The 57,671-nt window shown below is 54.4% G+C and carries 50 protein-coding genes (2 of these 50 only partly in view); 12 read left to right on the forward strand and 38 right to left on the reverse strand.

Features of this window, described 5'->3' with window-relative positions:
• The 3 genes in view from ACZRJQ_RS14080 to zigA are tightly spaced (at most 40 nt apart) and all read right to left on the reverse strand, a layout consistent with a single transcriptional unit that may run on beyond the window.
• A protein-coding gene (locus tag ACZRJQ_RS14080) for a CobW family GTP-binding protein (RefSeq protein WP_463979052.1) crosses the window boundary here: on the reverse strand, window positions 1-592 show its 5' portion. The gene continues 380 nt to the left of window position 1, outside the view; only the first 592 of its 972 coding nucleotides appear in the window; its start codon is at window positions 590-592; the stop codon falls past the left edge of the window.
• 40 nt (window positions 593-632) lie between these two features.
• Window positions 633-1,283, reverse strand: coding sequence for a DUF1826 domain-containing protein (locus ACZRJQ_RS14085; RefSeq protein WP_463978947.1), 651 nt, complete (start codon window positions 1,281-1,283; stop codon window positions 633-635).
• Window positions 1,283-2,491, reverse strand: coding sequence for a zinc metallochaperone GTPase ZigA (gene zigA / locus ACZRJQ_RS14090; protein ID WP_463978948.1), 1,209 nt, complete (start codon window positions 2,489-2,491; stop codon window positions 1,283-1,285). Before zigA ends, ACZRJQ_RS14085 begins: the two co-directional genes overlap by 1 nt.
• Before the next feature lie 148 nt (window positions 2,492-2,639).
• On the opposite strand from zigA, the gene folE2 reads away from it, so the two are divergent.
• Window positions 2,640-3,536 (forward strand): GTP cyclohydrolase FolE2, encoded by an 897-nt coding sequence (gene folE2 / locus ACZRJQ_RS14095; protein WP_463978949.1) that lies wholly within the window; start codon window positions 2,640-2,642, stop codon window positions 3,534-3,536.
• 119 nt (window positions 3,537-3,655) lie between these two features.
• On the opposite strand, the gene ACZRJQ_RS14100 is transcribed toward folE2, so the two are convergent.
• Window positions 3,656-4,174 (reverse strand): DUF3617 domain-containing protein, encoded by a 519-nt coding sequence (locus tag ACZRJQ_RS14100; protein ID WP_463978950.1) that lies wholly within the window; start codon window positions 4,172-4,174, stop codon window positions 3,656-3,658.
• A gap of 136 nt (window positions 4,175-4,310) precedes the next feature.
• Between ACZRJQ_RS14100 and cls the strand changes: the two genes are divergently transcribed.
• Both cls and ACZRJQ_RS14110 read left to right on the forward strand, forming a co-directional pair.
• Complete coding sequence (cls, locus tag ACZRJQ_RS14105) at window positions 4,311-5,750, forward strand: cardiolipin synthase (RefSeq protein ID WP_463978951.1); 1,440 nt, start codon at window positions 4,311-4,313, stop codon at window positions 5,748-5,750.
• Between the two features lie 129 nt (window positions 5,751-5,879).
• Window positions 5,880-6,359: a hypothetical protein gene (locus ACZRJQ_RS14110; protein ID WP_463978952.1), complete on the forward strand. Its 480-nt coding sequence runs from the start codon at window positions 5,880-5,882 to the stop codon at window positions 6,357-6,359.
• Here ACZRJQ_RS14110 and cfaB read toward each other — a convergent pair.
• From cfaB to ACZRJQ_RS14125, 3 genes are all read right to left on the reverse strand, one after another.
• Window positions 6,350-7,534, reverse strand: coding sequence for a C17 cyclopropane fatty acid synthase CfaB (cfaB, locus tag ACZRJQ_RS14115; protein WP_463978953.1), 1,185 nt, complete (start codon window positions 7,532-7,534; stop codon window positions 6,350-6,352). The genes ACZRJQ_RS14110 and cfaB overlap by 10 nt on opposite strands.
• A gap of 205 nt (window positions 7,535-7,739) precedes the next feature.
• The gene (locus ACZRJQ_RS14120; protein ID WP_463978954.1) at window positions 7,740-9,074 is read right to left on the reverse strand and encodes a serine hydrolase domain-containing protein; all 1,335 of its coding nucleotides are present in this window, start codon (window positions 9,072-9,074) and stop codon (window positions 7,740-7,742) included.
• Between the two features lie 26 nt (window positions 9,075-9,100).
• Window positions 9,101-10,015, reverse strand: a complete 915-nt coding sequence (locus ACZRJQ_RS14125; protein WP_463978955.1) for a LysR substrate-binding domain-containing protein — start codon at window positions 10,013-10,015, stop codon at window positions 9,101-9,103.
• A 326-nt stretch (window positions 10,016-10,341) separates the two neighbouring features.
• On the opposite strand from ACZRJQ_RS14125, the gene ACZRJQ_RS14130 reads away from it, so the two are divergent.
• Complete coding sequence (locus ACZRJQ_RS14130) at window positions 10,342-11,304, forward strand: bifunctional GNAT family N-acetyltransferase/nucleoside diphosphate kinase regulator (protein ID WP_463978956.1); 963 nt, start codon at window positions 10,342-10,344, stop codon at window positions 11,302-11,304.
• A gap of 179 nt (window positions 11,305-11,483) precedes the next feature.
• Here the strand turns inward: ACZRJQ_RS14130 and glmS are convergent, their stop codons facing one another.
• The 22 genes from glmS to rpmH form a co-directional block, all read right to left on the reverse strand.
• Window positions 11,484-13,319 (reverse strand): glutamine--fructose-6-phosphate transaminase (isomerizing), encoded by a 1,836-nt coding sequence (gene glmS, locus ACZRJQ_RS14135; RefSeq protein WP_463978957.1) that lies wholly within the window; start codon window positions 13,317-13,319, stop codon window positions 11,484-11,486.
• Between the two features lie 9 nt (window positions 13,320-13,328).
• Window positions 13,329-14,099 (reverse strand): DeoR/GlpR family DNA-binding transcription regulator, encoded by a 771-nt coding sequence (locus ACZRJQ_RS14140; protein ID WP_463979053.1) that lies wholly within the window; start codon window positions 14,097-14,099, stop codon window positions 13,329-13,331.
• Window positions 14,100-14,365: 266 nt separating this feature from the next.
• A complete protein-coding gene (glmU, locus tag ACZRJQ_RS14145; RefSeq protein WP_463978958.1) occupies window positions 14,366-15,733 on the reverse strand; it encodes a bifunctional UDP-N-acetylglucosamine diphosphorylase/glucosamine-1-phosphate N-acetyltransferase GlmU in 1,368 nt (455 codons plus the stop codon).
• 114 nt (window positions 15,734-15,847) lie between these two features.
• Window positions 15,848-16,267 (reverse strand): F0F1 ATP synthase subunit epsilon, encoded by a 420-nt coding sequence (locus ACZRJQ_RS14150; RefSeq protein ID WP_371264276.1) that lies wholly within the window; start codon window positions 16,265-16,267, stop codon window positions 15,848-15,850.
• A 53-nt stretch (window positions 16,268-16,320) separates the two neighbouring features.
• A complete protein-coding gene (gene atpD, locus ACZRJQ_RS14155) occupies window positions 16,321-17,700 on the reverse strand; it encodes a F0F1 ATP synthase subunit beta (RefSeq protein WP_016782877.1) in 1,380 nt (459 codons plus the stop codon).
• A gap of 27 nt (window positions 17,701-17,727) precedes the next feature.
• Entirely contained in the window at window positions 17,728-18,588 is an 861-nt protein-coding gene (gene atpG / locus ACZRJQ_RS14160) for a F0F1 ATP synthase subunit gamma (RefSeq protein ID WP_003438003.1), read from the reverse strand.
• 50 nt (window positions 18,589-18,638) lie between these two features.
• Window positions 18,639-20,183, reverse strand: coding sequence for a F0F1 ATP synthase subunit alpha (atpA, locus tag ACZRJQ_RS14165; RefSeq protein ID WP_463978959.1), 1,545 nt, complete (start codon window positions 20,181-20,183; stop codon window positions 18,639-18,641).
• A 21-nt stretch (window positions 20,184-20,204) separates the two neighbouring features.
• Entirely contained in the window at window positions 20,205-20,741 is a 537-nt protein-coding gene (locus ACZRJQ_RS14170; protein WP_463978960.1) for a F0F1 ATP synthase subunit delta, read from the reverse strand.
• Window positions 20,742-20,753: 12 nt separating this feature from the next.
• A complete protein-coding gene (locus ACZRJQ_RS14175) occupies window positions 20,754-21,224 on the reverse strand; it encodes a F0F1 ATP synthase subunit B (protein ID WP_047279006.1) in 471 nt (156 codons plus the stop codon).
• 57 nt (window positions 21,225-21,281) lie between these two features.
• Window positions 21,282-21,539 (reverse strand): F0F1 ATP synthase subunit C, encoded by a 258-nt coding sequence (atpE, locus tag ACZRJQ_RS14180; RefSeq protein WP_002555987.1) that lies wholly within the window; start codon window positions 21,537-21,539, stop codon window positions 21,282-21,284.
• A gap of 120 nt (window positions 21,540-21,659) precedes the next feature.
• Complete coding sequence (atpB, locus tag ACZRJQ_RS14185; protein ID WP_463978961.1) at window positions 21,660-22,529, reverse strand: F0F1 ATP synthase subunit A; 870 nt, start codon at window positions 22,527-22,529, stop codon at window positions 21,660-21,662.
• 16 nt (window positions 22,530-22,545) lie between these two features.
• Window positions 22,546-22,953, reverse strand: coding sequence for a F0F1 ATP synthase subunit I (locus ACZRJQ_RS14190; protein ID WP_003437994.1), 408 nt, complete (start codon window positions 22,951-22,953; stop codon window positions 22,546-22,548).
• A 147-nt stretch (window positions 22,954-23,100) separates the two neighbouring features.
• A complete protein-coding gene (locus ACZRJQ_RS14195; RefSeq protein WP_463978962.1) occupies window positions 23,101-23,973 on the reverse strand; it encodes a ParB/RepB/Spo0J family partition protein in 873 nt (290 codons plus the stop codon).
• Between the two features lie 9 nt (window positions 23,974-23,982).
• Entirely contained in the window at window positions 23,983-24,774 is a 792-nt protein-coding gene (locus ACZRJQ_RS14200) for a ParA family protein (protein WP_463978963.1), read from the reverse strand.
• 18 nt (window positions 24,775-24,792) lie between these two features.
• On the reverse strand, window positions 24,793-25,437 hold the full coding sequence (gene rsmG, locus ACZRJQ_RS14205) for a 16S rRNA (guanine(527)-N(7))-methyltransferase RsmG (RefSeq protein ID WP_463978964.1): 645 nt from the start codon (window positions 25,435-25,437) through the stop codon (window positions 24,793-24,795).
• The gene (gene mnmG, locus ACZRJQ_RS14210) at window positions 25,434-27,326 is read right to left on the reverse strand and encodes a tRNA uridine-5-carboxymethylaminomethyl(34) synthesis enzyme MnmG (RefSeq protein ID WP_463978965.1); all 1,893 of its coding nucleotides are present in this window, start codon (window positions 27,324-27,326) and stop codon (window positions 25,434-25,436) included. The genes rsmG and mnmG overlap by 4 nt, the downstream gene beginning before the upstream one ends.
• A 492-nt stretch (window positions 27,327-27,818) precedes the next feature.
• The gene (locus tag ACZRJQ_RS14215) at window positions 27,819-29,429 is read right to left on the reverse strand and encodes an ABC-F family ATP-binding cassette domain-containing protein (RefSeq protein WP_463978966.1); all 1,611 of its coding nucleotides are present in this window, start codon (window positions 29,427-29,429) and stop codon (window positions 27,819-27,821) included.
• Window positions 29,430-29,614: 185 nt separating this feature from the next.
• Window positions 29,615-30,991 (reverse strand): tRNA uridine-5-carboxymethylaminomethyl(34) synthesis GTPase MnmE, encoded by a 1,377-nt coding sequence (mnmE, locus tag ACZRJQ_RS14220; protein WP_463978967.1) that lies wholly within the window; start codon window positions 30,989-30,991, stop codon window positions 29,615-29,617.
• An 81-nt stretch (window positions 30,992-31,072) separates the two neighbouring features.
• The gene (gene yidC / locus ACZRJQ_RS14225; protein WP_463978968.1) at window positions 31,073-32,758 is read right to left on the reverse strand and encodes a membrane protein insertase YidC; all 1,686 of its coding nucleotides are present in this window, start codon (window positions 32,756-32,758) and stop codon (window positions 31,073-31,075) included.
• A 13-nt stretch (window positions 32,759-32,771) separates the two neighbouring features.
• Window positions 32,772-33,005, reverse strand: coding sequence for a membrane protein insertion efficiency factor YidD (gene yidD, locus ACZRJQ_RS14230; protein WP_463978969.1), 234 nt, complete (start codon window positions 33,003-33,005; stop codon window positions 32,772-32,774).
• Window positions 32,998-33,399, reverse strand: coding sequence for a ribonuclease P protein component (rnpA, locus tag ACZRJQ_RS14235; RefSeq protein WP_019828646.1), 402 nt, complete (start codon window positions 33,397-33,399; stop codon window positions 32,998-33,000). The genes yidD and rnpA overlap by 8 nt, the downstream gene beginning before the upstream one ends.
• Before the next feature lie 16 nt (window positions 33,400-33,415).
• On the reverse strand, window positions 33,416-33,550 hold the full coding sequence (rpmH, locus tag ACZRJQ_RS14240) for a 50S ribosomal protein L34 (RefSeq protein ID WP_003213577.1): 135 nt from the start codon (window positions 33,548-33,550) through the stop codon (window positions 33,416-33,418).
• A 562-nt stretch (window positions 33,551-34,112) separates the two neighbouring features.
• On the opposite strand from rpmH, the gene dnaA reads away from it, so the two are divergent.
• Genes dnaA through gyrB form a run of 4 tightly spaced genes read left to right on the forward strand, consistent with a single transcriptional unit; the run spans window position 34,113 to window position 40,308 of the window.
• Window positions 34,113-35,618 carry a chromosomal replication initiator protein DnaA gene (gene dnaA, locus ACZRJQ_RS14245; RefSeq protein ID WP_463978970.1) on the forward strand — a complete coding sequence of 502 codons (1,506 nt, stop codon included), beginning with the start codon at window positions 34,113-34,115 and terminating at the stop codon, window positions 35,616-35,618.
• Window positions 35,619-35,656: 38 nt separating this feature from the next.
• Complete coding sequence (gene dnaN, locus ACZRJQ_RS14250) at window positions 35,657-36,760, forward strand: DNA polymerase III subunit beta (protein ID WP_463978971.1); 1,104 nt, start codon at window positions 35,657-35,659, stop codon at window positions 36,758-36,760.
• 21 nt (window positions 36,761-36,781) lie between these two features.
• Window positions 36,782-37,885, forward strand: coding sequence for a DNA replication/repair protein RecF (gene recF, locus ACZRJQ_RS14255; RefSeq protein ID WP_463978972.1), 1,104 nt, complete (start codon window positions 36,782-36,784; stop codon window positions 37,883-37,885).
• A 5-nt stretch (window positions 37,886-37,890) separates the two neighbouring features.
• Window positions 37,891-40,308, forward strand: coding sequence for a DNA topoisomerase (ATP-hydrolyzing) subunit B (gene gyrB, locus ACZRJQ_RS14260; RefSeq protein WP_463978973.1), 2,418 nt, complete (start codon window positions 37,891-37,893; stop codon window positions 40,306-40,308).
• Between the two features lie 73 nt (window positions 40,309-40,381).
• Here gyrB and ACZRJQ_RS14265 read toward each other — a convergent pair whose 3' ends face one another.
• Entirely contained in the window at window positions 40,382-43,375 is a 2,994-nt protein-coding gene (locus ACZRJQ_RS14265; protein ID WP_463979054.1) for an autotransporter outer membrane beta-barrel domain-containing protein, read from the reverse strand.
• Between the two features lie 529 nt (window positions 43,376-43,904).
• Window positions 43,905-44,792, reverse strand: a complete 888-nt coding sequence (locus tag ACZRJQ_RS14270) for a LysR family transcriptional regulator (protein WP_463978974.1) — start codon at window positions 44,790-44,792, stop codon at window positions 43,905-43,907.
• A gap of 132 nt (window positions 44,793-44,924) precedes the next feature.
• Between ACZRJQ_RS14270 and ACZRJQ_RS14275 the strand changes: the two genes are divergently transcribed.
• On the forward strand, window positions 44,925-46,586 hold the full coding sequence (locus ACZRJQ_RS14275) for a GMC family oxidoreductase (RefSeq protein ID WP_463978975.1): 1,662 nt from the start codon (window positions 44,925-44,927) through the stop codon (window positions 46,584-46,586).
• Window positions 46,587-46,676: 90 nt separating this feature from the next.
• The gene (locus ACZRJQ_RS14280) at window positions 46,677-48,299 is read left to right on the forward strand and encodes an MFS transporter (RefSeq protein ID WP_463978976.1); all 1,623 of its coding nucleotides are present in this window, start codon (window positions 46,677-46,679) and stop codon (window positions 48,297-48,299) included.
• A gap of 263 nt (window positions 48,300-48,562) precedes the next feature.
• Here ACZRJQ_RS14280 and ACZRJQ_RS14285 read toward each other — a convergent pair whose 3' ends face one another.
• The 4 genes from ACZRJQ_RS14285 to glyQ form a co-directional block, all read right to left on the reverse strand.
• Window positions 48,563-49,333 carry a lysophospholipid acyltransferase family protein gene (locus ACZRJQ_RS14285; RefSeq protein ID WP_463978977.1) on the reverse strand — a complete coding sequence of 257 codons (771 nt, stop codon included), beginning with the start codon at window positions 49,331-49,333 and terminating at the stop codon, window positions 48,563-48,565.
• 77 nt (window positions 49,334-49,410) lie between these two features.
• Complete coding sequence (gene gmhB / locus ACZRJQ_RS14290; RefSeq protein ID WP_463979055.1) at window positions 49,411-49,950, reverse strand: D-glycero-beta-D-manno-heptose 1,7-bisphosphate 7-phosphatase; 540 nt, start codon at window positions 49,948-49,950, stop codon at window positions 49,411-49,413.
• A gap of 4 nt (window positions 49,951-49,954) precedes the next feature.
• The gene (glyS, locus tag ACZRJQ_RS14295; RefSeq protein WP_463978978.1) at window positions 49,955-52,009 is read right to left on the reverse strand and encodes a glycine--tRNA ligase subunit beta; all 2,055 of its coding nucleotides are present in this window, start codon (window positions 52,007-52,009) and stop codon (window positions 49,955-49,957) included.
• Complete coding sequence (glyQ, locus tag ACZRJQ_RS14300) at window positions 52,006-52,959, reverse strand: glycine--tRNA ligase subunit alpha (protein WP_019828634.1); 954 nt, start codon at window positions 52,957-52,959, stop codon at window positions 52,006-52,008. Before glyQ ends, glyS begins: the two co-directional genes overlap by 4 nt.
• An 81-nt stretch (window positions 52,960-53,040) precedes the next feature.
• Here glyQ and ACZRJQ_RS14305 point away from each other — a divergent pair, with 81 nt between their 5' ends.
• Entirely contained in the window at window positions 53,041-53,598 is a 558-nt protein-coding gene (locus tag ACZRJQ_RS14305) for a DNA-3-methyladenine glycosylase I (RefSeq protein WP_463978979.1), read from the forward strand.
• A 144-nt stretch (window positions 53,599-53,742) separates the two neighbouring features.
• Complete coding sequence (locus ACZRJQ_RS14310; protein WP_463978980.1) at window positions 53,743-54,630, forward strand: lysophospholipid acyltransferase; 888 nt, start codon at window positions 53,743-53,745, stop codon at window positions 54,628-54,630.
• Window positions 54,631-54,674: 44 nt separating this feature from the next.
• Here ACZRJQ_RS14310 and ACZRJQ_RS14315 read toward each other — a convergent pair whose 3' ends face one another.
• The 3 genes in view from ACZRJQ_RS14315 to rsmB are tightly spaced (at most 19 nt apart) and all read right to left on the reverse strand, a layout consistent with a single transcriptional unit that may run on beyond the window.
• Window positions 54,675-54,980, reverse strand: coding sequence for a tetratricopeptide repeat protein (locus tag ACZRJQ_RS14315; protein ID WP_463978981.1), 306 nt, complete (start codon window positions 54,978-54,980; stop codon window positions 54,675-54,677).
• Window positions 54,981-54,996: 16 nt separating this feature from the next.
• Window positions 54,997-56,373, reverse strand: coding sequence for a Trk system potassium transporter TrkA (gene trkA / locus ACZRJQ_RS14320; protein WP_463978982.1), 1,377 nt, complete (start codon window positions 56,371-56,373; stop codon window positions 54,997-54,999).
• Between the two features lie 19 nt (window positions 56,374-56,392).
• Window positions 56,393-57,671: the 3' portion of a 16S rRNA (cytosine(967)-C(5))-methyltransferase RsmB gene (gene rsmB, locus ACZRJQ_RS14325; RefSeq protein ID WP_463978983.1), read on the reverse strand. It continues 32 nt past the right edge of the window; only the last 1,279 of its 1,311 coding nucleotides appear in the window; its start codon lies off the right edge, out of view; its stop codon occupies window positions 56,393-56,395.

A 57,671-nucleotide genomic window follows, 5' to 3' on the forward strand; every position in this document is an offset into this window, starting at 1 on the left:
CATTCATATGCGCTGAAGGCAGCGTGTTTAGCGGGATGCAGCCCTGTTCCGTCCACAAAACAGGGCACTTTGGCAGGCTGCATGCAATCTGCTCACGTTGCTCATTTTGCACACTATTAGATTTATTCATGACCACTAAACCGGCTATTTTTAAGGCTTCCTGCTGGGTGACAGACAAGGTTTTTCCTTGAGCCAGGGCTTGCGCATCCAACACCATGACGCAGGGCTGCAAAGCCAAAACACCCAGCCAAGGCGCCTCACTGAGTTGCTTCATTATTTGTGCCGGATGCCCTAAACCTGAAGGCTCAATCAGCAGCCGATCAGGCCGAGCTTTGCGTAAAAGGCGACTCAATCCGATCTGAAACGGCGCGCCGTTTACACAACACACACAGCCGCCAGCCACCTCTGCGATGGAAATCTGATCATCCCCTTGGCTCATCAAAGCCGCATCCAAGCCTATCTGACCGAACTCATTGACCAACACCGCCCAGCGTTCTTGAGCAGGTTTGTGCGCCATCAAGTGCTGAATCAGTGTGGTTTTACCTGCGCCGAGCGGCCCGGCGATCACATGAGTAGGAATGTTCTGCTGCATCATCGCCCGCGTCTGTTTTGATCGAAGGATGCAATATGCCTCAGGCCAGCCAATCGAGGGTCAAAATTAACCTGCGCTCCCCTTGTGCCAGTTCAGGCGAGCGGTGGATCAAGCCCGCCCCCTCGTTACCCCGCCATTTTTCACCTTTAAGCAGCGCGACCTCTCCGGCTGCTATTTGCTCAATGGCAGTCGTTAAGGTCGGCTCCGCAATTGACTGACCTAACCGCCGACGCTCCATCGCATCTTCTTTCAACCACTGACTGCCAATGCCCGCGTAGGTGGTAATAAGTCGTACAGGCACATGATCAACGTGAAAGCGTGGGCACATGGCCTTATCCAGGGCTCTAAGACGTAAGCCAACGCGTTTGGCGCCCAAAAGGCAGGCGTAGGCACTGGCTAACCACGAAACATCAGCAATAAAGCCCTCATAGCCCTGCACATCACGGAAGCCTGAGGCTAGCCCATTGAGATTCGGCAATGCCTTTTCGTCCGTCATGTCCAAACTGATTGCTTCGGCTAACGGCTCGCCTAATGAGAGAAGTGCGGCACTGAAATCAACAATATGCGCGGGCAGTTGGCGCTGCCAAATCGCGATGTTCACATCGTCTTTCAATATCTGTGCAAGCACCTCAGGGGTTTGCCCTAACACTGAGTGGATAAAACGGTGAGTGCTACGAACCGGTGTACTCATCAGGCCGCAACCTCTTCATGCCACTCACCAAAAGGGTCATGCAGTTGCTGCCAACCCTCAACACCCAGGGCCATTTCTTCATCGGTAAGCAGGCAGGTATCAAGCTCAGAAGCCAACAAAACAAAGTCTATGTGCTGGCCAATAAACACCAGCTCCTGTCGGCAATCGGCCGTTTCTGGCAGCCATTTTTGCAAGATGGCAGCGTGACTTTCTGGGTCTTGCGGCCATTGATCGCGTGGCACAAAGCGCCACCATCGTCCGGCATAGCCATAGCGCATCAACCCACCGGCCTGAGACCAGCTGCCCGCTTCCTGATATTTACTGGCTAACCAAAAAAAACCTTTGGAACGCAGTAACTTGCCGTTGATCCAAGGCCTATTGATGAAATTAAAAAAACGTCCTGGGTGAAATGGACGCCGAGCTCGGTAGGCGGTAGAGGCAATTCCATACTCCTCGGTTTCGGGCACATGCTCGCCACGCAATTCTTGCAACCAGCCAGGCGCCTGGGCCGCACGTTCAAAGTCAAAACGTCCGGTATCCAGAATTTTGTGCAGGGGAACCTCACCCATCACCATCGAAATTATTTCGGCCTGAGCGTTTAGCCGCTCAAGAATCGCCATTAATTCCAAACGCTCAGCGCTACTGATCAGGTCGATTTTGCTGATCAAAATAACGTCGGCAAACTCAATTTGTTCAATCAAAAGATCGGTAATTGAGCGCTCGTCATCGTCGTCCAAGGTGGGAATGTGCGCCTGCAAACTCTCTGCCGCTTGGTAGTCCTGCAAAAAATTCACCCCATCAACCACCGTTACCATCGTGTCCAAGCGCGCAATATCCGCCAGGCTTTGGCCTGAATCGTCACGAAAGGTGAAGGTTTCAGCCACGGGAAGGGGCTCTGAAATACCGGTTGATTCGATCAATAAATAATCAAATCTCCCTTCTTTGGCTAACCGACTGACTTCTTCTAACAAGTCTTCGCGCAAGGTGCAGCAGATACAGCCATTGCTCATTTCGACCAATTTTTCTTCAGCGCGATTGAGCGTCACATCGCGTTGAACGTCTGCGCCGTCAATATTGATCTCACTCATGTCGTTGACGATGACCGCTACACGCAGGTTGTCGCGGTTACGCAAAATGTAATTCAGCAAGGTGCTTTTGCCGGCACCCAGAAAACCAGACAGCACAGTCACCGGAAGACGTTTAGGCATGGGAGAACTCCACATCAGGATTGGCAGGTCAAAGCGCCCGCTTATTGGCTTAGCCGACTTTGGCTGTCGCTAAAGATACATTATAACAATACAGCTAAAGTATTTTGTTATCTTGTAACATCTCTGGTGTTCCTGATGGAAAAACTTTATGAATGCGTTAACCCTGCCCGATGTAGCCTCACAAAACTCTCGTCAGATGATTCCGCTCGAATGGGTTGGAATGTGCAGTGTCGCGCTGCCCGTTTTAATAAATGGCCAGCGACTCTCTGCGACAGCCGATGCGGGTGTCAGCCTGGACGACCCAGAGGCTCGCGGAATACACATGTCGCGCTTATATCTAGCGCTCGAAGTACTCGAGTCAGAAGAGCTGAGCCCTCTACTTTTTAAAAAAGTTTTGCAGCAATTTCTCAACAGCCACCGTGATTTATCAGTCGGTGCCTACCTGCATATTCACACCCATGTACTGCTAAAACGTCCTGCGCTGGTCAGCCCATTGAGCGGCTGGAAAAGCTATCCGGTGAGCATCAACGCATCTCTGAAAAATGGAATGTTCCACGTGGAACTAAATGTGGAAGTGAACTACTCATCGACGTGCCCATGCTCAGCAGCTTTGGCGCGGCAACTTATTCAGCAGCAATTCGTGGATGACTTTGCCAACAAGCCACTGCAGCACACAGAGGTTTTAACGTGGCTCGGCAGTTCACAAGGCGTTGTTGCAACGCCTCATAGCCAAAGAAGTACCGCGCGTTTACAGGTGAGTTTGCATACCGAACTACCTGTGTTTCCGATAAATACGGTCATCGACCATGCTGAAAGCGCTTTGGGAACAGCAGTACAAACAGCAGTAAAACGTGCAGATGAGCAAGCCTTTGCCTTGGCTAATGGTCAAAACCTGATGTTCTGTGAAGACGCAGCACGTCGGCTGAATATGGCGATAAAACCCATTCCTGCCGTTGTTGGGTTTTGCATCAAGGTGACTCACGCAGAGAGCTTGCACAGTCATGATGCTGTAGCCGAGAGCCGCTGGAACTGGGATCCAAGGTGATCCAGCCAGGCTCTTCGCGTGTGCTTGAAGTTGGTCGTCACTGAATGGAAGCAGTGCGATTGAGAGAGGTGTACCGCGCACAGGTATCAACCTGTGCGCGACTGTAGAACGAGGTCTAATCAGCTACGCGGTTTAACGGTTCCACAGTTTTGTCCCAACCAAACAGCTCGGGTATCCATGCTGCCCTTCTGCTGGATGCCCGTCGCATTGAATGTGCCATTCACTTGCGTCGTGAACTCACGATCACTGGCAAAGGTAGCCACGCCGGCGCCCTGAGCTTTTGGACAACTAAAGCGAAACTTCCACTGATTTCCACTACGCTCAGTGATCTGCTGATTACAACCCGACTTAGGATCAGTCAGCGGAATGGAGTCAGATTTAACTTGGTCCGGCGTGAGGCACACTTGGACCCCTTTGCCTCCCATCGTTAATCCTTGGTTGGCCAATTGAGCTTTTTGCTCCGGGGTCAGCATGTTTTGCAATTGGCCAAGCATCAACTGCAGGTCAGGTAACGGCTGCCCATCCACCTGCATGTTGCTGGATGTCAGCTCCCACAGGCCCGGTTGCAATACTTGGGCTTGAGCCACAGGGATTGATAAACCACAGGCTATAAACAGTCCCAGCAAACGAACATTCATCAGGTAGCTCCTACGCAGTTGTGCGCATTAGACGTTAAAAAGTGACTGGCGTTGCACTGGCAACTAAATAGGACATTCATAACAGAACATGGTCTGTTAGTAACTTGGCGTTAAATATTGAGGAGCAAGGATACGCATGGATTATCTCGGCCCACACGTTTTTGGTTACCTGATTTTATTAATCCACAGCTTAGGCTTGATTGCCGCTGTGCATGCCGTGTTAACCGTCAGAACGGCACAAGGGTCAATTGCTTGGGCAATGTCTTTGTTCTTCATTCCTTACCTGACCCTCATCCCCTATCTGATCTTTGGCCGCAGCACTTTTGACGATTACATCCGCGCCCGCCGCGATGCTAATCAAGAAATGCGCGAGGCCATCATTGATCTGAACTGGCGTCCTTGGGTAGAAGAAGCACTGGCGGCTCGTAACTCGAAGGCCTACACCTCATTGCGCGCTATGCCAAAGTTGGGGCGCATGCCTTGCTTGGCCAACAATCAGGTGCACTTACTGATTAATGGCCAAGCCACTTTTGATGCCATTTTCAAAGCCATTCGGGCAGCACAGCAGGTAGTGCTGGTTCAGTTTTTTATCGTTCATGACGATGATTTAGGTAAGCGGCTGCATGCACTGTTATTAGAGAAAGCGGCCGAAGGCGTGGCCGTGTATTTGTTATACGACAGCATAGGCAGCCATTCACTGCCCAAAAGTTATGCTGAATCACTGCGCGCAGGCGGCGTTAACGCGCAAGCATTCGCCACGCGCGGCGGTTGGATCAGTCGCTTTCAGGTGAACTTTCGTAATCATCGCAAGGTGGTCGTAGTTGATGGCGTGAAAGGTTTTGTGGGAGGCCATAACGTGGGAGATGAATACCTGGGTGCAAAGCCGCCTCTGTCCCCATGGCGCGATACTCACGTCGAAGTCACTGGCCCTGTGGTCGCCTGCCTGCAAGAGTCATTTGCCGAAGACTGGTTTTGGGCCGCGCGCAAATTACCGCCGCTGATCCTGCCGCAGACCTATCCAGAGGGTGGAGTGTTGTGTCAGTTTTTGGCGAGTGGCCCGGCTGACCCTTACGAAACCTGCTCGTTGTTTTTCGTCGAAGCGATACATGCAGCCAACGAAAGAGTCTGGATAACCACCCCCTACTTCGTACCAGATGAAGCCGTTTTCTCAGCCCTGCGACTTGCTGTGCTAAGGGGGGTGGATGTGCGCATCCTGATACCCGCTCGCCCCGATCACAAAATCGTCTATGCCGCGTCCAGCTTGTATGCCTTCGAAGCCGTTAGAGCAGGCGTACGTGTCTTGCGTTATCAGCCAGGTTTTTTGCACCAAAAAGTGGTGTTGATCGACAGCGAAATCAGCGCCATCGGCAGTGCCAATATGGATAACCGCTCGTTCCGCTTGAACTTCGAAGTGATGCTGTTAACCGTCGACAAAGCCTTTGCCGCACAAGTCGAACAAATGCTCATTGATGACTTCGCCTTGTCGCGAGAAATTTCTGAAGCGGATATTAAATCAACACATCGTTTGCAGCAGCTCGGCATGCGTGTGGCGCGGTTGGTCTCGCCAGTTTTGTAGCATGTAGGCAACTGCCTAATAAAAGGTAGGCCCGATATGAAATGGCCGGACTGACCAGACATTCCTTGTTTCGCTCCCTAAGCTCAGAGGCTCGCCCACCGAGCCACTTAGCTTAAGAGACCGATACCAATGAAACTCTCACTAATGGGTTTACTGTTCAGCGTCACTCCACTCGTTCAGGCTGCCGCCGCGCAAGTTACCCAACCTTCAATTGTTGTGGAGTTTGGCAAACCCACCTACATGCACCGCCTGCAGTACTTAAAAATGTACGGTGAAAAACCATTTGAAGAGGCAGTGCTGTACTACTACGACAACGGCCTCTACAAAATTATTTCTCCAGGCGAAGACCATTACGGCGCTTATGTGGTTGAAGGTGCCTTCACTGATGATGAATACAAGATCAGCTACATCTCATTTCCGTCTGTTGATTGGGGCGGTAATGTGGCCCGTCATGATCTGGTGTTCAACAAGAACACGCTGACATTCGAGCAGAAGGCCTTGGCTCAAGTTGACCAAAATATCCCGTTGCAACACGGGCGTTTCAATCAGGAAAAAAACCTGATTGAAAACCCGGTTGCACAAACGTGGGATGCTTACCGTCAGCGATAAATATCCGCCCGGGTCGGTGGTAACTCAAGCGAGCCATCGGCATGGGGTTTAGCCGCCAGAATCTGATGGATGTTAATCCAGCCCCGTGCGAAGGCGTAAGCACAACCAGCCAAGTAAAGCCGCCAAATACGTAGCGTTTGTTCCGGTACTTGCTTGGCTGCGGCATCGAGGTTGTTTTCCAGACGCTGGCTCCAATGTTCTAGCGTGCGCGCGTAATGCAGCCGCAGGCTTTCAACATCAACCACTTCAAGCCCCGCTTCACTGATCTGAGCGCTAATCATCGACACGTGCGGTAACTCACCATTGGGAAAGACGTAACGCTCAATAAACTCACCCGCGCCGCGACCAACCTGACGACCATCCGTGTGTTTGGCGGTAATCCCATGATTCATCACCAACCCCCCTTCGCGTACCGCCCTGGATAAGATGTGGCAGTACTCGCGTAAGTTGGCGTGACCAACGTGCTCAAACATCCCGACGCTAACAATTTTGTCGAAGCGGCCATCTTGTGGCAGGTCGCGATAATCCAATAGCTGCAAATCGACTTTGTCTTGCAAACCTTCTGCTTTGACGCGTTCGCGGGCAAGCTTCAACTGCTCTTTGCTCAAGGTGATACCAAACACCTTGACCCCGAACTCACGGGCTGCAAAGCGCGCTAAGCCACCCCAACCACACCCGACATCCAGCAAGTACTCGCCCGGCTTGAGCCGCAACTTGCGGCACAGATGACGGAACTTGGCTTGCTGTGCTTCGTCCAGGCTCTCTTCGCCAGTTTCAAAGTAGCCACAGGAATACACCATGTCTCGATCGAGCCACAGCTGATAGAAGTCGTTGGACAGGTCGTAATGGTAGGAAATAGACGCAGCGTCTGTGGCCTTATCGTGATAAATCCGCGGCGGCGTAGCATCTTCGTCATCGCTCAATAGCGCCTGACTCAACTCATCGCACACGCGAACAACTTCACTGATTGGGCCTTCAAGTTCCAGGCGCCCTTCCACGAAAGCGCTGCCCAACAGGTCGAGGCTTGGGTGTGAGAACTCAGCCACAATCTTTGGGTCCTTGACCACAATCGTGACACTTGGCTCGGGGCCAAGATTGAACTCGTGCCCATCCCAAAGCCTTAAGCGCAATGGAAGTTTAAGATTCTGTAAGGCTGGTGGTAGTTGCGCGAGCATCAGTGTTCCTCCCTCAATTCAGACGTCAAAAACAAAGGGTAGACGATTCACGGCAACTGTCAGGTTTATGGGCCAGAAGGTAGGCGCCAGAGCGGATGAAACATTTTTTATGGACGCTTGGGTCGCTTAAAAAAGCAAAGCACGAACGCTCTGTTAGCGACACCCAGCGAGTCTGGAGTCGCTAACAGAAGAAGACACTCTGCGATTACTGTGGATGAGCCATCAGCTGTTTTGCCACAGCCTCAAAGGCTGGAATAGTGACGGGGTCGTTCGCTGAGTTGCTGGCAATCGGGTTTGAAGCATAACGGGCGATCACCATCTCGGCTTTTGGATCTATGTAAATACGCTGGCCATACACCCCTCGCGCCATGAATGCACCCTCTGCGTTATGCGTCACCCACCACATATTGCGATAGCTACCTCCTTTGAGAAGGTCGTACCCGGCCTTGGCAAAAGCCTCTTTATCTCCGCCCGCACGAATATCATCGACCACTGCTTTGGGCACGATTTGCTGACCCAGGTATTGGCCATCGTTGCGGATCATTTCACCAAACCGAGCCAGATCCCGTAGCCCAGTATTCAACCCGCCACCCGCAAAAGGTGTACCAATGGAGTCCACCGTAAAATACGCATCTTGTTCAGCGCCAATGCGCTGCCAGATTCTTTCCGACAATAATTGCGCCACGTTCCGCCCCGTCACCCGTGCGATCACCCAGCCCAATACGTCGGAGTTAACGGTTTTATACGCAAAGGCTTTGCCATGCTCGCCCAAAGGTTGAACGGTCTGCAAATACTCCATATAGCTTTGTGGACCGGTGTAGTCCTTGGGTTTTGGCAGCGGGTTACCGGCCTGCGCATGTTGCCAGACTTCAGCATTAGGATCGGCGTAGTCTTCGCTAAACTTAAGCCCAGTGGTCATATCCAGCACCTGGCGCAAGGTCGCATTACCGAATGCCGACTGAGCCAGTTCTGGCACGTACGCCGCGATTTTTTTATCGGCATCTAATGTGCCATCGGCCACCAACATCGCTCCTAATGTACCGACGACCGATTTGGTGACGGACATTGCACCGTGCTGCCCTTGAGGGTTGAGCACACCAAAGTAGCGTTCATATACAACGTGCCCACGGTGCAACACCACAATGCCATCCGTGTAGTTGGCGGCCAGCGATTGCTCCCACGTCATGGGCTGTTGGGCGCCCAGCGGCACAAAGGTCAGCGTGTCGATATCTGATCGCAGGGTTTTCTCCAAAGGCACCGGCGCGCCCAGCCCACGAGAAACATTAGTGGTAGGCATTAGTTGGCGAAAGTTGGAAACGCTCCAGCGCATGGCCGGAAACTTAAAATAACTGCCATCAGCAAAACGAATGATTCGATCAGCCGGAGGCGGCGCGCCGACCATCCAACCCATTGTTGCGGGATCGCTGGCGGCGGCATCCGGGTAAGTGGGCTTATCATCCGCGTAGGCAATGGAAGCAGCCAAACACGAGAGCAAAAAAACAGCACTTGCGTGTACGGGTTTTAATAAATGCTTAAACATACGAACGCCTCAGTCAAAAATGGAATTCAGCTACTTACTTTTGCAATTAGCGCTTCCAGTTGATGAAAGTCACTGTGAAGGTTTCTTTCTTTGCACCAAATCATATCGAGCGTGAAGGTCGGAAAACCTGCCGGCGGTTGGAGGATTTTTATTTGCGGCGGCAGATGCAGAGTAGCCAATACTTTTTGCGGCACTACGATCAGCGCAGGAACGGACAACAAAATATTCACCCCTGCGTGATAAGAATTAGCGCGGGTAAACACTTTTCTACGGCGACCCTGCTTGTCTAACCAAGCATCCACCATGTTTTTTTCGGAGCGCCACGGGGTTGGAAACACCTGCGGTGTTTCACAAAAATCCTCAATGCTCAGGGCAGTTTTCGGCTGGTGCTTTGGCACGCTGGATAAGCACACAAAAGAATCTTCACTTAGGCTTCGATAGTCCAAAAGCGGATGACGCTGGTGATATCCCGCGCCAAAGCCAAAACAAACATCGGCGTCCCCTCCCAGCAATTCATTGATGGGCAGATCTTTATCTAACCGGCTGACGTTCAATGACCAAGGCCGCTCGGCCAAGCGCACTTGGTGCAACAAGGACGGCAGCATCAATACTTCAAAGTATTCAGGCGCCGTAATGTTCCATTGGCGAGTGGGCAACGTCTGGGCGACACCTTCTTTAGCGCACTGATTGATGCACTGCACGATATTTTGCAGATAGGGTTTGATCGCCAGCACCCGTGCGGTGGGCTGCATCGCGCCGTCACTGTTCTCAAACAGCTTGTCGTCAAAACAGCTTCTGAGTTTTTTGAGGCTGTAGCTGATGCTCGACTGACTGAGGTTGAGAATTTCTGAAACCCGTTTGGCACTGCGATTTTCAATCAACAACAGAACAATCGAAATATCCTGCATATCCAATTGTTTCAATGCGTTGGTATACAACATGCCGACTCCTTGTTGGCGTTATCCACAGGCCAGAAACTATTCGACTCGCAAGGCGGCCGAATGGGAGCCAGGTAAATTCAGAGAATTAAAACTGTTGTACCCCGTGCGGCGAACCTCTGGGTCGGATGAAGGGGCAGAACGATGCAGCGCTGATCATTCTGACAGATAGTCGGCGTCATCGAGACTGAGTGCTTGGCTGGTTCGGGTTCGGGTTCGGGTTCGGGTTCGGGTTCGGGTTCGGCAACACGATGGTTTCCTCAAAATCTCCAGACTGTTCGGCATTACTCGCGTTATGTCTTAAAATCGCCGGTTGCCGAAGAACCGTCATGACCATAGCCATGAAGGGCTTCCATCCTTTACAAATAAGTGTGGTTAAGATGAACAAGCCTTTCATTTCGCTGTGCCCTGAAATTACTCGTGCGCACGCGCTGACGTTGATGGACTGGTTGGAAGATGAACGCGTCACCTGCTATCTGAGCGATTCGCGTCATGTCTCCCGATCCATTGAGCAAGCCATTGATCGGACCCAATTGCCGATTCTGACCCATCTATTCAACCAGGGCGGCCGCTTCTTCATGGCTTATGACCGGCATGACGCCCCGGTGGGCTTTGTCCGTCTAATCAAAACCGGCTCAAATTGCGAGATAGTCCTGGTCATCGGAGACAGCGACAAATGGGGCCGAAACCTTGGCGCGCGCACGATCCGCGAAGGTATGAAACTGGCCTTCCTCGACATGCGAGCCAAGAAGCTCATCGCCAAGATCCATCCGGACAACGCGCGCTCGCTGAAAGCTTTTCTGCGCAGCGGCTTCCTGCTTGAGAGCGAAACGCCGACATTGAAGTCATTTTCCATGACGGCGGGGCGCTATCTTCAGTTCTTGCGCGAAGGTACCGTTGGCGACGACACCAGGATCTACATCACTGAAATCGACAAGGCCAGGCTCGAGAGTTTAATCGCGCTCGAGCAAGGCCCTACCGTTGTTGAACTCGAACATGAGCTTGAGCGAGCCATTGTCGTCAAGCCGCAGCAGGTTGCGTGCAATGTCGTCACGATGAATTCCAGGGCCTTGCTACAGCTGGACGACGAAGAGATCGAAGTGGCCTTGGTCTACCCTGAAGACGAAGACAGCAAAGCGGGCAAACATTCCGTGTATTCCGATATCGGCGCGGCCATCTTGGGGTATCAGGAGGGGGACGCTATTGACTGGCGAATTTCTGATCGAACCCGCCGGATTGAGATCATGAAAGTGCTTTACCAGCCGGAAGCTGCGGGCGATTTCCACCTATAACTGCGCCCTTTGCTCGGTGTTCATCCATCAGGCGCGAGGTTCCCCCAAGAGGCGGGGGCCTCACTTTCCGTGCCTGATGCGGACCGCTGGATGGTCAAGGGCAAGAGCGGCAGGAGGCGGCAAGGCAGACCTAGCCGGCTCCTGCGACCGTTTTAATTATCTAAATCCAGCAGTGGGGTTTATTCCACGGTGACGGATTTAGCCAAATTACGCGGCTGATCCACGTCGGTGCCTTTAAGCACAGCGACGTAGTAAGACAGTAATTGCAGCGGGATGGTGTAGAGGATCGGCGCCAGTACATCGTGGATGTGCGGCATGTTGATCACATGCGTACCTTCGCCATTGGTCATGCCCGCTTGCTCATCGGCGAACACAATCAACTCGCCGCCACGGGCGCGAACTTCTTGCAGATTGGACTTCAGCTTTTCCAACAGTTCATTGTTTGGTGCAACGGTTACGACGGGCATGTCGTTATCCACAAGTGCTAGCGGGCCGTGCTTCAGTTCGCCTGCTGGATACGCTTCGGCATGGATATACGAAATTTCCTTGAGCTTGAGTGCACCCTCCATAGCCACTGGGAACTGAGCGCCACGACCCAAGAACAAGGTGTGATGCTTGTCAGCAAACAATTCGGCGACCTTCTCAACGATGGCGTCCATCGCCAGCGCTTCACCTAAACGTGCAGGTAAACGACGCAGTTCTTCAACCAACTGAGCCTCAACACCCGCTTCTAGCGTGCCACGCACTTGCCCAAGAGACAGGGTCAGGAGCAGCAGGCCGACTAGTTGCGTGGTAAATGCTTTAGTCGATGCAACGCCGATTTCGCGACCCGCTTGAGTCAGCAGTGTTAGATCAGACTCACGTACCAATGAGCTGATGCCTACGTTACAAATCGCCAAGCTGCCGAGGAAACCCAGCTCTTTGGCATTGCGCAACGCAGCCAAGGTGTCTGCGGTTTCACCTGATTGCGAAATCGAAACAAACAAGGTGTCTGGCTGTACCACAACTTTGCGATAGCGGAACTCGCTGGCCACTTCGACCTGACACGGAATACCCGCCAAACTTTCCAGCCAGTAACGAGCGACCATCCCTGCGTGATAACTGGTACCACACGCCACGATCTGAACATTGCGTACTTTGGCGAACAACTCGGCCGCTTGTGGGCCGAATGCGTTGACCAGGACATGATCCTGACCTAGACGGTTTTCTAGAGTGCGCTGCACAACAGCTGGCTGCTCGTGAATTTCTTTGAGCATGTAATGGCGGTATTCACCTTTCTCTGCCGCTTCGGCCCCATCACGATATTGCACCGCTTCACGCTGAACGGTCTTACCGTCTACATCCCAAATCTGCACGCTGTCACGGCGGATTTCGGCAATGTCACCCTCTTCCAGGTAAACAAAGCGGTCAGTTACTTGGCGCAACGCCAATTGATCGGAAGCCAGGAAGTTTTCACCCAAACCTAAGCCAATCACCAGCGGGCTGCCACTGCGAGCGGCAACCAAACGGTCAGGCTGTTTAGCGCTGATAACCGCCAAGCCATAAGCACCATGCAACTCTTTAACCGTAGCTTTCAATGCTTCGGTCAGATCGCTTTGCTCTTTAAGTTTGTGATTGAGCAGGTGAGCAATGACTTCAGTGTCCGTGTCCGAGGTGAACTCGTAACCCAGACCTTTGAGTTGCTCACGCAGGGCTTCGTAGTTTTCGATGATGCCGTTGTGAACAACAGCCAAATCAGAACCCGAAAAATGTGGGTGAGCATTTCGCTCGCATGGTGCGCCGTGAGTTGCCCAACGGGTATGAGCGATGCCCAAGCGCCCCGCCAAAGGCTGACCGGCCAGTGCTTGTTCAAGCTCAGCGACTTTGCCGTTACGGCGCATGCGTTCCAATGTTCCGTTGTGGGTAAACACGGCTACACCAGCGCTGTCATAGCCGCGATATTCGAGACGTTTCAGGCCTTCGAGCAGAATGGCCGTGATATTCCGTTCAGCGACTGCGCCAACGATTCCACACATAAAGTTCTCCTAACTGAGGGCGGCGCATAACAAAGTTATGCCCCGGGCCTGAATCTGTTCGCGTGCCTCCATTGGCAAGCGATCATCTGTAATAAGGGTATGGACACTGCTCCACGGCAGTTCCAAATTGGGTATCTTGCGACCGATTTTGTCGGACTCGACCATCACAATCACTTCACGTGCGACTTCAGCCATTACTCGGCTCAACCCCAACAGTTCGTTGAAGGTTGTAGTACCGCGCAGCAGATCAATGCCATCAGCACCGATGAACAGTTGATCGAAGTCGTAGGAGCGCAGCACTTGCTCGGCCACTTGGCCTTGAAAGGATTCTGAGTGAGGGTCCCAAGTGCCGCCTGTCATCAACAACACAGGCTCATGTTCAAGTTCACTGAGTGCATTGGCGACGTGCAAAGAATTGGTCATCACAACCAGGCCGGGCTGTAAGCCCAGTTCAGGAATCATCGAGGCCGTGGTGCTGCCGCTGTCGATAATGATTCGCGCATGCTCTTTAATCAGGCCAACCGCCACCCGGGCGATAGCTTGTTTATAAAGAGAAACAGGTTGGGCTGGGTCGCTAACGAGCTCTTGCGGCATGGTGATGGCACCACCATAGCGGCGCAACAGAAGGCCATTACTTTCGAGCGCTGCCAGATCCTTGCGAATCGTAACCTCAGAGGTTTCGAAGCGTTTAGCCAGTTCATCAACAGTCACTTCACCTTGCTCATTGAGCAGGCTAAGAATGTTGTGTCTGCGCTGTGGCGTGTTGCGTTTCGACATAATGGCTTAAGTTTCGTTTCGAAAGATAACGAAAGCAATGAGACATCATCTCGAAATGGGCGTCAACAAAATATTGCGCTTATTTTCCGGTGAATAACTCTATGTACGCCCGGGTGGCAGACTTAAAACCCAGGATATGAAGCAGATAAAAAAAGCCTTATCCACAAGTGATGGATAAGGCTTTTGTTTAAAGCATTGATTTAAAGCAGTTATACGACAACCTGTTTTTACCCACAAACCCGCCACCCCTGCCTGTGGATAACCTGCAATTACGCTTTTGGCAGCTTGGTTGGGCGCTTCCAACCTTCAATGTTGCGTTGACGTGCCCGACCAACGGCTAGCTGTTGCACGCCCACATCCTGATTAATCGTTGAACCTGCCGCAGTGGTGGCACCGTCAGAGATATCCACAGGCGCGACCAGCGAGTTATTGGAGCCAATGAACACATCAGCCCCCAATACGGTTTTGAATTTGTTTGCACCGTCGTAGTTGCAGGTAATGGTGCCAGCGCCAATGTTGGTACGCGCACCGACTTCAGCATCGCCCAAATAGGTCAGATGACCGCATTTAGCGTCTTCACCGAGGTGGGCGTTTTTCAACTCAACAAAGTTACCCACATGGGCACGGGCATCGAGCACGCTGCCAGGACGTAAGCGAGCAAAGGGGCCAGCATCGCTGCCCTCTCCCATCACAGCCCCATCCAGGTGGCTGTTGGCTTTAACAACAACACCTTTGCGCAAGGTACTGTCTTTGATCACGCAGTTCGGGCCAATGACCACGTCGTCCTCAATGACCACGCGACCTTCAAGAATCACGTTGATGTCGATGAGCACATCGCGGCCGACCGTTACTTCGCCACGAACGTCGAAACGCGCCGGGTCACGCAAGGTCACACCCAACACCATCAGCCGACGTGCTTCACGCAACTGATAATGACGCTCTAGTTCACTGAGCTGTTTACGGTCATTGGCGCCCTGCACTTCCATTGGGTCGTGGGCATGTTCGGTGGCTACGACCAAGCCATCGTTGACCGCCATCGCAATCACGTCGGTCAGGTAATACTCGCCCTGTGCATTGTTGTTGGACAGCCGGCTCATCCAGTCAGCCAGGCGATGAGTTGGCAACGCCAGAATGCCGGTATTACCTTCAGTGATAGACCGTTGCGCGTCAGTGGCGTCTTTGTGCTCAACAATGGCGCAAACCTTGCCTGCCGCATCGCGCACAATTCGGCCATAACCTGTCGGGTCGGCCAGATTGACGGTCAGCAAGCCCAGTTGTTCGGGGCCGACTTGTTTGAGCAGACGCTGAAGGGTCTCGACTTCGATCAAAGGTACATCGCCGTACAAAATCAGTACGTTCTGCGCCGTTAGAAATGGCAGAGCCTGAGCTACCGCGTGGCCGGTGCCGAGTTGCTTGTCTTGCAGCACAAAATTCAGATCATCGGCGGCCAAACGTTCACGAACCAGTTCAGCACCGTGGCCGATAACGACATGAATGCCGTTGGGTTTAAGCTGGCGAGCACTGTGGATAACATGCCCAAGCATGGAATTGCCAGCAACGGGGTGCAGAACCTTGGGCAGGGCCGAACGCATACGGGTGCCCTGACCTGCAGCGAGAATAACGATATCGAGAGACATGACTGGCTACCAATCCTGGGTGGTCAGCGGCTGCGACCAAAAGTATTTCGCGGGAAAAGAAAAAGGGTAGCCGAGGCTACCCTTTTTAATCAATCACACAATGAAGCAGGAGGCTTAGCCGCCGAACTTCTTGCGGATCTGCTGGACGGTGCGCAGCTGAGCTGCGGCCTCGGCCAGACGTGCAGCAGCAGCTCCGTAATCGAAGTCTGCGCCTTTTTCGTTCAGGGCCTTCTCAGCAGCCTTAACGGCTTCCTGAGCGGAGGCTTCATCCAGGTCGGCAGCACGTTGCACGGTGTCGGCAAGAACCTTGACCATGTTCGGCTGAACCTCGAGGTAACCACCGGAGATGTAAAACACCTCGGCTTCCCCACCCTGTTTGATCAGGCGGATCGGACCTGGTTTGAGTTCAGTGATCAGCGGAGCGTGACCCAGAGCGATACCAAGATCACCCAGGCTGCCGTGCGCAATCACCATCTCAACCAGACCGGAAAAGATTTCTCCTTCCGCGCTGACGATATCGCAATGGACTGTCATATTAGCCATCTGATTGCCTCAACCTGATTAGCGCCCGTTTCCGGGCGCCCGAATTACAGTTTCTTGGCTTTCTCGATCGCTTCTTCGATGCCGCCGACCATGTAGAACGCTTGTTCTGGCAGGTGGTCGTAGTCACCGTTGAGGATGCCTTTGAAGCCAGCAATGGTGTCTTTCAGGGAAACGTATTTACCCGAAGCGCCAGTGAAGACTTCAGCCACGAAGAACGGCTGAGACAAGAAACGCTGGATCTTACGAGCGCGAGATACCAACTGCTTGTCGGTTTCCGACAGCTCGTCCATACCCAGGATCGCAATGATGTCCTTCAGTTCTTTGTAACGCTGCAACACGTACTGAACGCCGCGAGCGGTGTCGTAGTGTTCCTGGCCGATTACGTTCGGATCCAGCTGGCGCGAAGTCGAGTCCAGTGGATCTACCGCTGGGTAGATACCCAGAGAGGCGATGTCACGAGACAGTACAACGGTGGCGTCCAAGTGGGCGAAAGTGGTCGCAGGCGACGGGTCAGTCAAGTCATCCGCAGGTACGTATACCGCTTGGATCGAAGTGATCGAACCGTTTTTGGTCGAAGTGATGCGCTCTTGCAGAGTACCCATCTCTTCAGCCAGAGTCGGCTGGTAACCTACTGCAGAAGGCATACGGCCCAGCAGTGCGGATACTTCAGTACCGGCCAAGGTGTAACGGTAGATGTTGTCAACGAACAACAGTACGTCGTTACCTTCGTCACGGAACTTCTCGGCCATGGTCAGGCCAGTCAGTGCTACGCGCAGACGGTTACCCGGCGGCTCGTTCATCTGACCGTAAACCAGTGCCACTTTGTCCAGTACGCTGGAATCCTTCATCTCGTGGTAGAAGTCGTTACCCTCACGGGTACGCTCGCCCACACCAGCAAACACAGAGTAACCGCTGTGTTCCATGGCGATGTTACGGATCAGTTCCATCATGTTTACGGTTTTGCCTACACCGGCACCACCGAACAGACCAACCTTACCGCCTTTTGCAAACGGGCAGATAAGGTCGATAACCTTGATGCCTGTTTCCAGAAGGTCGTTGCCGCCTGCTTGTTCAGCGAAGGACGGTGCTGGGCGGTGAATGCCCCAACGCTCTTCGGTGTCAATCGGGCCAGCTTCGTCGATCGGGTTGCCCAGAACGTCCATGATCCGGCCCAGAGTCGCTTTACCGACTGGAACGGAGATGGCTGCGCCAGAGTCAGTGACTTCCAGACCGCGCTTCAAGCCCTCGGTGGAACCCATCGCAATGGTACGAACCACGCCGTCGCCCAGCTGCTGCTGAACTTCCAGAGTGGTTCCGGCCGCGCTTTGTACTTTCAGCGCGTTGTAGATGCTCGGTACGTTTTCGCGTGGAAATTCCACGTCGATCACGGCGCCGATGATTTGAACGATACGTCCGCTACTCATAGCTGGATCCTCTGAATATTTGAACCGTTAAACCGCGGCAGCGCCGCCGACGATTTCCGAGATCTCTTGGGTGATCGCAGCCTGACGCGCCTTGTTGTAGATCAGCTGCAAATCGCTGATCAAATCACCGGCGTTGTCAGTGGCGTTCTTCATTGCGATCATCCGCGCAGCTTGTTCAGCTGCACTGTTCTCGACCACCGCCTGGTACACCTGCGACTCCACGTAACGCACCATCAAGCCGTCTAGCAGCTCTTTGGCATCCGGTTCGTAGAGATAGTCCCAGTGGTGCTTGAGTTCTTGATCCGGGGTCGCCACCAGTGGAATCAACTGCTCCACAGTAGGCTGTTGCGTCATGGTGTTGATGAACTTGTTGGATACCACGGACAGGCGGTCAATACGGCCTTCCAGGTAAGCATCCAGCATCACCTTAACGCTGCCGATCAAGTCATTGATCGACGGTTCTTCACCCAGATGGCTGATTGCAGCTACGACGTTACCGCCAAAGTTACGGAAAAAAGCCGCACCTTTGCTGCCGACCACGCACAGATCAATCTCGACGCCGTTTTCGCGGTTTACCGCCATGTCCTTGACCAAAGCCTTGAACAGGTTGGTATTCAAACCACCGCACAAACCACGGTCACTGCTCACAACCACATAACCTACACGCTTAACTTCGCGGTCGATCATGAAAGGGTGGCGGTATTCCGGGTTGGCGTTGGCCAAATGCCCAATAACCTGGCGGATGCGCTCCGCATAAGGACGGCTAGCAGCCATGCGCATTTGTGCCTTGCGCATTTTGCTGACCGCCACTTTTTCCATGGCGCTGGTAATTTTTTGCGTGCTTTTGATGCTCGCAATCTTACTGCGAATCTCTTTTGCGCCTGCCATGTAACACCTATCAGGTTAGCAAGCGGGAGCCTTGCGACTCCCGCTGCGGCTTACCAGGTTTGGGTGGCCTTGAACTTCTCGATACCGGCTTTGATGCCAGAATCGATGTCGTCATTGAAGTCACCTTTAACGTTGATCTTCGCCATAAGCTCGGCGTGATCGCGGTTGAAGTAAGCAATCAGCGCTTGTTCAAAGCTACCGACCTTGGTGATTTCGACGTCAGTCAGGAACCCACGCTCAGCGGCATACAGCGACAGCGCCATGTCAGCGATCGACATTGGTGCGTATTGCTTCTGCTTCATCAGCTCGGTAACGCGCTGACCATGCTCAAGTTGCTTACGGGTCGCTTCGTCCAGGTCAGAAGCGAACTGGGCGAATGCCGCCAGTTCACGGTACTGAGCCAGAGCGGTACGGATACCACCAGACAGCTTCTTGATGATCTTGGTCTGAGCGGCACCACCCACACGGGATACCGAAACACCGGCGTTCACAGCAGGACGGATCCCGGAGTTGAACATGGCCGATTCCAGGAAGATCTGACCGTCAGTGATGGAAATCACGTTGGTCGGAACGAACGCGGAAACGTCGCCAGCCTGGGTTTCGATGATCGGCAGTGCGGTCAGGGAGCCGGTTTTGCCGGTCACTGCGCCGTTGGTGAACTTCTCTACGTACTCTTCCGAAACGCGGGATGCGCGCTCCAGCAGACGGGAGTGGAGATAGAACACGTCGCCTGGGTAAGCTTCACGGCCTGGTGGACGGCGCAGCAGCAGGGAAATCTGGCGGTAAGCCACTGCTTGCTTGGACAGATCGTCATAAACGATCAGCGCGTCTTCACCGCGGTCGCGGAAGTATTCGCCCATGGTGCAACCGGAGTACGGTGCCAGGAACTGCAGCGCTGCGGATTCGGAAGCACTGGCAGCAACGACGATGGTGTTAGCCAACGCGCCGTTTTCTTCCAGCTTGCGAACCACGTTAGCGATAGTCGATTGCTTCTGACCGATCGCTACGTATACACAGAAAATGCCGCTGTCTTTCTGGTTGATGATCGCGTCGATCGCCAGAGCGGTTTTACCGATCTGACGGTCACCGATGATCAGCTCACGCTGGCCACGGCCGACAGGAATCATGGCATCGACAGCCTTGTAGCCAGTCTGTACAGGCTGGTCTACCGACTTACGCCAGATCACGCCTGGAGCAACTTTCTCGACCGCATCGGTCTCGGTGTTGTTCAGCGGACCTTTGCCGTCAACTGGGTTACCCAATGCGTCGACAACGCGACCCAGCAGTTCCTTACCAACCGGAACCTCCAGGATGCGGCCAGTGCACTTGGCGCTCATACCTTCAGCCAGAGTCGTGTATGCGCCCAGTACTACGGCACCTACAGAGTCTTGCTCAAGGTTAAGAGCCATACCGAAGACGCTGCCTGGAAACTCGATCATCTCGCCGTACATAACGTCGGCCAGACCGTGAATCCGCACAATGCCGTCAGATACGCTGACGACAGTGCCTTCGTTACGGGCTTGGGAGGTCACATCGAGTTTTTCGATGCGGCCCTTGATAATTTCACTTATTTCGGAAGGATTGAGTTGCTGCATTGCTCTGCTGCCCCTTCAAACTCAAGATTTCAATGCTTCGGCAAGGCTTGCGAGTTTCCCGCGAACCGAGCCATCGATAACCAGGTCGCCGGCGCGGATGATGACACCACCTATAAGGCTGGCATCCTCCGCAACTTGCAGGCGCACTTCCCGGTCGAGTCGTGCACTGAGAACCTTGGCGAGTTTGTCTTGCTGTTCTTGGTTCAATGCAAAAGCACTGGTTACTTCCACGTCTACCGATTTCTCTTGTTCGGCCTTGTACAGGTCAAACAGAGCGGCGATCTCCGGCAAAAGCGGGAGACGGTCGTTTTCGGCAACGACGTTGATGAAGTTCTGCACTTTTACATCGAACTTGTCGCCGCACACGTCAATAAACGTGGCGGCCTTTTCTGCGCTCGTCAGTCGCGGGGCCTTGAGCACGCGCTGCATAGTGTCGTCTTGCGACACTGCTGCAGCCAGGCCGAGCATGGCTGACCAAGAGGCCAGTTGCTGGTGGGCCTGGGCGTGCTCGAAGGCTGCCTTAGCGTAAGGTCGGGCCAACGTGGTCAATTCTGCCATGATCGCCCTCGCTTAAATTTCAGCAGCCAGTTTATTAACCAGCTCCGCGTGCGCGTTTTGATCGATTGTGGCGCCCAGGATCTTTTCAGCGCCTTCAACGGCCAAGCCACCCAATTGGGTGCGCAGCGCGTCTTTAACACTGTTAAGTTCCTGCTCGATCTCGGCCTGAGCCTGAGCCTTCACACGGTCAGCTTCAACGCGAGCCTGTTCACGGGCTTCGTCTACGATCTGAGTACCGCGTTTCTTGGCTTGCTCAATGATTTCAGCTGCTTGAGCCTTAGCTTCGCGCAGTTGTTGACCCGCTTTATCTTGGGCCAACTCCAGGTCGCGAGCTGCTCGGTTAGCAGCGTCCAGTCCAGCCGCAATCTTCTTCTGACGTTCTTGCAATGCCGCGATGACCGGAGGCCACACGAACTTCATGCAAAACAGTACAAAAATGAAGAACGCAACGGACTGGCCAATCAGGGTTGCATTAATGTTCACGCCAACACCTCGCTCGTTCGTTGTCCATCACTCTAATCAACTCGAAAATTCGAGTGATTAGCCAGCGAGTTGACCAACGAAGGGATTAGCGAAGGTGAAGAACAGTGCGATACCAACACCGATCATAGTTACGGCGTCGAGCAGACCGGCAACGATGAACATTTTAACTTGCAGCATTGGAACCATTTCTGGTTGACGCGCTGCGCCTTCCAGGAACTTGCCGCCCAACAGGCCGAAACCAATTGCGGTACCCAGTGCGCCCAGGCCGATCAACAGTGCAACAGCGATAGCGGTTAGACCAACTACAGTTTCCATCTTTCCTCCCGACTTTTACGTCGTATGGTTTAGGTTTTTAGATTAAAGCGGTAAAACAAAATCATTTTGCGACGCCCTCCCGCCGAAGCGAGAGGGGCACCAGACTCGCCGAGACGGGTCTTAGTGGTTCTCTTCGTGTGCCATCGACAAGTAAACGATGGTCAGCATCATGAAGATGAACGCTTGCAAGGTGATGATCAGGATGTGGAATACAGCCCACGCCCATTGCAGCACCACGCCCAGACCGCTAAGCCAAAGCAGGCCGCTGCCGAACATTACGGCGATCAGGATAAATACCAGTTCGCCAGCGTACATGTTGCCGAACAGACGCAGTGCCAGCGAGATAGGCTTGGCAATCAACGTCACGAATTCGAGCAGGAAGTTCACCGGAATCAGCAGCGCTTGAACAAAAATGTTCTTGCTGCCAAACGGGTGCAGGGTCAGTTCGCCGATGAAGCCGCCGATGCCCTTGATTTTGATGCTGTAGAAGATGATCAGCGCGAATACCGACAGGGCCATGCCCAGGGTAGCGTTTGGATCAGTCGTCGGTACGGCACGGAATGGGAAGTGCTCATCGCCTGTGATCAGGATGGCCAACTGAGGAATCCAGTCAACCGGGATCAAGTCGATGGCGTTCATCAGGAACACCCAAACGAAAATCGTCAGCGCCAGCGGTGCAATGACTGCACTGCGACCGTGGAAGCTGTCTTTGACGCTGCCATCAACGAATTCCACCAGCACTTCTACGAAGTTCTGCAGTGCGCCTGGTTGACCGGAAGTCGCCTTCTTGGCCGCCATGCGGAAAATAAGGATAAAGATCAGGCCTACAAACAGCGACCAGCCGAGGGTATCGACGTGGAATGCCCAAAAGCCCATTTCTTTAGCTTGTGCAGCAGTGTGAGCTAAGCCCCAGCCGCCATCAGGTAGCTGACCGAAGGTCAGGTTCTGTAAGTGGTGCTGGATATAGCCCGAAGCGGTTGTTTCTGCCATGGTTGCCTCAAACGCCCTAAGGTCTCGAAAGTGTTGTTCTCATTAGCAGGGGAGCGAACCAGCTGACCAGTTGGGTCAGCACGAAGACGCCGAAAACAGCTAGCGGCGCCAATGGCTTCACACCTGCAAACGTCAGCGCGAACAGCACTGCCGTCAAAATTAATTTGCCTGCCTCGCCAGCGTAAAACGACCGGACGATGGCTTGCGCTGCTCGAGCGCCGGAAAACCGGAAAGCCCTGTGAGCAAAATACACATTAGGTAGCAAAGCAATCAGGCCTCCACAGAGTCCTGAATACCCGGCGACGACTCCATGCCATTGCCAGAGCCCCAGAGCAGCCAGCAATAAAACGACAAATTGAGCCAGTAAAACCGGGAAAACCGCCAAGCGATGGAACGGCAAGCGGTTTGGCGTGCGGGTTTCCATCACATCTGCTCCTCAAAGGTCGGCTGCCAATAGAAAAAACTTGGCATAATTTGTGCCGACAAAATGCGCGCAGAGTATAGGGGCGCTTAAGCCCCTATTCAACTGTCAGGTAGTGATTTCCGACTACGCGCTACATAAGGAAATGTTTCAGCGGATGTGTGCAAGCACACCTTGGAGCTCATCCAGAGAATTGTAACCAATCACTAACTGGCCTTTTCCCTTCTTTCCGTGCCGGATCTGCACCGCAGAGCCTAGCCGCTCGGCCAGACGCTGTTCAAGGCGAGTAATGTCCGGATCAGCTTTAACCGGTTCAGCAGGTTCTTGTTTGCCACTTAACCACTGACGAACCAAGGCCTCGGTCTGACGCACTGTCAGACCGCGTGCGACAACGTGTCGCGCCCCTTCAACCTGTTGATTTTCCGGCAAACCCAGCAATGCCCGTGCATGACCCATTTCCAGGTCACCGTGGGACAACATGGTTTTGATGACTTCCGGCAAGGAAATCAATCGTAACAAATTAGCCACAGAAACTCGGGATTTACCCACTGCATCGGCCACTTGTTGCTGAGTTAACTGAAACTCTTGCTGCAAGCGCTGCAAAGCAATGGCTTCTTCAATCGGATTGAGGTCTTCACGCTGGATGTTTTCGATCAGCGCCATCGCAATCGCCGTTTCATCCGGCACATCACGCACCATCGCCGGGATGGTCTCTTTGCCAGCCTGCTGGCTAGCGCGCCAGCGGCGCTCACCCGCGATGATCTCAAAACGATTACCCGCAATCGGGCGAACCACGATCGGCTGCATGACCCCTTGGGCCTTGATCGAGTTCGCCAACTCTTCGAGTGCTTGCGGGTCCATGTCACGACGAGGCTGGTATTTGCCGCGCTGGATCAGATCCAGCGGCAAATGTTGCAGTTCGCTTTGATCAACCTTGACCGCTTGCTCTTCCAGCGAGCTGACCGTAGGACCACTCAGGAGTGCATCCAGTCCGCGTCCGAGACCTCGTTTCTTGACGGCCATAGGAATTCCTTAAATTGGCTGAGGAGTGCGGGAGGTGCGACGTTGACGACGAACCAACTCGCCCGCCAGGGCAAGGTAAGCAATCGCGCCACGGGAATTTTTGTCATACGCCAATGCAGGCATACCGTAGCTAGGGGCTTCGGCCAGACGAATGTTGCGCGGAATCACGGTGTCGTAAAGCTGTTCGCCAAAGTGCTCCTTGAGCTGGCCCGACACGTCATTCATCAAACTCAGGCGCGGGTCATACATGGTCCGCAGCAAGCCTTCGATCTTCAGGTTTGGGTTCAGCAGTTCAGCGATTCGCTTGATGTTATCCACAAGGTCGCTCAAACCTTCGAGCGCAAAATACTCGCACTGCATGGGGATAATTACCCCATCGGCAGCCACCAACGCGTTCAACGTCAGCATCGACAGCGACGGCGGGCAGTCGATCAGGATGTAATCGTAGCTTTCGCGAACCGGGGCCAACGCTGTACGCAGCCGGCTTTCCTTCATCTGCATTTCGAGCAGCACGACTTCAGCCGCGGTCAGATCGCGGTTAGCGGGCAACAGCTGGTAGCCACCGTGTTCAGAGAAGTGCATGGCCTGGGCCAGATCACATTCACCGATCAGCAGATCGTAAACCGAGTTCTCAAGACCGTGCTTATCCACACCGCTACCCATGGTGGCGTTGCCTTGTGGATCAAGGTCGATCAGCAGCACGCGGCGCTTGGTTGCAACCAGCGATGCTGCGAGGTTGATACAGGTGGTGGTTTTACCCACACCACCCTTTTGGTTCGCTATTGCGAATACCTTAGCCATTCTTGCTTGCGTTCCCAATCATGCCGTGCGGCGCAGTATCAGCAGATGGCGTTGGCCTTGGCAACCTGGAACGGTCAAGGCATGTTCGCCATCTAGACGAAAATCAGACGGCAATGCTACCAGCTCATCAGCCGGATGAACGCCCTTCATTGCCAACCAACGCGTTTCGCTGTCACCCAGGTGGCGCGTCCAATTGGTGAAATTCTCCATGCTGCTGAAAGCTCTGGACACAATTCCATTGAACGCCAACTCGGGTTGATATTCTTCGACACGACTGTGGATAACTTGGAGGTTGTCCAACTTGAGTTCGAGTTTTACCTGGGTCAGAAAACGCGTTTTCTTGCCATTGCTGTCCAGGCAGGTGACCTGGGACTCAGGAAACAGTATCGCCAGCGGAATACCTGGCATACCGCCACCGCTGCCTACATCCAGCCAACGACCGTTTTCCACAAAAGACATCACGCTCAAACTGTCGAGCAAGTGGCGCGAAACCATTTCGTCCGGGTTACGCACAGCCGTGAGGTTGTAAGCCTTGTTCCATTTGATTAACAGGGCCAGATAACCCAGCAATTGTTGGTGCTGGGTTTCAGTCAAATTCACGCCCAATTGGCGTGCACCTGTGGATAACTCTTCGGCGTGTTGTGCAGTGACCAGCGAACTCAAGCGTTTTGCTCCAACTTGCGGCCAGCGCCGCGTTTTTTCAGGTGAATCATCAACAGGGAAATCGCTGCCGGCGTAACACCGGGAATGCGCGAAGCTTGGCCCAGCGTCTCGGGACGCGTAGCACCCAGCTTGCTTTGAATCTCTTTCGACAACCCGGAAATGTTTGTGTAATCGATATCCACAGGCAGTTTGGTGTTTTCGCTAGCCCGCAGACGTGCGATCTCGTCTTGCTGACGGTCGATGTAACCGGCGTACTTGGTTTTGATCTCGACTTGCTCAGCAACCAGAGGATCGGTTGCACCCTCACCCGTCACTTCAATCAAGCCGACGTAGTCGATTTCTGGACGGGTCAGCAGGCTGAGCAAATTGTATTCGTGGGTCAACGGCGTCCCAAATTTGGCAGCCACCGCGTCGCCCTGCTCGGTGCCTGGACGAATCCAGGTTGATTTCAAACGCTGCTCTTCCAGCGCAATGCTTTCTCGCTTGGTACAAAACGCAGCCCAACGGGCGTCATCGACCAAACCAAGCTCGCGACCCTTTTCGGTCAAGCGCATATCGGCGTTGTCTTCACGCAAGATCAGGCGATATTCAGCACGGGAAGTGAACATCCGGTACGGCTCTTGAGTCCCCAGTGTGATCAAGTCGTCAACCAACACACCGATGTACGCCTCATCACGGCGAGGGCACCAGCTTTCCCTGCCTTGTGAAAGCAAGGCAGCGTTGGTGCCTGCGAGTAAACCTTGAGCGCCCGCTTCTTCGTATCCCGTGGTGCCGTTGATTTGCCCAGCAAAGAACAAACCACCAATCACCTTGGTTTCGAGGCTGTATTTCAAGTCTCTCGGATCGAAATAGTCGTATTCGATGGCATAGCCAGGACGCACGATGTGAGCGTTTTCCATCCCGCGTATCGATTGCACGATTTGCAGCTGAACATCGAAAGGTAACGACGTCGAAATACCGTTCGGATAGAGCTCATGGGTGTTCAAGCCTTCTGGCTCGATAAACACCTGATGGCTTTCCTTGTCAGCAAAGCGATGAATTTTGTCTTCAATCGAAGGGCAATAACGCGGGCCAATACCTTCAATCACACCTGAGTACATCGGTGAGCGATCGAGGTTGGACGCAATTATTTCGTGGGTGCGGGCGTTGGTGTGGGTGATCCAGCAACTGACCTGAGCAGGATGCTGCTCCTTGTTGCCCATGAATGACATCACTGGAATCGGCGTATCGCCGGGCTGTTCAGTCATCACTGAGAAGTCAACCGAACGACCATCAATACGCGGCGGAGTCCCGGTTTTCAAACGCCCCACTCGCAGAGGTAATTCACGCAGACGTTGAGCCAGAGCAATCGAGGGAGGATCGCCGGCGCGACCGCCCGAATAGTTCTGCATGCCAATGTGGATAAGTCCGCCCAGGAAAGTACCTGTGGTTAAAACCACAGCATCGGCCATGAAGCGCAGGCCCATTTGGGTGACAACACCCCTTACTTGATCCTGTTCAACAATCAGGTCATCAGCAGCTTGTTGAAATATCCACAGGTTGGGCTGGTTTTCCAGAATTTCGCGCACAGCCGCTTTGTAGAGAATGCGGTCAGCCTGTGCACGAGTTGCCCGTACTGCGGGGCCTTTACGCCCGTTGAGTACGCGGAACTGGATACCGCCTTTATCGGTAGCAATAGCCATCGCGCCGCCGAGGGCGTCGATTTCTTTAACCAGATGGCTTTTACCAATCCCGCCAATTGCAGGATTGCAGCTCATTTGCCCGAGGGTTTCCACGTTGTGGGTCAACAGCAGGGTTTTTACGCCCATGCGTGCTGAAGCAAGTGCAGCCTCGGTTCCGGCGTGACCGCCGCCGATGACGATCACTGCAAAACGGGAAGGGAAATTCACCACGCACCTCGTGCCTGTTACTAGGGGTTTTTAGATAGACCGCAAAGTATAGGGACTTCGCCCTTCTTAAAGAACCCTTTGCACAAAATTTAACCAGCTTGTGGATAAGGCAAGATAGATAAATAAATAGAGAAGAAATTTATAAAGCTTTGTTTTTATGTTTATTTCTACTGAGGCACCTTTCTGTGGATAGATTGCTACACCCCTTTATTTACGCTATGTACAGAGATTCAAAAGTCTGTGGTCATGTGCCAATAAGGGCCGTGAATAAGTGCTTTAAGCCTGTGGGTAAAACAGGCTGTTATCCACAGGGGTGGTTATCTTCAGTTTTCAGGCCTACTTACCCACTGAGCTAAAGGGCAGTTATACACAGACCTTATTCAACGTAAAGCGAGGTTTTAAGCCAATAAACAGGCAGCCGAAAACTGCGCCAGCGAGTCATTCACTGAACGCAGAGCGCGTTTATGCGATGAACGGCCTCGTCAAATGCGCTTACTCAAGCCAATTGAGTGAGCCGCAAGGTGAGAAGTGAAGCCTGTGGGTAATTCCAATGGCGGCCAGAAATCGTTCATCGTGTGAAGTCACGATCAAGGTGCCTGTGTAGTGATTGAGCATTGATTCCAGCGCTTGAATGGAGGGTAAATCCAAGTGATTCGCGGGCTCATCGAGCATCAGCAGTTGGCTCGGTTGTGAGGCATAAAACACACAAGCCATTGCAGCTTTTAACTGCTCTCCCCCACTAAGTTGTTCACAGGGAAGGTGTATCAACCCTGCTCCCAAGCCTAATTGTGCCAATCGTGTTCTTAATTCACCTTCATTCAACTCCCGATTGACGGCGCGTAGCTGATCAAAAATTGATCTTTCAGATTTTAAAAGGGCGAGACGCTGATCCAGAAACGCCATGCTGACGAATGTTTGGCAGTCCCCCGAAACAACGGGCAGTTCACCTGCCAGAACCTTGAGTAAAGTTGACTTCCCACACCCATTAGGCCCCGTCAGCGCAATTCGCTGACCTTTAGTGAGTGTCAGGTTGATTGGTCTGTTGTTCCCAAAAGGCAGGCGAAGATCAGTCAATTGGGCAATAAGTAAGGGTGTGCTCGGGTTGTTTTGAGGCGGGTACACAACGATGGGCTGCTGTTCTTCTACGTGACGCGCAGCGGCTCTTACTTGTTCAGTCAGTACCGCGCGCGCTGTGTCTTGCTGAACACGTAATTTGCCACTGCTGTTCTGGCTTCGCTGCTTTTGCCGGTCGATGAGGATTTTGGCCTGGTTCGCATGGCTTGCTTGCTTGTTGCCTCTGGCTTGTTTGCGTTCTAGCCTCTCTCGTTGCGCGCTTAAGGTGCGTTCTTCACGCTGGCGTTCAACTTTCGCCTGTGTGAGTTGCTGTTGAGCAGCACGTTGCTGCTGCATTTTTTCGTGTGCATAACTCGAATAGCCACCGCTATAGCGACTGATTCCAAGAGACGATAGCTCAACGATGTTCTGCATCTGCTCCAGCAAATTACGGTCGTGGCTGATCACCAGCAAACCACTGGGCCATTGTTTGAGTTGCTGATGCAGGGCGTGGCGGTGTTCGCTGTCCAAGTGATTGGTGGGTTCATCCAGAATCAACAGATCAGCATTGGATAAAAAGGCGCCCATGAGAGCAACGCGCATGGCTTCGCCGCCACTCAAGGCACACGCCGGTGTAGCAAGCGTCAGATGACATAGGTGCTGCAGGGCCAAAGCATCCAGCAACTGCTGGCGGATGTTCCACTGATCACCTACAAGATCGAAGTCAGTTTGTTCGAAGCTGCCCAGCTCTATGCGTTCGAGCGCTTCAATGACGGGTTTCATACCCAGAAGGTCGGCAACGGTATGGGTCGGGTCGGGGCTGACGTGTTGGGCCAGATAAAATACCCGGCCATTACGTAAGCAACGTCCAGACGAAGGGAAGATATCCCCAGCAATCAACCGCGCCAATACACTTTTACCCACACCATTGCGGCCAACCAGCCCGGTGAGGCGCTGATCAAGACGCAAATTGAGGTCAGTGAATAACGGACTGCCATCCGGCAGATGATAAGAAGCGTTTTCCAGCGTCACATAGGTGGCGTGAGTCATATGCACTCCAAAGATGCCCAGAACTGCCCCTGCTGTGAGGGGGATGAGAACTGGCCGCTAACATCGCGGCGGCATCAATTGCGCATTGGACTAACACCTCGTGTGGGAATGTGGATAACCAGCCATAGGCTGCGATGTTTAGAACAACCGCAGCCTATGGCTGTGCAGAGTTCTGTGCTGGTGGGTTATTTACCAATACAGAAACTGGAGAAAATACGTCCCAGCAAGTCATCGGAGCTAAATGCGCCGGTAATCTCGCCAAGTGAATGCTGAGCTTGGCGCAAGTCTTCCGCCAGCAGCTCTCCTGCACCCGCCAAGGTTAATTGCGTGCGTCCGTGTTCAAGGGCTGCGCTGGCGTGACTTAGTGCCTCCAGATGGCGGCGGCGTGCACTGAAGCTGCTTTCCGAGGTTTGTTCGTAGCCCATGCAGGCTTTGAGATGCTCGCGCAGCAATTCCAACCCATTACCGTCATCTGCCGATCGGGCACTCAGACTAATAGTCACATGGCCATCTTCGCTGACTTCCAGACGAATGGCTTCGCCGGTGAGGTCTGCTTTGTTGCGAATCAAGGTCACTTTAGCCGGGTCAGGGCGTTGTTCCAGAAATTCAGGCCATAGCGCAAACGGATCATCCGCTTCTGGGGCTGTCGCGTCGACTACCAACAACACGCGATCAGCTTCGCCAATGGCCTTGAGTGCCCGTTGCACACCTATTTTTTCAACCTGATCGTCGGTATCGCGCAGACCTGCTGTATCGACGACGTGCAGCGGCATGCCATCAATGTGGATATGTTCACGCAACACATCGCGGGTAGTGCCAGCAATTTCAGTCACGATAGCGGCTTCACGTCCGGCCAACGCATTGAGCAAGCTTGATTTGCCCGCATTAGGACGTCCGGCAATGACTACAGTCATACCGTCACGCAGCAATGCACCTTGCCCGGCTTCGCGCATAACAGTGGATAACTCTTCACGAACCTTATCCAGCATGCCGAGTACGTGGCCATCAGCCAGGAAGTCGATTTCCTCCTCCGGGAAATCAATGGCCGCTTCAACGTAGATACGCAAACCGATCAGTTGCTCGGTCAAGTTATGCACACGTTGCGAAAAAGCGCCCTGCAAAGAACGTAATGCGTTACGCGCAGCCTGTGCAGAACTAGCCTCAATCAGGTCGGCAATAGCTTCTGCTTGAGCCAAATCGAGTTTGTCATTTAAAAATGCACGTTCGCTGAACTCCCCCGGCCTCGCCAAGCGGCAACCCAGCTGGATGCAACGCTGTAGCAGCATATCGAGCACGATGGGCCCGCCGTGGCCTTGCAGCTCCAACACGTCTTCGCCGGTAAACGAGTTGGGCCCGGGAAAGTACAGTGCGATGCCTTCGTCCAGTACTTCGCGGTTTTCGCCATAAAACGGGCCGTAGTGGGCGTAACGCGGTTTTAGTTCGCGTTCGGTGAATGCTTGCGCAGCCAAGCCTGCGAGCGGGCCCGAAATACGCACAATACCCACACCACCACGCCCTTGGGCGGTCGCCACTGCGGCGATAGTTTGTGCCGGAACACTCATAAAACAGGCCTCAAAACAAAAAGTGACAGATAGCAAAACGCCCCACTAGGGGGCGTTTTGAGTGGTGCTCACCAGAGTAAGTTACTCAGCTGCTTTTTTGGTAGCGGCTTCAACTTTACGGGTGATGTACCACTGTTGGGCGATGGACAGGCAGTTGTTCACTACCCAGTACAGCACCAGACCAGCCGGGAACCACAGGAAGAAGAAGGTGAAGATGATTGGCATCAGCTTCATTACCTTGGCCTGCATCGGATCCGGAGGTGTTGGGTTCAGACGCTGCTGGATGAACATGGTTGCGCCCATGATGATCGGCAGAATGAAGAACGGGTCTTTGATCGACAGGTCGGTAATCCAGAGCATGAACGGCGCTTGGCGCATTTCAACACTTTCCAGAAGTACCCAGTACAAGGACAGGAAGACCGGCATCTGCACCAGAATCGGCAAGCAGCCGCCCAGTGGATTGATCTTCTCTTTCTTGTACAGCTCCATCATCGCTTGCGACATTTTCTGGCGGTCATCACCGAACTGCTCTTTCAGAGCAGCCAGTTTTGGTGCCACGGCGCGCATGCGAGCCATCGACTTGTAGCTGGCCGCCGACAGAGGGAAGAAGATCCCTTTGATCAGCATGGTCAGGAAGATAATCGACCAGCCCCAGTTACCAACCAGGCTGTGGATATGTTGCAGCAGCCAGAAAATAGGCTGGGCAATGAACCACAGAATGCCGTAATCGACTGTCAGTTCCAGACCTGGGGATAACTCTTTGAGAACACCCTGGCTTTTAGGACCGGCATACAAGGTAGCGCTGGTTTCAGCTGTTTTGCCCGGTTCAACCGTCAAGGTTGGGCCAGTAAAACCGATGATGTAGTTGCCTTGGTTGTCTTTGCGGGTCTGAACGACGTTGTTATCGCCTTTCTGTGGAATCCACGCTGTCACAAAGTAGTGTTGCAACCAAGCAACCCAGCCACCTTGAACTGTTTCTTTCAGCTGGCCCTTGTCGATATCTTTCATCGACACTTTTTTATACGGCTCTGCACTTGTCCACAGGGCTGCGCCCAAGTAAGTCGCAGTGCCAGTGGCGGTGCTGGAAGAAGGATCGGAGCTGGCGTCACGCTTCAATTGCGCGAACAGGTTGCCGTTCCACGGCTTGCTGCTCTCGTTATCAATCAAATAAGTGACTTTTACATCGTACAGACCGCGCTTAAGGGTAAAGCGCTTGATGTAATTGACCCCGTTTTCGCTGAATTTCAAATCAACGACAACCTGATCCTGGCCAGGAGCCAGTTCGTAGGTCTTTTTATCGCTGCTGAAAATCGGACGACCGGCTGAACGAGCGTCCGGACCATCAACGCCAGTCAGACCGCTTTGGGCCAGATAGGTACGTTCGTTGCCGTTATCGAACAACTGGAAAGGAACATCCGGATGGTCTTGGCGACGTGGGTACAGCGGCAGACGCAACTGGGCAATGTCGCCACCCTGTGGATCAATCGCGATATCCAGAACATCGGTTTTTACGTGGATAAGATCTTTGCTTGCAGCTACCGGTGTTTCAGTCGGAGTGCTGGTATCCGTTGTTGCGCTAGGCACATCGGCGCTGTTCGAAGCGCTGTTACCTGAAACCGTATCGGGCAAAGCCGGTGCGGTGGTGCTGCTGGCTGCAACATTCTGAGTCGGCAGGGCAGCTTGGCCGTAGTCCTGGTTCCATTTGAGAACCATAACGTAGGACACGACTGCCAGGGCGACGATCAGGATCGTGCGTTTAATATCCATGATTACTCGGCCATCAAGAAGAACGGGAGGTAGGGATAGGTGGAACCGGGTCATAACCACCGGGATTCCACGGGTGACAGCGACCTAAACGACGAAAGGTCAGCCAGCCGCCGCGAAGAACGCCATGATTTTCGATGGCTTCCAACGCGTAGCAGGAACAACTGGGGTAGAAACGGCAGTGGCTGGCCATCAAAGGACTAATGGCATAGCGATAAAACTGGATCGGAACGAGTGCCAGTTTACGCATCAGGACTGCCTACCCCTACAGTTTCGGTTTTAACCGCTGGAACTGGCGTGTTACGGGCCAGACGCTTCCAGAGTTTGCCGAAATGCTGAATCAATTCGGGGTTCTCTACGTCACCCAAACCTTTGCGCGCGACGATAACGATATCCCAACCAACCAGTAAATCCTGGTGGAGACGAAACGATTCACGCATCAAACGCTTAAGGCGATTGCGCTCAACGGAGAGCTTTACGCTCTTTTTACCGATCACTAACCCCAGGCGGGGGTGATCTAGATCGTTGCTGCGCGCAAGGAGCAGGAGATTTTTCCCCGGTACCTTGCCGGTGGGGGAGTCAAAGACTGCCTTGAAATGTCGGGGAGTGAGTAACCGCTTTTCCCGACTGAAGTCCTGACTCACCACCATTGTCCGATTATCAAACTGCCAGACGTGCACGGCCTTTGGCGCGGCGACGCGACAGGACGGCACGGCCGTTTTTGGTTGCCATGCGAGCACGGAAACCGTGAGTGCGGGCGCGTTTGATAGTGCTTGGTTGGAAAGTACGTTTCATGTCGTGCTACCTGATTCGTCCACAACGGGCCGGAATGGCCCCCGTTTTAAGAGACCGGCGATTCTAGAGAAAGCAAGCCAATAGGTCAATTTCCAACCAACGTTTACTGCTAAATAGATGTTTGCCTGTTTACATCGCCTTTGAACGGCCAGCTATAGAAATAAAAAGAACGAAGTATTTAAAGCTCTTTTAAAGATGTAACTACTCTTAGAGATGCCACCTTCTGTGGATAACTAAGCCCAGCCCTTCTGGATCAAGCCTTTCAGAGATTGAAAAGGTTGTCCACAAGCCGTGCTCTGCCTGTGCTACACCCTCGGATAAGCTGTGGGTGAAAGGCTGTTTTATCCACAGGCGAGTTACCCACAGACTTTCTACCCCACTTGTGCAACGAGCTTAGGCCCGCTTATCCACAGAGCTTATGCACATACCATTTGTCGCTTTGTTTACCGGCCAGAGCTTGATTGCTCCTTATAGACAAGCACCCACATGTGGATAAGTGGGCGAGTGGTCGCTACAATGGCGCCTGTTTTTGCCTCACCGGCTTTCAACTTAGGGGATATCCGTGTCAGTGGAACTTTGGCAGCAGTGCGTAGAACTTTTGCGCGATGAGCTGCCTGCCCAGCAATTCAACACCTGGATCCGTCCACTACAGGTCGAAGCCGAAGGCGACGAGTTGCGCGTGTATGCACCCAACCGATTCGTGCTTGATTGGGTCAACGAAAAGTACCTGAGTCGTTTGCTTGAACTATTGAATGAGCACAGCAATGGCATGGCGCCTGCGTTGTCCTTATTAATAGGCAGCAAACGCAGCTCGGCACCTCGTGCGGCACCCAACGCGCCATTGGCCGCAGCCGCTTCTCAACAGCAAGCGGCTGCTCCTGCAGCACCTAGCGCAATGACTACGCCTGCAGCGGCCCCTAAACAGGCGGCCCAAGCGAGCGAAGAGCCTTCGCGTGCCAGCTTCGATCCAATGGCGGGCGCCAGCTCGCAACAAGCACCTGTGCGCGCTGAGCAGCGCACGGTTCAAGTAGAGGGTGCGCTCAAGCACACCAGCTACCTGAACCGCACCTTTACCTTCGAAAACTTTGTTGAGGGTAAGTCCAACCAACTGGCCCGCGCTGCTGCGTGGCAAGTAGCGGACAACCCAAAACACGGCTACAACCCGCTCTTTCTTTATGGCGGCGTTGGTTTGGGTAAAACCCACTTGATGCACGCTGTGGGTAACCACCTGCTGAAGAAAAACCCGAATGCCAAGGTTGTTTACCTGCATTCCGAGCGTTTTGTAGCGGACATGGTCAAGGCCTTGCAGCTCAATGCCATCAACGAGTTCAAGCGTTTCTACCGTTCGGTAGACGCCTTGCTCATCGATGATATTCAGTTCTTTGCACGCAAAGAGCGGTCTCAGGAAGAGTTTTTCCACACCTTCAACGCCCTGCTTGAAGGCGGTCAGCAAGTGATTCTGACCAGCGACCGTTACCCAAAAGAGATTGAAGGCCTTGAAGAGCGCCTCAAATCACGTTTCGGCTGGGGGCTGACGGTTGCCGTCGAGCCACCGGAGCTAGAAACCCGTGTCGCAATCCTGATGAAGAAGGCCGATCAGGCCAAGGTCGACCTGCCTCACGATGCCGCCTTCTTTATTGCCCAACGCATTCGTTCTAACGTGCGTGAGCTTGAAGGCGCGCTCAAGCGCGTAATTGCTCACTCGCACTTTATGGGGCGCGATATCACCATCGAGTTGATTCGCGAATCCCTTAAAGACCTGCTGGCGCTGCAAGACAAGCTGGTCTCTGTGGATAACATTCAGCGCACCGTGGCTGAGTACTACAAGATCAAAATTTCGGATCTGCTTTCCAAGCGCCGCTCGCGCTCGGTTGCGCGGCCACGTCAGGTCGCTATGGCACTGTCCAAAGAACTGACCAACCATAGCTTGCCGGAAATCGGCGATGTGTTTGGCGGTCGCGACCACACGACGGTCTTGCACGCATGTCGCAAGATCAACGAACTCAAGGAATCCGACGCGGACATCCGCGAGGACTACAAGAACCTGCTGCGCACACTGACAACCTGATGACACCAACGCAGCTTATTAAGGCAAGGGACTAGACCATGCATTTCACCATTCAACGCGAAGCCCTGTTGAAACCCCTGCAACTGGTCGCCGGCGTTGTTGAACGCCGCCAGACCTTGCCGGTATTGTCCAACGTGCTGTTGGTTGTCGAAGGCCAGCAATTGTCGCTGACCGGTACAGACCTTGAAGTCGAGCTGGTCGGTCGCGTTCAGCTTGAAGAACCCGCTGAACCGGGCGAGATCACCGTACCTGCGCGCAAGCTGATGGATATCTGCAAAAGCCTGCCTAACGATGCCTTGATTGATATCAAGCTCGATGACCAGAAACTGGTCGTCAAAGCAGGCCGTAGCCGTTTCACACTGTCAACTTTGCCAGCTAACGATTTCCCGACGGTTGAAGAAGGCCCGGGTTCGCTGACGTGCAACCTGCAGCAAAGCAAACTGCGCCGTTTGATCGAGCGCACAAGCTTTGCAATGGCCCAGCAGGACGTTCGTTACTACCTCAACGGCATGCTGCTTGAAGTGTCTGCCGGTATCATTCGCGCGGTGGCTACCGACGGACACCGTCTGGCCATGTGCTCGATGAAAGCCGATATCGGTCAGCCAGATCGCCATCAAGTGATCGTGCCGCGTAAGGGTATTCTTGAACTAGCGCGTTTACTGACCGAGCCAGACGGCGAAGTGAGCATCGTTTTGGGCGCGCACCACATTCGTGCTACCACCGGTGAGTTCACGTTCACGTCCAAATTGGTTGACGGCAAATTCCCGGATTACGAGCGTGTGCTGCCTAAAGGTGGCGACAAGACCGTTATCGGTGATCGTCAGGCTCTGCGTGAAGCGTTCAGCCGTACCGCCATTTTGTCCAACGAGAAATACCGCGGCATTCGTCTGCAACTGGCCAACGGCCAACTGAAAATCCAGGCTAACAACCCGGAACAGGAAGAAGCCGAAGAAGAAGTGGGCGTTGACTACAACGGCGACTCGCTTGAGATCGGCTTTAACGTGAGCTACTTGCTGGACGTGTTGGGTGTGATGACCACTGAACAAGTGCGTCTGATCCTGTCGGACTCCAACAGCAGTGCCTTGGTGCAAGAGTCGGACAACGACGACTCGGCCTACGTTGTTATGCCGATGCGTCTGTAACTTATGCACAGCCCAAGCTAGATGTCCCTCAGTCGTGTCACAGTCACCGCGGTGCGCAACCTGCACCCGGTGACCTTCTCCCCTTCCCCTCGCATCAATATTCTGTACGGCGCCAACGGCAGCGGAAAAACCAGCGTGCTCGAAGCCATCCACTTGCTTGGGCTAGCGCGCTCGTTTCGCAGTGTGAGACTCAACCCTGTCATTCAGCATGAACAACAGAGTTGTACCGTTTTTGGCCAGGTTGAACTGGCCGAGGGCGGCCACAGTGCCTTAGGGATATCGCGGGACAGGCAAGGGGAGTTTCAAATTCGTATCGACGGCCAAAATGCGCGCAGTGCTGCGCAACTGGCTGAGATACTCCCGCTTCAATTGATCAACCCAGACAGCTTTCGTCTGCTGGAAGGCGCCCCAAAGATTCGTAGGCAGTTTCTCGATTGGGGAGTGTTCCACGTCGAGCCACGCTTCATGTCGACTTGGCAGCGGCTACAGAAGGCCCTGCGGCAGCGGAACTCATGGCTGCGGCATGGTACACTCGACGCCGTTTCACAAGCGGCCTGGGACCGGGAACTGTGTCTGGCCAGTGCTGAAATTGATGAATACCGCCGCGCCTATATCAAAGCCTTGAAACCAGTCTTTGAGCAGACCTTAAGTGAGTTACTAGAACTCGAAGGGTTAACGCTGAGTTATTACCGTGGTTGGGATAAAGACCGTGAGCTGAGTGCTGTACTCGCCGCGTCTGTCCACCGGGACCAGCAAATGGGGCATACCCAGGCCGGGCCACAACGTGCTGATTTGCGCCTTAAATTAGGCGCTCATAACGCCGCAGAGATTTTATCGCGGGGGCAGCAAAAGTTAGTGGTCTGTGCATTGCGCATTGCTCAAGGGCACTTGGTCAGCCAAGCCCGGCGCGGGCAATGTATTTATCTGGTGGACGATTTGCCGTCTGAGCTGGACGAGCAGCATCGCCACGCACTGTGTCGCTTGTTGGAAGACTTACGCTGCCAGGTGTTTATCACCTGTGTAGATCACGAATTATTGAGGGAAGGCTGGCAGACGGAAACGCCAGTTGCGCTGTTCCACGTGGAACAGGGCTGTATCACCCAGACCCACGACCATCGGGAGTGAAGGCATTGAGCGAAGAAAATACGTACGACTCAACGAGCATTAAAGTGCTGAAAGGCCTGGATGCCGTACGCAAACGTCCCGGTATGTACATTGGTGACACCGACGATGGCAGCGGTCTGCACCACATGGTGTTCGAAGTGGTCGACAACTCCATCGACGAAGCACTGGCTGGCCATTGCGACGACATCACCATCACCATCCACCCGGACGAATCCATCACCGTGCGCGACAACGGTCGTGGCATCCCGGTAGATGTGCACAAAGAAGAAGGCGTTTCGGCAGCTGAGGTCATCATGACCGTGCTGCACGCCGGCGGTAAGTTCGATGACAACTCTTACAAAGTGTCCGGCGGTCTGCACGGTGTAGGTGTGTCGGTTGTGAACGCCCTGTCCGAACTGCTGGTTCTGACCGTTCGCCGTAGCGGCAAGATCTGGGAACAGACTTACGTTCATGGTGTACCTCAGGCGCCGATGGCCATCGTTGGCGAAAGCGAGACCACGGGTACACAGATTCACTTCAAGCCTTCGGCTGAGACCTTCAAGAACATCCACTTTAGCTGGGACATTCTGGCCAAGCGGATTCGTGAACTGTCCTTCCTTAACTCCGGTGTTGGCATCGTCCTCAAGGACGAGCGCAGCGGTAAAGAAGAGCTGTTCAAGTACGAAGGCGGTTTGCGTGCGTTCGTTGATTACTTGAACACCAACAAGACGCCGGTCAACGAAGTGTTCCACTTCAGCGTTCAGCGCGAAGACGGTATCGGCGTAGAAATCGCTTTGCAGTGGAACGACAGCTTCAACGAGAACCTGTTGTGCTTCACCAACAACATTCCACAGCGTGATGGTGGTACGCACTTGGTGGGCTTCCGCTCTGCCCTGACGCGTAACCTCAACACCTACATCGAAGCTGAAGGCCTGGCCAAGAAGCACAAAGTAGCCACCACCGGTGATGACGCCCGTGAAGGCTTGACCGCGATTATTTCGGTGAAAGTGCCTGATCCTAAGTTCAGCTCCCAGACCAAAGACAAGCTGGTTTCTTCCGAAGTGAAGACCGCTGTTGAGCAGGAAATGGGCAAGTTCTTCTCTGACTTCTTGCTGGAACACCCGAACGAAGCCAAGTTGATTGTTGGCAAGATGATCGACGCAGCACGTGCCCGTGAAGCAGCACGTAAAGCCCGCGAGATGACCCGCCGTAAAGGCGCGCTGGATATCGCAGGCTTGCCGGGCAAACTGGCTGACTGCCAGGAAAAAGACCCAGCACTGTCCGAACTGTACCTAGTGGAAGGTGACTCTGCTGGCGGCTCCGCCAAGCAGGGACGTAACCGCCGTACCCAAGCGATCCTGCCGTTGAAGGGTAAAATCCTCAACGTTGAGAAGGCTCGTTTCGACAAGATGATCTCTTCGCAAGAAGTGGGCACCTTGATCACTGCACTGGGTTGCGGCATTGGTCGCGACGAGTACAACATCGAAAAACTGCGCTATCACAACATCATCATCATGACCGATGCCGACGTTGACGGTTCGCACATCCGTACGTTGCTCCTGACTTTCTTCTTCCGTCAGTTGCCGGAGCTGATTGAGCGTGGCTACATCTACATCGCTCAGCCACCGTTGTACAAAGTGAAAAAAGGCAAGCAAGAGCAATACATCAAAGACGACGACGCCATGGAAGAGTACATGACGCAGTCGGCCCTTGAAGATGCCAGCCTGCACTTGAACGACGAAGCACCGGGTATTTCCGGTGAGGCGTTGGAGCGTCTGGTGTACGACTTCCGCATGGTGATGAAAACCCTCAAGCGCTTGTCGCGGCTGTACCCACAGGAACTGACCGAGCACTTCATCTACCTACCAGCCGTGACCCTTGAGCAATTGGGTGATCACGCGGCCATGCAAGAGTGGATGACCAAGTACGAAGCGCGTCTGCGTCTGGTTGAGAAGTCTGGCCTGGTGTACAAAGCCAGCCTGCGTGAAGACCGTGAACGTAATGTGTGGTTGCCAGAGGTCGAACTGATCTCCCACGGCCACTCGACGTTCATCACCTTCAACCGCGACTTCTTCGGCAGTAACGACTACAAAACAGTCGTAACCTTGGGCGCACAATTGAGCACCCTGCTCGATGAAGGCGCATACATTCAGCGTGGCGAGCGCCGTAAGCTTGTTACCGAGTTCAAGGAAGCACTGGACTGGTTGATGGCTGAAAGCACCAAGCGTCACACCATCCAACGCTACAAAGGTCTGGGCGAAATGAACCCCGACCAGCTCTGGGAAACCACAATGGACCCAAGCCAGCGTCGTATGTTGAAAGTCACCATCGAAGATGCGATCGGCGCCGACCAGATCTTCAACACCTTGATGGGCGATGCAGTAGAACCGCGTCGCGACTTCATCGAGAGCAACGCTCTGGCAGTGTCCAACCTGGACTTCTAATGCGGGTGTAGCACTCAACTAAAAAGGCCAACGCTCAGCGTTGGCCTTTTTTATGGGCGTGAATTAAGCAAGATCAGAACTGCCAGCTCAGATTAAGTCCTACGCCGTGAGTGTTCTCTTTACTGTTCAGGTGGCCGTTGTAGTCTAGATCCACTCGAGTGGCCTGCCCTAGCTTGACTCCGACCCGGGCTCCAACGACGGCGGTATTACGCGCCAATGAAACGCTTTGAACGCTGAAATCTGTGTTGCCACTCACAAAACTCAGGTCTTGTTTGGAATGCACCGGGTTGAGGTTGTGCTGCCAGCCGAGATGCCCTGACAGATCAATCTGCTGATTGGCAGTTAAGGTGAGGGTTTTGGCTGCTCGCACGCCCAAGGTCGTTAGTACGGCTTCGCGTGTATCGCTATTACCTGTGAGTGCCGCTACTCCGCCCTTCTCATGAAAGCGGTCACTTCTCACATTTACGTAAGCCAGATTGGCGAAAGGTTCGAGTGCCATCGGTTGCAGCTCTACGTGATAGGCGGCTTCGGTAAAAATTTGCCCGGTTTTTGCGTCGCGTTTGGTTTTTTGCTTGGCGTCTATGTCGGCAAACTGCACATCACGTTTCACGTCGATGCGGCTCCAGCTATATGACCCGCCCACGCTCAAACGCAGAGAACCCGCTTCGTGCCCCAAATACGTGCCCAAGTGGTAGCTGTTAGTTGAGGCTGACGAATGAGTCCCGCCACCCATGTTCAAGGCGCTGTTGCTGTAACCGGTAAAGATACCCAAACGGCTCGCTTCGCTGATCAAGCCATCCACCCCGGCCAACAACCCGCTCAATGATGTGGTGTAGTTGGCATACGATGAGCCAGTGTCGGTTTTACCCCAGCCCCCCAGTGCTTTAACCCATACGTTGTTCTGGCCCGCAGGTTCGTCGTTGGCGGTGTACACATCTGGCTGGCGCAAACGGTCGCCTACCGCGTCACGTAAGTAGTGACTTTCGTTGATGAGTTGCGTGGCCACCGCTGGATGGAGTTCACCACTGAGGCTCTTGAATGCGTGTCGGGCGCTCGCAACCGAAGGTGACAGCAACAGGCTTTCATACAGCGTGTTGCCTGCCACTAATTGTTCTGCCGCCGTGGCGACGGCGCGCTGGTTAGGGGTTTGCGCCACGCTGGCAAAGGACGTGGCATTGCGCTCAATGTTCAGCTCCACATCATTGGCCGAGTAGTTGAGATGGCCGCCGATAAATACGTAATTGGGCAGCACCTCGTCAAAGTGCCCTTGAACACCCTCACCGGCGTGCAGGATGTTGAACTGTCGCCCCAGTAAGCTTTTGGCCTGTTGGTGGCTAAGCAGTGCGGGATTGTTCTCTAGTGCAAGCATCACAGTGCCGCCTTTGATCAAGGCCTTTGCGCCCGCCACAATCCGGTCACTGTGGCTTGTGGATAACTCCACGGCATAGTTCGAATCTTTCTCAAAGGTCACGTCCCCGGCCACTTGCAAGGTGCCGATAGAGTTGCCCGGTGCTACCGTGCTCCCACGGCGAGCAGTTAGCTCTGCCACCAGGCCGTTGCCCCCCAACGTACCTCCGTTATTGACGATAACGGCCGATCTGAGTGAACCATTCACGGCCAACCGCCCTTGATTGATCAAGGTGGGGCCGCTGTAAGTGTTGGCGCCAGTCAATACCAAGGTTCCAATGCCTTGTTTGGTTAAACCGCCATGACCGGAAATGTCGTTGCGCCATACATCAAACGAGCAGTGAGTGTGTGTGCAACGCCGCTCTGTGAAGGTGCCTGCATCGATAAGGGTACCGATGCCCGGTAAATCCGCTACAAACTGACCTGTGCCGTAGGAGCCTTCGATACGCAGCGGCTGTGGAATATCACTGTCGGCGATAAACATGGCTGGGCCGTCGATGGCTTTTTTAAGGTTGATCATCCCCCAGCCGTACAACTCGTCGATACCAGGATCTCCCAAGTCGGTTGCAGTTGCTTTGAGGGTGCTGGCTACTTGCCCGCCTGTCATATACGGGAAGCGCTCCATCAGCACCGCAGTTGCGCCCGCCACATGGGGCGCAGCCATTGAGGTTCCGTTGTAAAACGCATACCCAGTGGCCACGTTATCTAACTGAGTGCCACTAACGATGGAGCTGTAAATCATTGTGGCGGGCGCCGAGACGCAAAAACTCGCTGCATAACCGCAACGTGTAGAAAAGGAGCTGAAGGTGTAAGGGATCGTGCTTGTGGTGTCGGGGTTTTGCTCCAGACCAGAGACGGTGATCCAACTGCTCGCGATGTCCGGGACAAATTTTGCCAGCCCGGCAATGGCATCAGGATTATTAAAGTTGCCGTTATTGCCGGCGCCAAAGATGGTCACGATGCCGCTGCGTGCTGACGCGATAGCGCCTGCATAAGCACCGCCAGATTTGGTGTTCAGCAACGGCAAAATTTGGTCGAACTGCTTTTGCGCATCGTCTACGGTGAAGTGCGGGAGCGCGGAGTAGAACCCACCTTTTAAGAGTTCCTTAGGGACTCCAATGCCCCAACTGTTGTTGATAATGCGTGCGCCACTGGTCATCAAGGCATCCCAGCCTGCTTTATACACAGCGCCATCATTGCCAAGAATAACGCCGTCTTCAGGGCCAGGGTCGCCGTTATCGGCCACGATAATTTGTGCGTTATAGGCCACACCGTGCATTTGGCCACCATCACGATTGCCTGCTGCGATACCGCCAACGTGGGTGCCGTGAGCGCCGAATGTGCCACCAGAATCGATGGACAGACTGCCGTCATAGCGAAACGCATCGCCTGCATTAACCGGGATATAAGGGTCGGTGTACTCGCGTATGCCCGTAGTTACCAACGAGATGACTTTGTTCGGGCTATTGAACTCCGGGTGCTGTGAATAAACCGCTTGGTCGAAGATACCCAGTTTGATGCCTTTACCGCTATAACCTGCCGCATACGCCTCTTGGGCATTAATCGCGCCTAGTCCCCAATCAGTTTTGAACTCCGTACTGCGCCAGCTATTGGGCTGCCCTGCCTTGCCGGTTTCAACATAGGGCGAAGCCTGCGTCATGCTGATCAGACTCAAGGAAGCCACCCCAATACCCAGTAATTGGCAGGCATAAGTTTTAAAGGGCACTTCACCTCTTATTTGAGCGGACAGGGTCTGTTCTTGTGTTGTTTCCATACGTGTGACTTTCCTTGATCGGTTATCAACCTCGCACCTGAAGCGGCACAAAGCAGTATTGCCACGCTCTGTTGGTACGCAGGCATCAGAGCGGCGAGTTAAGGCGCAAGCCACAGTTGTGGCTTGTTCGCGGATGTGGTCCAGGGCTGCGGGTTGCAACAGATAGTGAGGGGAGTGGGTTTCGGCCAGCGTCAGAATGACATCGCTGCTGTTACGAATAGCTGCGTCCGTTAAGGGGCTGCTTTCGCCTTCGAACTATCTTTTCAAGAGACGCCACACCATAACGCAGCCTCTGGATAACCACCGTAGGCTGTGTCCGATTGTGAGGCGTTGGAAAATCCCACGTGTTTGTCCCTCAAAGATTCTTGCTGGGTTTAATCACTGTGTAGAGCACTTCACTGTGCGAATTTACCTTTTAAGGCGCCAGCAGCACGGCTTGCTCGGTTGTGCATAACTCCAGTAGAAAATCCCACACAACGCGCAATCTGACCGACTTGTGCAGCTCTCGTCGGGTGCTGATCCAGTAACTGCGCTGTACCGACTCTTCGGGTAACACGCGGACTAATTCAGGGTCGTGGCTGGCCATGTAGTTGGGCAGCACGGCAATGCCGAGCCCTGCACGGGCGGCTTGTTGTTGGGCGATGACGCTGGTGCTGCGAAAGGTGACGGTGGGCGTGCGGCAGAAGTTGTTGAGAAACAGCAGCTCCTGACTGAACAGTAAGTCGTCGACGTAACCAATCCAGTGATGGTTGGCAAGGTCGTCGCGGCTGTTCAAAGGGGGCGCCTTTTCCAGATAGGCGCGGCTGGCATACAGCGCAAGCCGGTAATCGGTGAGTTTGCGAGTGATCAACAGGTCTGCGTTGGGGCGATCCAGGTGCACGCTGATTTCTGCTTCGCGATTGAGAATGCTGACAAACCTTGGCACGGCTACCAGCTCAACTTCGAGGCCGGGATAGCGCTCAAACAAGCTGCCCAAGCGCGAGGTAATGAACATGATGCCGATGCCTTCGGTGACGCCTAAGCGAATTTTGCCCAAGGGTGCGATGGCTTGAGTGATTTCTTCTTGCGCCAGCAGTGCGACGTTTTCCATGGCCTCGGCATGTTTGAGCAACGCTTGGCCTGCCGGGGTCAGTTCGTAGCCTTGGGCGTGTTGCACAAACAACGCGGCGCCAAGGTGCTGTTCAATGCGCTCTATATGCCGCGCAACCGTGCTGTGGGTGGTACTCAGACGCTTAGCGGCACTGAGCAAGCGGCCACTTCGCTGTAGCTCCAGAAAGTAGCGCAAGTCATTCCAATCAAACATGGTCATTGCCTCGACGCGGCTTATTAGCTGACTGTGCAAAAACGCACATGCCGTGGGTGAAATCGCGCGTTTTCAACTCGAAATTAATCAATACGATGGTGTAGGACAAGAACAATAAAGGCGAGGTGTTAAATGCCATCGGCCAAACAGGTATACGACTACATTGTCGTCGGTGCAGGCCCTGCAGGTTCTGTGCTGGCCAATCGGCTGTCTGCCGATCCACGGCACAAGGTGCTGCTGCTAGAAGCGGGTGGTCAAGATAACTACCCGTGGATTCATATCCCGGTGGGTTACCTCTATTGCATTGGTAACCCGCGCACCGACTGGTGTTTTAAAACCGAGGCACAAGCGGGCCTGCAAGGACGAAGCCTGAGCTACCCCCGCGGCAAAGTGTTGGGTGGCAGCTCCTCGATCAACGGCATGATCTATATGCGCGGTCAGGCGCAGGATTACGACCGTTGGGCAGAGCAAGGTAACCTGGGTTGGGCCTGGAAAGACGTGCTGCCACTGTTCAAACGCAGCGAAAAACACTTTGCCGGTAACGCTGACCTGCATGGCGCCGAGGGCGAGTGGCGGGTGGAACAACAGCGTTATTCATGGCCGATTCTGGATGCGTTTCGCGACGCAGCAGCGCAAAGCGGTATTCCCACCGTTAGTGATTTCAACACCGGTGACAATCAAGGTTGTGGATACTTTCAGGTCAACCAGCGGGCGGGTGTGCGCTGGAATGCGTCCAAAGCTTTTTTACGGCCAGTGCTCAAACGCGACAATTTGACCGTGTTGACGGATGTTCAGGTCGACAAAGTGTTGCTCGATAACGGTCGAGCGACTCAGCTCAAGGCGCGGTGGCAAGGAGCAGACCATGCCTTTACGGCGCGTTGCGAAATTATTTTGTGTGCGGGTTCCATTGGCTCGCCGGGCATTTTGCAGCGCTCGGGTATCGGCCCTCGCCCGCTGCTCGAAAGCCTGGGCATAACGGTGCAGCACGAGCTGCCCGGTGTGGGCGGCAACTTGCAAGACCACCTGCAACTGCGGCTGATTTTCAAACTGAGCAAGGCCCGCACGCTGAACCAAGTCGCTAACAGCCTGTGGGGCAAAATCGGCATGGGCCTGCGCTATGCGTACGACCGCAGCGGTCCGCTGGCGATGGCGCCGAGCCAGTTGGGCGCGTTCGTCAAATCCAGCCCCGACCAGCCCTCGGCTAATTTGCAGTACCACGTTCAGCCGTTGTCATTGGAACGCTTTGGCGAGCCGCTGCATACCTTCCCGGCCTTTACGGCGTCGGTGTGCAACCTGCGGCCTAAAAGTCGTGGCCGTGTGGATATTCGCTCGGCCAAGCCCGATGACGCGCCGCTGATTGACCCTAATTACTTGAGCCATCCTGACGACTTAAAAGTTGCAGCAGATGCCATACGTCTGACCCGGCGCATTGTGGCCAGCCCTGCCCTGCAAGCCTTCCGCCCGGAGGAATACCTTCCCGGTCAAGACCTGCAAACCGAGCAACAGTTGTACGAAGCTGCCGCCCGCATCGGTACGACGATCTTTCACCCTGTCGGCACCTGCCGCATGGGTCAGGACGCACAGGCCGTTGTCGATGCCCAATTGCGTGTACATGGCGTACCGGGATTGCGGGTGGCAGATGCGTCGATCATGCCTAACATCGTGTCAGGCAATACGTGTTCGCCAACCTTAATGATTGGTGAGAAAGCCGCGCAGTTGATTCTGGCAACGCCCATTCACACACAGGAGCAAGACACTGGCGCAAGCCGCACAGTGGCAATACCGGTCGCCTGAAAACGATCGTGGTTTCGGTCGCAGTCATCCGAAACCGACAGTGGACAACAACAATAATCACTGTGGCCCACAGGGCCGAGGACATGAAACATGTCGGACTCAATTGCACAACAGGCTGTCGCTGCCAAAGCGCCGACAAGTCGCGAAGAAAAAAAAATCATTTTTGCGTCATCCCTCGGGACGGTTTTCGAGTGGTATGACTTTTTCTTGTATGGCGCGTTGGCGACTGTTCTCAGCAAGCAGTTTTTTGCCGGGGTTAATGACACCACTGCGTTCATTTTTGCCTTGATGGCGTTTGCGGCCGGTTTTTTGGTGCGTCCGTTTGGGGCACTGGTGTTTGGCCGTTTGGGGGACATGATTGGGCGTAAATACACCTTCCTCATGACCATCATTCTGATGGGCTTATCGACCTTTGCTGTGGGCTTGCTGCCCACATACGCCAGCATTGGCATCGCCGCACCGATCATGCTCGTGCTGTTGCGCATGCTTCAAGGGCTGGCGCTGGGCGGTGAGTATGGCGGCGCCGCGACTTATGTGGCCGAGCACGCGCCACCCGGCAAGCGTGGGTTTAACACCAGCTGGATTCAGTCCACCGCCACTTTGGGGCTGCTGCTGTCACTGATCGTAGTGTTGGGCTGCCGTTACCTGACGGGCGATCAGTTTGAAGTGTGGGGCTGGCGCCTGCCGTTCCTGCTGTCCATCGTGCTGTTGTGCATATCCACCTGGATCCGCATGAGCATGCACGAGTCGCCGGCCTTCGTAAAAATGAAGGCCGAAGGTAAAACCAGTAAATCGCCGATTCGTGAGTCGTTTGGCAAGTGGGAAAACCTCAAGATCGTGTTGATCGCGCTGTTTGGCATCAACGCCGGCCAAGCGGTGACTTTCTACACGGCACAGTTTTATGTGCTGTTCTTCCTCACGCAGATGCTCAAGATGGACCCTGCCCAAGCCAACACCTTGCTGATTATCAGCGTGGTGATTGGTGCTCCGTTCTTCATCTTCTTTGGTTGGCTGTCAGACCGTGTAGGCCGCAAGCCGATCTTGATGATGGGACTGCTGCTGGCGACGGTGCTGTACTTCCCGTTGTTCAAAGCACTGAGCCATTACGCTAACCCTCAGATCGACACGGCCAGCCGCCAGTCGCCAATCGTGGTGATGGCTGATCCATCGACCTGCACCTTCCAGTTCGATCCGGTGGGCAAGGCGCGTTTTGACAGCCCGTGTGACAAGGTCAAAACCTTTTTGGTCAAACAAGGGTTGCCGTACACCTCGCAGTCAGTTGCGCCAGGTACTGAAGTGCAGGTGTCGGTGGGCGAACAGCAGATCAAAGGGTTTGATGAGGCGGCTATGCGCGCCGCCATCACGGCTGCAGGCTACCCGGCCAAAGCTGACCCGAGTGCTGTGAACCAGCCAATGGTGGTGTTGGTGATGGTATTGCTGACCCTCATTGCGACCATGACTTACGGCCCGTTGGCGGCTGTGATGGTCGAGTTGTTCCCGACCCGCATTCGCTACACCTCAATGTCCCTGCCGTACCACATTGGTAACGGCTGGTTTGGTGGCTTCCTGCCGACGGTGTCGTTCGCATTGGTGGTTTACACCGGGGATATTTTCTACGGCTTGTGGTATCCGGTGGTCATCACCGGAGTCAGCCTGGTGGTGGGGATGCTCTGCCTCAAAGAAACCCGAAACGTGAATATCGATAAAGTCTAAACAGGCGACTTACCTCGTAGAAGCTGGCGTAGGCTGCGGTCTTTTGATTTTTTAATAGAGCGCAGCCTTCGGCAGTAACTACGGCGGTGATTAATTCAAGGCACAAAAAAACCGGCGAATAAGCCGGTTTTTTATGCGCTTAGAAAAACTTATGCACGTTTTTCATTAAAAAGTCATACCGAGAAATAAGTATTTAAATCATTAGGTTACGAGCTTTTTTTAAAAGAAATCCAAAACTTGTACACACCTTATCCACAATTGGTTTAGCTCGTAGCGGTGTCTGCTGGCGCTGTCACTGGCGGCAGTGAACCCATGTCACGCTGAGCCTGTTCGTTCCAGGCTTGTACGCGGTCATTGAGCTCAGCGATGGCGCGTGGCCCTGTGCCGTTGGCGTACATAGGTTCACCAATGACCACTTCAATAGTGCCTGCACGCTTGGCCCAACCGGTTTTTGGCCAGTACTTGCCCGCATTATGGGCAATCGGCAACACAGGCAACTCGGCGTTAACCGCCAACGCCGTACCGCCCCGGGAAAACTTGCCCACTTGGCCGAATGGCACGCGGGTGCCTTCCGGGAAAATCAGGACCCAAATGTTGTCCTTGAGCAGCTCATCACCCTTTTTGGCAATATGCTTGAGCGCCGCCTTGGGGTTTTCTCGGTCGATGGCAATTGGGCGCAGCATCGCCATCGCCCAGCCAAAGAACGGCACATACAACAGTTCGCGTTTGAGCACCTGGCTCAACGGCTGAAAGTAGGCCGAAAGAAAAAACGTCTCCCAGGTACTTTGGTGGTTGGCCAAAATGACGCAGGGCCGCTGTGGGATGTTTTCAGCGCCCTTCACTTCAACATGGATATTGAGAAACACCCGCGTCAGCCACAGTGCGCAACGGCACCAGTACACGTTGATAAATCGATAACGCGCACGAAACGGCAGAAAGGGGGCGACAAAAAAGCTCAGCGAGCACCACAGCAGAGAACTGGTGCCCAACAGCAGGTAAAAGAAAAAAGTTCTGATGGCCTGCAGGATCGACATAGCGACTTTTACCGTTGCGGATAACGCACTTGTGAACAGGCCTGAGCAACGGACGCCAGCAGGTGTTCAAAAATGCCTTATGTGTGGATAAGTTGTGCGGCAACTGCCGCTAGATCTTCAAAAATCAGGGTAGTCGCCGGGAATTCTTTGGCCAGAGTTTTATGGCCTTTACCGGTTTTTACCAAAACTGGCTGTGAACCGACGGCTTCTGCGGCTTGCAAGTCACCCAAACTGTCACCAACAAACCAACATTCGTGTAAATCGGCAGCGTAATGTTCGGCAATGGTGCGCAACATACCGGGTTTGGGTTTGCGACACTCGCAGCCTTCGTCCGGGCCGTGCGGGCAATAAACAATAAGCCCGACCTCGCCCCCCTGCTCAGCCACCAACGTACGCAAGCGTGCGTGCATGGCCTCCAGGGTGGCGACATCGTAGTAGCCGCGGGCAATGCCGGACTGGTTGGTAGCAATGGCCACCGTCCAGCCCGCCTTGCTCAACTGCGCAATAGCCTCGATCGCGCCGGGCAGTGGGATCCACTCCTCGACAGACTTGATGTAAGCGTCGGAGTCGTAATTGATCACTCCGTCCCGATCGAGAATCAGCAGTTCCAACAGCAGCCCCTTAGCCCAGCAACGAAATATCGGCAACGCCGAGGAACAGACCGCGCAAGCGCGCCAGCAATGCGTAGCGGTTTGCACGCACGTTGGCGTCTTCAGCGTTGACCATTACCGCTTCAAAGAACGCATCCACTGGCTCGCGCAATGCAGCCAGACGGGTCAGCGCTTCGTTGTACTGACGCGCTGCAGCCATTGGCTGCACCGCTTCGTCGGCTTTTTGAATCGCCGAGTACAGCGAGAACTCACTGGCGTTGTCAAAGAACTTGGCTTCGACGTGAGTCGACACCTTGCCTTCAACCTTGCTCAGCAGGTTAGATACACGCTTGTTCACAGCCGCCAGTGCGCCTGCTTCCGGCAATTGACGGAACGCTTGAACGGCCTGTACGCGCTGATCGAAGTCCAATGCAGAAGTCGGTTGCAGGGCACGTACCGACAGGTACGTGGCCACGTCTACGCCTTCGTCTTCGTAACGCGCACGCAGGCGGTCGAAGATGAACTCCAGCACTTGATCGGCCAAACCGGCTGACTTGATCTTGGCGCCGAAAGCGTTAACAGCGAAGTTCACGGCTTCAGTCAGGTCAAGGTCGAGCTTTTTGTCGATCAGGATACGCAAGATGCCCAGCGCAGCACGGCGCAGTGCGTACGGGTCTTTGCTGCCGGTCGGCAACATGCCAATCCCGAAAATACCCACCAGGGTGTCGAGCTTGTCGGCAATGGCCACCGCAGCACCGGTCAGGGTGGTTGGCAGCTCTGCGCCAGCACCACGCGGCATGTATTGCTCGTTCAGCGCCAGTGCAACGTCTTCAGGCTCGCCGTCATTGAGGGCGTAGTAGTAACCGGCAACACCTTGCATTTCCGGGAACTCGCCGACCATTTCGGTGGCCAGGTCGCACTTGGACAGCAAGCCTGCACGGGCTGCACGCGGAGCATCACCGCCAATACGGGGTGCGATAAACGCCGCCAGCTTAGATACGCGCTCGGCCTTGTCGTAAACGCTGCCCAACTGAGCCTGGAACACTACGTTTTGCAGGCGCAGGTTGAAGCTTTCAAGTGTTTGCTTTTTGTCTTGCTTGAAGAAGAACTCAGCATCGGTCAGACGTGGGCGAACCACTTTCTCGTTGCCCGAAATGATCTGCTGTGGGTCTTTACTTTCGATGTTGGCGACTGTGATAAAGCGCGGCAGCAACTTGCCATCAGCGTCCAGCAGGCAGAAATACTTCTGGTTGTCCTGCATGGTGGTGATCAAGGCTTCTTGCGGTACATCGAGGAAGCGTTCTTCGAACGAGCACACCAACGGCACCGGCCATTCAACCAGCGCGGTCACTTCGTCGAGCAGGCTTGGCGGCACGATGGCGGTACCTTCCTGCATCGTTGCCAGTTCGGCCACGCGCTTGGAGATCAGCTCGCGACGCGCGTCAAAGTCTGCCAGCACGTAGGCTTTGCGCAGGTCTTCGAGGTAATGAGTGGGTGCACTAATGCGCACGCTTTCTGGGTGGTGGAAACGGTGCCCACGGGAGTCGCGACCGGCTTTTTGCGCGAGGATCGTGCAATCGACCACTTCATCGCCCAGCAACATCACCAGCCATTGGGTTGGACGTACGAACTCTTCCTTGCGAGCCCCCCAGCGCATGCGCTTAGGAATAGGCAGGTCGTTGAGCGAGTCTTCAACAATGGTCGGCAGCAGGCTGGCCGTCGGCTTGCCGACGATAACTTGGCTGAAGCGCAGTTTTGGGCCGCTCTGATCGATTTCGCTCAGATCAACGCCGCACTTCTTGGCAAAGCCAAGGGCTGCCTGGGTCGGGTTGCCTTCGGCATCAAAGGCTGCCTGACGTGGCGGGCCATCAATGTTGATGCTGCGATCAGGCTGTTGGGTTTCAAGCTGGGTCAGCAGCACGGCCAAACGGCGCGGTGCGGCGTAGACTTTTTTCGCGCTGAAGCTCAAGCCAGCTGTTTGCAGGCCTTTTTCGATACCGGCCAAAAATGCTTCGGCCAGCGTATTGAGGGCTTTTGGCGGCAGTTCTTCAGTGCCCAGTTCAACCAGAAAATCTTGAGCACTCATTGTGCAGCCTCCAACTTAGCCAACACTTCATCACGCAAATCAGGGGGCGCCATCGGGAAGCCCAACTTGGCGCGCGCTTCGAGATACGCCTGCGCCACAGCACGGGCCAAGGTGCGTACACGCAAGATGTATTGCTGACGCGCCGTCACCGAGATCGCGCGGCGAGCATCCAGCAAGTTAAACGTATGGGACGCCTTGAGCACCATTTCGTAGCTTGGCAATGGCAGCGGCTGATCCAGTTCGATCAGGCGCTTGGCTTCGCTTTCGTAGAAGTCGAACAGCTCAAACAGTTTGTCGACGTTGGCGTGTTCGAAGTTGTAAGTCGATTGCTCGACTTCGTTCTGGTGGAACACGTCGCCGTAGGTCACTTTGCCGAACGGGCCGTCGGTCCATACCAGGTCGTAGACAGAATCTACACCTTGCAGGTACATCGCCAGACGCTCTAGGCCGTAGGTAATTTCGCCAGTTACCGGGTAGCACTCGATGCCGCCTACTTGCTGGAAGTAGGTGAACTGGGTGACTTCCATACCGTTAAGCCAGATTTCCCAACCCAGACCCCAGGCGCCCAGCGTTGGCGACTCCCAGTTGTCTTCCACGAAACGAATGTCATGTACCAGAGGGTCCAGGCCAATGTGTTTCAGCGAGCCGAGGTACAGCTCCTGGAAGTTAGGCGGGTTTGGCTTCAATACCACCTGGAACTGGTAGTAATGCTGCAAGCGGTTCGGGTTTTCGCCGTAGCGGCCGTCAGTCGGGCGACGACTGGGCTGCACATAAGCGGCGTTCCAGGTTTCTGGGCCCAGAGAGCGCAAAAACGTAGCGGTATGGAATGTGCCGGCGCCCACTTCCATATCGTAGGGCTGAAGCACCACACAACCTTGCTCGGCCCAGTATTGCTGGAGGGCGAGGATCAAGTCTTGGAAGGTACGCACTGCTGGCGTAGGCTGGCTCACAAATTCACCTGTTTCTTGGGCTGCGATTTAAAGAGCGGGAGTATACCCGATTCGGTCGCGCCTCCACCTCTTGGAGCCTATATGGCACGTTGTTTCTGGTGCTCAGACGACCCTTTATATGTGGCCTATCACGATCAAGAGTGGGGCGTGCCGTTGCGCGATGCGCATGGGCTGTTCGAGTTGTTATTGCTCGAAGGGTTCCAAGCGGGGTTGTCATGGATCACCGTTTTAAAAAAACGTGAGCACTATCGCAAAGTCATGTTCGGCTTTGACGTGCAGCGTTTAGCGTTGATGACTGACGATGAAATAGAGGCTTTGCTGCTGGATCCGGGGATCATTCGCAACCGATTGAAAGTGGCGGGAGCACGGCGCAATGCGCAAGCCTGGCTGGCGTTGCAAGACCCGGTAGCGTTTTTATGGTCGTTTGTGGGCGGCCAACCGAAAATCAATCATTTCACTGAGCGGCATGAGTTTCCTGCGGTGACGCCTGAGGCCCAAGCCATGAGCAAAGCCCTGAAAAAAGCGGGTTTTACGTTCGTCGGCCCAACCATTTGCTACGCCTTCATGCAGGCCAGTGGCATGGTCATGGACCACGCCACCACCTGCGACCGCTACGCGCAACTGGTTAACGGCGGTTAAGATGCAGCCATGAACCCTGTAGTTGCTGCCGAAGGCTGCGATAAGGCCCAAAGGGCCTTCAACAGCGGGCCGTTGCGCAACCCATCGCAGCCTCGGCTCTCGTCAGCGACTACAGAATCATTTTGTTTGGAGTGGGAAAACCCTGTGGAAAAGTTTAAAGGCGCCTTGCTGGTCGGGGCTTTGCGATTGTTTGCCATGCTCCCGTGGAGCGCAGTGCAGCGCGTGGGCTCAGCTATTGGCTGGTTGATGTGGAAACTGCCCAATCGCTCCCGCGATGTGGTGCGTATCAATTTGGCCAAGTGCTTCCCTGAAATGGACCCAGTGGCTCGCGAGCAGTTAGTCGGGCAAAGCCTCAAGGACATCGGCAAAAGTCTGACTGAAAGCGCCTGTGCCTGGATTTGGCCTGCGCAGCGCTCGATTGATCTGGTAAGAGAAGTCGAAGGTCTGGACGTGCTCAAGGACGCGCTGGCGTCAGGCAAAGGCGTGGTCGGCATCACCAGTCACTTGGGCAATTGGGAAGTGCTTAACCACTTCTATTGCAGCCAGTGCAAACCGATCATTTTTTATCGCCCGCCCAAGCTCAAGGCTGTGGATGAATTGTTGCGCAAACAACGGGTGCAGTTGGGCAACCGCGTTGCTGCGTCAACCAAAGAAGGCATTTTGAGTGTCATCAAGGAAGTGCGCAAAGGCGGTCAGGTCGGTATTCCAGCCGACCCGGAGCCGGCAGAGTCGGCGGGTATTTTTGTGCCGTTTCTTGGCACTATGGCCCTGACCAGCAAATTTGTGCCAAACATGTTGGCGGGCGGTAAAGCGGTGGGCGTGTTCTTGCACGCGTTGCGCTTACCGGACGGTTCGGGTTTTAAGGTGATTCTGGAAGCGGCCCCCGAAGCCATGTACAGCACCGACACGGCGACCTCGTGCGCTGCCATGAGCCAAGTGGTCGAGAAATACGTGCGGGCATACCCGAGCCAGTACATGTGGAGCATGAAGCGCTTCAAAAAACGTCCACCGGGCGAGGCGCGCTGGTACTAAAACGTACCGCATACACACCTTGTAGTCGCTGCCGCAGGCTGCGACTACTTATCCAGCTTTTTCAAAAACACGGTCATTTCTTTTTCGGCCTGTTTGTCACCATGGACCTGCGCTGCGCCAATCCCCTGCTCCCACGCCGTGCGTGCGGCCACTCGGTCACCCGCCGCCAAATGTGCTTTGCCCAGAAGCTTCCAGGCCGCGGAATACTTGGGGTCAAAGCTCACGCAATGTTGCAGATGCTCAGCCGCCTTGAGGTTATCCCCAAGGTCCAGATAACCCTTGCCCAAGCCAAAACGCAGCAGCGAGTTATCCACACCCTTGGCCAGCATCTTTTCCAGTGAATCGAGCATCCTGTCACTCCCTGATTTAGAAAAAACTCAGCCCCACGTGGAACAGCTTCTCTACGTCGCGAATGTGTTTTTTATCCACAAGGAACAAAATCACGTGGTCACCAGCGTTAATGACGGTGGCGTCGTGGGCAATCAACACTTCTTCGTCGCGAATGATCGCACCGATGGTGGTGCCCGGCGGCAAATGGATTTCACCAATGCTGCGGCCAATCACCTTGCTTGATTTCGAGTCACCGTGGGCGATGGCTTCGATGGCTTCTGCTGCACCTCGGCGCAGCGAGTGAACACTGACGATATCGCCGCGCCGCACGTGGGTCAGCAAGGTGCCAATAGTGGCCAACTGCGGGCTGATGGCGATGTCGATATCGCCACCTTGAATCAGGTCCACGTAGGCCGGGTTGTTGATGATGGTCATCACCTTCTTCGCGCCCAAGCGTTTGGCCAGTAGCGACGACATGATGTTGGCTTCGTCGTCGTTGGTCAGGGCTAAAAACAGGTCGGCGTCGGCAATGTTTTCTTCAAGCATCAAGTCGCGGTCTGAGGCACTGCCTTGCAGCACTACCGTGCTGTCGAGGGTGTCAGACAAGTAACGACAACGCGCCGGGTTCATCTCGATGATCTTGACCTGATAACGGCTTTCAATGGCCTCGGCCAAGCGCTCGCCGATCTGGCCACCACCCGCAATCACAATGCGCTTGTAGCTTTCGTCGAGGCGGCGCATTTCGCTCATTACGGCGCGAATGTTGGCCTTGGCGGCGATGAAAAACACCTCATCGTCGGCCTCAATCACGGTATCGCCACGGGGCGTGATCGGGCGATCCCGTCGGAAAATAGCCGCCACTCGCGTATCCACATTCGGCATGTGTTCGCGCAGCTGGCGCAATTGCTGACCAATCAACGGGCCGCCGTAGTAGGCCTTGACCGCCACCAACTGTGCTTTGCCTTCTGCGAAGTCGATCACCTGCAACGCGCCGGGGTGTTCGATCAGACGCTTGATGTAGTTGGTAACAACTTGCTCAGGGCTGATCAAGACGTCGACCGGAATCGCATCGTTGTCGAATAGCTCTTCGCCCCGCGTAAGGTAGGCCGATTCGCGCACCCGAGCGATTTTGGTCGGTGTGTGGAACAGCGTGTAGGCCACTTGGCACGCAACCATGTTGGTTTCGTCGCTGTTGGTCACGGCCACCAGCATGTCGGCATCATCGGCACCGGCCTGACGCAGAACATTGGGCAACGATGCGCGGCCCTGAATGGTGCGAATGTCGAGGCGGTCACCGAGGTCGCGTAGGCGCTCGCCATCGGTGTCGACTACGGTGATGTCATTGGACTCGCTGGCCAAATGCTCGGCCAGCGTACCGCCGACCTGCCCTGCGCCGAGGATGATGATTTTCATGCCGTCATTCCTTAACCGATTAGCCGCGAGCGGCAGCGATCTTGATCAATTTGGCGTAATAAAAGCCGTCGTGTCCGCCCTCTTGGGCCAACAACTGGCGCCCGTGGGGTTGCTTGAGACCAAACTGCCCCGCGATATCCAGCTCCCGTGCGCCGGGTGTGCGCGCCAGAAAAGCTTCAATCACTTCGGTGTTCTCGGTCGGCAATGTAGAACACGTGGCGTAGAGCAGGATGCCACCGACTTCAAGTGTGGGCCACATAGCGTCCAGCAACTCGCCTTGCAACGTGGCGAGTGCGGCGATGTCGTCCGGCTGGCGGGTGAGTTTGATGTCCGGGTGACGACGAATCACGCCGGTCGCCGAGCATGGCGCGTCGAGCAGGATGCGCTGGAACGGCTTGCCGTCCCACCATGCTGGCGTGTCGCGGCCGTCAGCGGCGATCAACTCGGCACTCAAACCCAAACGCTCAAGGTTCTCGCGTACTCGCACCAGGCGCTTGGCTTCAAGATCGACAGCCACTACGCCAGCCAGCGCAGGCTCGACTTCAAGAATGTGGCACGTCTTGCCGCCCGGCGCGCAACAGGCGTCGAGCACGCGTTGGCCCGGGGCCAGATCAAGCAGGTCGGCGGCCAATTGCGCGGCCTCGTCCTGAACGCTGATCCAGCCTTCGGCAAAGCCCGGCAAATTACGCACGTCGCAGGCTTCGGCCAGCACAATGCCGTCTTGGCTGTAAACGCAGGCGTGAGCTTCGATGCCCGCTTCAACCAGCAATTGCAGGTACGCATCGCGGCGGTGATGACGGCGATTGACGCGCAAAATCATCGGAGGGTGCGCGTTATTGGCCGCGCAAATGGCTTCCCAATGCTGCGGCCAGAAGGCTTTCAACGATTTTTGCAGCCAGCGCGGGTGGGCAGTACGCACCACTGGGTCGTGCTCCAGCTCAACCAGCAAGGCTTCGCTCTCGCGCTGCGCATTGCGCAGTACGGCATTGAGCAGACCTTTGGCCCACGGCTTTTTCAACTTGTCGGCACAACCCACGGTTTCGCCGATGGCGGCATGGGCCGGAATGCGGGTGTAGAGCAGTTGATACAGACCCACCAGCAGCAGCGCTTCAACGTCGGAGTCTGCTGCTTTGAACGGCTTTTGCAGCAGCTTGTTGGCCAGCGCCGACAAGCGCGGTTGCCAGCGGGCAGTACCGAAGGCCAAGTCTTGGGTCAGGCCACGATCACGCGCTTCAACCTTGTCCAGTTGCAGCGGCAACGAGCTGTTGAGTGAGGCTTTGCCGTTGAGGACGGCGGTC

The organism is Pseudomonas sp. E315 (genome assembly GCF_055406205.1).

Excerpts from the sequence above, each read along its gene's own strand:
- rpmH (WP_003213577.1), bottom strand. The coding sequence starts at position 33,550 with ATGAAACGTACTTTCCAACCAAGCACTATCAAACGCGCCCGCACTCAC.
- ACZRJQ_RS14265 (WP_463979054.1), bottom strand. The coding sequence starts at position 43,375 with ATGACGCAGGCTTCGCCCTATGTTGAAACCGGCAAGGCAGGGCAGCCC.
- atpD (WP_016782877.1), bottom strand. The coding sequence starts at position 17,700 with ATGAGTAGCGGACGTATCGTTCAAATCATCGGCGCCGTGATCGACGTG.
- yidD (WP_463978969.1), bottom strand. The coding sequence starts at position 33,005 with ATGCGTAAACTGGCACTCGTTCCGATCCAGTTTTATCGCTATGCCATT.
- ACZRJQ_RS14275 (WP_463978975.1), top strand. The coding sequence starts at position 44,925 with ATGCCATCGGCCAAACAGGTATACGACTACATTGTCGTCGGTGCAGGC.
- zigA (WP_463978948.1), bottom strand. The coding sequence starts at position 2,491 with ATGCCTAAACGTCTTCCGGTGACTGTGCTGTCTGGTTTTCTGGGTGCC.
- trkA (WP_463978982.1), bottom strand. The coding sequence starts at position 56,373 with ATGAAAATCATCATCCTCGGCGCAGGGCAGGTCGGCGGTACGCTGGCC.
- ACZRJQ_RS14315 (WP_463978981.1), bottom strand. The coding sequence starts at position 54,980 with ATGCTCGATTCACTGGAAAAGATGCTGGCCAAGGGTGTGGATAACTCG.
- ACZRJQ_RS14215 (WP_463978966.1), bottom strand. The coding sequence starts at position 29,429 with ATGACTCACGCCACCTATGTGACGCTGGAAAACGCTTCTTATCATCTG.
- atpE (WP_002555987.1), bottom strand. The coding sequence starts at position 21,539 with ATGGAAACTGTAGTTGGTCTAACCGCTATCGCTGTTGCACTGTTGATC.
- dnaN (WP_463978971.1), top strand. The coding sequence starts at position 35,657 with ATGCATTTCACCATTCAACGCGAAGCCCTGTTGAAACCCCTGCAACTG.
- ACZRJQ_RS14285 (WP_463978977.1), bottom strand. The coding sequence starts at position 49,333 with ATGTCGATCCTGCAGGCCATCAGAACTTTTTTCTTTTACCTGCTGTTG.
- recF (WP_463978972.1), top strand. The coding sequence starts at position 36,782 with ATGTCCCTCAGTCGTGTCACAGTCACCGCGGTGCGCAACCTGCACCCG.
- atpG (WP_003438003.1), bottom strand. The coding sequence starts at position 18,588 with ATGGCAGGCGCAAAAGAGATTCGCAGTAAGATTGCGAGCATCAAAAGC.
- ACZRJQ_RS14200 (WP_463978963.1), bottom strand. The coding sequence starts at position 24,774 with ATGGCTAAGGTATTCGCAATAGCGAACCAAAAGGGTGGTGTGGGTAAA.
- cfaB (WP_463978953.1), bottom strand. The coding sequence starts at position 7,534 with ATGCTCGCGCAACTACCACCAGCCTTACAGAATCTTAAACTTCCATTG.
- ACZRJQ_RS14100 (WP_463978950.1), bottom strand. The coding sequence starts at position 4,174 with ATGAATGTTCGTTTGCTGGGACTGTTTATAGCCTGTGGTTTATCAATC.
- ACZRJQ_RS14120 (WP_463978954.1), bottom strand. The coding sequence starts at position 9,074 with ATGTTTAAGCATTTATTAAAACCCGTACACGCAAGTGCTGTTTTTTTG.
- ACZRJQ_RS14170 (WP_463978960.1), bottom strand. The coding sequence starts at position 20,741 with ATGGCAGAATTGACCACGTTGGCCCGACCTTACGCTAAGGCAGCCTTC.
- ACZRJQ_RS14130 (WP_463978956.1), top strand. The coding sequence starts at position 10,342 with ATGACCATAGCCATGAAGGGCTTCCATCCTTTACAAATAAGTGTGGTT.
- glyS (WP_463978978.1), bottom strand. The coding sequence starts at position 52,009 with ATGAGTGCTCAAGATTTTCTGGTTGAACTGGGCACTGAAGAACTGCCG.
- cls (WP_463978951.1), top strand. The coding sequence starts at position 4,311 with ATGGATTATCTCGGCCCACACGTTTTTGGTTACCTGATTTTATTAATC.
- atpA (WP_463978959.1), bottom strand. The coding sequence starts at position 20,183 with ATGCAGCAACTCAATCCTTCCGAAATAAGTGAAATTATCAAGGGCCGC.
- ACZRJQ_RS14150 (WP_371264276.1), bottom strand. The coding sequence starts at position 16,267 with ATGACAGTCCATTGCGATATCGTCAGCGCGGAAGGAGAAATCTTTTCC.
- glmS (WP_463978957.1), bottom strand. The coding sequence starts at position 13,319 with ATGTGTGGAATCGTTGGCGCAGTCGCTGAACGGAATATCACGGCCATT.
- glmU (WP_463978958.1), bottom strand. The coding sequence starts at position 15,733 with ATGTCTCTCGATATCGTTATTCTCGCTGCAGGTCAGGGCACCCGTATG.
- atpB (WP_463978961.1), bottom strand. The coding sequence starts at position 22,529 with ATGGCAGAAACAACCGCTTCGGGCTATATCCAGCACCACTTACAGAAC.
- ACZRJQ_RS14280 (WP_463978976.1), top strand. The coding sequence starts at position 46,677 with ATGTCGGACTCAATTGCACAACAGGCTGTCGCTGCCAAAGCGCCGACA.
- ACZRJQ_RS14195 (WP_463978962.1), bottom strand. The coding sequence starts at position 23,973 with ATGGCCGTCAAGAAACGAGGTCTCGGACGCGGACTGGATGCACTCCTG.
- folE2 (WP_463978949.1), top strand. The coding sequence starts at position 2,640 with ATGAATGCGTTAACCCTGCCCGATGTAGCCTCACAAAACTCTCGTCAG.
- yidC (WP_463978968.1), bottom strand. The coding sequence starts at position 32,758 with ATGGATATTAAACGCACGATCCTGATCGTCGCCCTGGCAGTCGTGTCC.
- ACZRJQ_RS14125 (WP_463978955.1), bottom strand. The coding sequence starts at position 10,015 with ATGTTGTATACCAACGCATTGAAACAATTGGATATGCAGGATATTTCG.
- ACZRJQ_RS14305 (WP_463978979.1), top strand. The coding sequence starts at position 53,041 with ATGGCACGTTGTTTCTGGTGCTCAGACGACCCTTTATATGTGGCCTAT.
- ACZRJQ_RS14085 (WP_463978947.1), bottom strand. The coding sequence starts at position 1,283 with ATGAGTACACCGGTTCGTAGCACTCACCGTTTTATCCACTCAGTGTTA.
- mnmE (WP_463978967.1), bottom strand. The coding sequence starts at position 30,991 with ATGAGTGTTCCGGCACAAACTATCGCCGCAGTGGCGACCGCCCAAGGG.
- ACZRJQ_RS14270 (WP_463978974.1), bottom strand. The coding sequence starts at position 44,792 with ATGTTTGATTGGAATGACTTGCGCTACTTTCTGGAGCTACAGCGAAGT.
- ACZRJQ_RS14190 (WP_003437994.1), bottom strand. The coding sequence starts at position 22,953 with ATGGAAACCCGCACGCCAAACCGCTTGCCGTTCCATCGCTTGGCGGTT.
- ACZRJQ_RS14110 (WP_463978952.1), top strand. The coding sequence starts at position 5,880 with ATGAAACTCTCACTAATGGGTTTACTGTTCAGCGTCACTCCACTCGTT.